A 56,651-nucleotide genomic window follows, 5' to 3' on the forward strand; every position below is an offset into this window, starting at 1 on the left:
ACCGAGCGGGCGGGGGAGAAGCAGACTGCCATGGCAGCGGCAGTGCCCGAAGTCGGCAAATCCAAGGCAATGGGGGCTGGTCTCGGGTGAAGGCCATGCCGTCGGCATGGTGGCCACGGCATCTCTCGTCCCCCCGTTGGAATGAACTGCTGCCTGGGTGACGGCCCGTGCCGGGCGGGATCAACAGCCTGCCCGCTCCATTCGGGCTCACGCCCTCCCGTGTTGGCTGTTCCGCGTCACCGCTGACCCACCCGGCCAATCCGGCCCGTCCCTTCATCCGCGTTCCCAACGACAGGACGAAGGATTTTCACCGTGGCCAGCACTCAAACCGCCAGCATTTACGACACCATCACCAACCAGATCATTGCCTCACTTGAAGTCGGGGTCGGGAAATTCTCGCTCCCCTGGCATCGCAGCAATGCCCCGCTGTCCCGCCCGATGAACGCGGTGACCCGGAAGACCTATCGCGGCGTCAACGTCCTCGCCCTCTGGGCTTCTGCCGAAGCGCAGGACTTCGGACATGGCCTCTGGGCAACCTATCGCCAGTGGCAGTCGCTTGGCGCTCAGGTTCACAAAGGCGAGAAGGCTTCGCCGATCGTGTTCTACAAGGTCTTCGACAAAGTCGATGGCACCGAGGCGGAGGAACGGGAAGGTTCGGCCCGGGTCTTCGCGCAGGCGTCGCATGTGTTCAATATTGGCCAGGTGGATGGCTATGCGATGCCGGAACTTCCCGAAGGCGCAGACTTCGATCCGATCCCGAACGCAGACGCTTTCGTTGCCGCAACCGGCGCCACCATCCGCATCCAGGGCGAAAGTGCCCATTACACGCCCTCGACCGACACCATCACCATGCCGGAGAAGCAGCTCTTCTTCGCCACCGAATCAGGCAACGCAGGGCAGAACTGGTACGCCACGCTGCTCCATGAACTGACGCATTGGTCCGGAGCGGAGCACCGTCTCGCACGAACCTTCGGAAAGCGGTTCGGTGACGACGCCTATGCGATGGAAGAGCTGGTCGCCGAACTCGGATCAGCATTTCTGTGCGGCGACCTTAGCCTGTCGTCCAAGCCGCGCCCCGATCACGCTCGTTATGGCGATTATCGGCATCCTTGCCCCACGGCTTGATGTGGCTGGCGGTCAGCAGACGCGGATCGGCGATGCCGGTGATGCAGCAGGTCTCTTCATAGTTGGCCAGGACTGCGCGGCGGAAGAAGTCCTGGCCGACGCGCTGGTTGACCAGCGCCTGGGTAGTCGATGCGCCTTGGTAGGGCTCGAACCGGAATTCGCTCGGCTTGTCCTTGAGCCGGTTGAGCGGCGGCGCGGGTTCGCCCAGTTCAACCTGGGCAGCCCACATGCTTTCCGCCCGCGCCACAAGGCCGGTCCAGTTCTGGCCGAACTCGGCGTAAGTTGTCCGGTCGAGCTGTGACGCTCCGGCCAGGCCTTTGCGCCCGCTCTCGGTGATCTTGGGGTCGAGGCTGGCGAAGTTGCAGAGCTTCATGGCGACCGAACTGCTCGACCTTCCCAGCGCAGCGGCGAGCTGCTGGATTTCAGGATTGCCCGAATGCAGCTTTCCAAACGGCAACTGGAAATAGAGGTAGAGCGCGAGAACCGTCTCCTCCTCGCTCCAGCGTTTTCGTAGGCTGCCTTCGTCCCCCATGGCGGCGTTGTGCGCGAGGCCGTCCAGGGGCGCAAGGGGCTTGGGGGCGTTCGGTTTTCCGGCGGGCGGAGGGGCCTTTCGACCCGGATGGCGCGTTTTGAGCACCGGACTTGGCCGCACGCGTTCAGCCGTCAATGTCCGGCCCGCGCCGGTTCGCGGGTGCTCACCCGTGTTGGGCATGACGACTGCCCTTGGCCGTGCGGCCTGTCGGTTTGGTGCAACGAGCCACCAGATACGAAAGGACAAATCCATGGCCCGCAACAATCCCGCACCGGCAGCCGAAGCAAAGGCCCCGGACTTCATTGCCTGGCACGTCGCCAACCGGGGCGAGAAGGCTTACTGGACCAAGGTCGGAGCGGCTTGGTTCCATCGCGACCGCAAGGGCGTTTCGCTTCAGCTGGAGGTCGTGCCGATCAATGGCCGGATCGTTCTGCGCACGCCGCTCGACGATGAAACCAGGGAGCAGCCGGGCGCCTAGCGCCCGGCCTTCGGGCAAAAGAAGACCCGCCTGGTGCGCATCGTCGAGAGGCGTGGCGGGTTCTGTTGTCGGAATAGTACGGAACTGGGGTGCGCGTGTCCACTGGTCGCACCATGACGGGTGAATTGCCTCAGCCTTTGAGCCGGATTTCGTCGAGATAGTCGCTCCACCACTGCGCCATCCGGACGCGCTCATCCCAATAATGGCCCCGGTTGTACGTCCCGCGAATGGCATTGCTATCGCCATGTGCCAGGGCGCGTTCGATCGCGTCAGGGTGCCACAGGCCACATTCATTGAGCATGGTCGAAGCAGTCGAGCGGAACCCGTGCGCAGTCATTTCGTCTTTGGTGAAGCCCATGCGGCGAAATGCGGCGTTGATGGTGTTTTCGCTCATCGGCCGCAGACGGGTATGGAAGGCGGGGAACATGTAGCCCTTGCCGCCGGACACTTCCTTCAGTTCCTTGAAGAGTTCGACCACCTGTCGTGACAGTGGCACGGCATGAGTGCGACGCGCTTTCATCTTGCCCGCCGGGATTGTCCAAATCGCTTTTTCGAGGTCGATCTCGTCCCAGTCGCCATGCCGCATTTCGCCGGGGCGCACGAAGATGTGCGGGGCGATCTTCAGCGCAAGCTTGGTGATTGGGTAGCATTCGAAGCTGTCAATAGCGCGCAGCAGCTCGCCGAGCTTGTCGGGTTCGAGGATGGCAGCATAGTGCCGCGCCTGCGGCGTCAGCAGCGCGCCTTTGAGGATTGCGGTGGGATCGATGGCGCAGCGCCCGGTTGCGGCCCCATAGCGAAAAACGCGGCTTGCGAACGAGCGGCATTTCTTGGCCGTCTCTCTGTTGCCCCTCGCTTCCAGCTTCTTGAGCGGAGCCAGCATCATTTGCGGATCGACATCCGAGATTGGCATGTTGCCGATTGCAGGCTTGAGCAAATCAAGGAACCAGCGCGCCTTGAGCAGCGTGCCTTCGGCCCGGCCTTCGCCGACCATCTTTTCGTCGATGTACTCGCGGGCCACCGATTCGAAGGTGTTGGCAGCGCTGATTTTGGCCGTGGCCTTTTCGCGCTTCCGCGTGAGGGAGGGGTCTTCGCCGTTGGCGATCCTTACGCGCAACTCGTCGCGCATCTGGCGGGCCTTCTGCAGGCTGACTTCCGGCCAAGCGCCGAGCGCAATGCGCTTTTGCTTGCCGCCATAGTTGTACTTCAGCCGCCAGAGTTTCGAACCGGTCGGGAACACCTCCAGGTAGAGGCCTCGCTCATCGGTCTTCTTGTAGGGGGTGTCTCCAGCCGAAAAGGCTCGGATTTGCAAGGCGTTAAGCGACATTTCGTGGCATGACCTTTCTTGGAAAAGGGCAAAAACGGGCCGATGGCCCTTTCCATGCCACGAATCCTCGTGGCATGGGCTGAAACGGCGTGAAACACGGAGCATCAAAACCTGCCTGAAAATGGCAGATTTCTGCGGTTTTTTCAATGATTTTGATGCCACTCCCGCAGGAGTTTTGGTGCCCAGAAGAGGACTCGAACCTCCACGACCTTGCGATCGCCAGCACCTGAAGCTGGTGCGTCTACCAATTCCGCCATCTGGGCACGGGGTAGGAGCGCGCAGTTAGCCGCTGGCCGGAGGGCTGTCAATCGCATCCGGCGCATAATTTTTCCTGACGCCGCGCGCCGGAGCTTCTAAGGAATGGTGGAACCTCCATCGCGCCAGGGAGCAGATTCTGGATACGCCGTCGCCTTCATCGCCGCCATCCTTCTTCCCGCGCCCGGACGGGTTGAAGCTGGCCTATCGCCATCGCGCCGGAACGGGCGCCACGATCGTCTTCCTGCCCGGTTATATGTCGGACATGGACGGCGGCAAGGCGGTCGCGCTCGACCGATGGGCGGCGGAAAGCGGCCGCGCCATGCTGCGGCTGGATTATGCCGGCAATGGGGCCAGCGAAGGCGCGTTCGAGGACGGCACCCTGGCGAGCTGGCGCGACGATGCCCTATGGCTCATCGATTCGTTGACGCGGGGGCCGCTGCTGCTGGCCGGCTCGTCCATGGGCGGGTGGCTGGCGCTGCTGGTCGCGCTCGCCCGGCCGGAGCGCGTTGCGGGGATCGTCGGCATTGCCGCCGCGCCGGATTTCACCGAATGGGGTTTTTCCGAAGCGGACCGCGCCAAGCTCGGCGTCGAAGGCCGCCTCGTCGAGCCCACGCCTTATGGCGATCAACCCTATGTGACCACGCTCGGCTTCTGGGAATCGGGGCAGGCGCTCAAGCTGCTCGAGGGCGGGATCTCGCTCGATTGCCCCGTTCGCCTGCTCCATGGGCAGGCCGATCCCGACGTGCCTTGGGAAATCGCGCTGCGCCTCGCGGAAAAGCTGCGTTCATCCGATGTGCAGACGCTGCTCGTTAAGGACGGCGACCATCGCCTTTCGCGCGACGGGGACATCGTCTTGCTGATCCGCACCGTCGCCAGCCTGCTGGATCATTCCTGATGTCTTTTCTGTTGCCCCTGCTGCTTCTGGTCCCCCAGGCCTATGATCCGGAGATCGAGGCGGTGATGAACCGCAAGCGCAAGGAAGCCGCCGAGGTCCGCGCCTCCGCCGCGCAGGCTCCCGCGCCCGCTGCGCCGGGGGGAGGGGGCCAGGATGGCCTCATCCCCGTCCCGCCCCGATATGCCGCGCCTTTTCAGGCCTGCATCGACGCCGCCCTGGACGCGCCCGAAAAGGGCGTGGCCTTCGCGGAGAAATGGCGGATCGAAGGAGGCGGCTTCTATGCCCGGCACTGCATGGGCTTCGCCTATGCGCGGGCGGAGCGGTGGACGCCCGCCATCGTCGCGCTGGAGCAGGCGGCGGACGAGGCGGAGCGCACCGGCGAAGTCGCGCAGAGCGCGCGGCTCTGGGCGCAGGCGGGCAATGCCGCGCTGGCGGGCGGAGACGCCGCCAAGGCCAAGGCCGATTTTGACGCGGCGCTGGCGCGCGGCTTGCCTGACGGCATCGAAAAGGGCGAGGCGCATCTGGACCGCGCCCGCGCGCTGGTGGCGCTCGATGACCATAAGGGCGCGCGCGATTCGCTCGACATAGCATTGGACCAAGCGCCCAAAGACCCGCTCGGCTGGCTGCTCTCCGCCACCCTGGCGCGGCGCATGGGGGAAATGCCGCTGGCGCAGGCGCATATCGCGCGGGCGGTGCAATTGTCGCCCGACGATGCCTCGGTCGCGCTGGAGGAAGGCAATATCGCGATCCTCACCGACCATGCCGACATCGCCCGGTCCGCCTGGCAGCGCGCGGTGAAGCTGTCTCCCGATTCCCCCGCGGGCAAGGCGGCGGCGGACAATCTCACCCGCCTGCCGCCGGCGCCCTAGTTCAGGTAGAAATCCACGGTCGTGACGACGCGCACTTTCTTGTAGGGCGTGTCGCTCGATCCATCCCCTTCGCCGTCGCGCGCGTCGATGGAGAAATAGCCTTGCGTGGCGCTCTTGATGCCGCCCACGCTGGCGCCGCTGTCGCGGGCGAACTGCTCGGCGGCGGCGCGGGCGTCCTTGGTCGCGGCGGCGACCATCTGGGGCTTCACGTCATTGAGCTTGGTGAAGCTGTAGCGCATGCCCGATCCCTCCTGCAACGTCACGCCGCGCCGGACCAGATCGAACTGCTGCGCCACGGCCCTTTGCGCGCGGGCGATGTCGGTCGTCCGCAGCAGCATCCGCTGGGTGATGGTGATCGTGTTGACGCCATTGTTGATATACTGGTTCACGCCCGCGCCGACGGGCGTCAGCGCGTCGGGCTTGAAGCCGAGACTGGCGAAATAGGCTTTCAGTTCCTTGGTATTATTGTCGATCTCCGCCCGCACGGCGGGCAGGTCGAAGCCGGTGGCCGAATAGCTGATCGACCAGGTGGCGAGGTCGGCGGTCACGTCCTTTTCCGACAGGCCCCGCACCGTGACGGAGCGATCCGCCGCCTTGGCGCGCTTGAGCCCGTCGCCCAGCAGATAGCCGCCGCTCACCACGCCCAGCGCCAGCAATCCGGCACAGCCCAGCAAAACCTTTTCCCGCATTTCCAACGCCATGCCGATCCTTCCTCTTCCTTCGCGCATCAACCCGCCCTATCTTGAAAAGGTTCCTGCCAGCATGGGGATGAACCGTTGCTTTATGGCGACAAATGGAGTTTTCCTTGCCGAAATATCTGCACACCATGATCCGCGTGACCGACATCGACAAGACCGTCGCCTTCTTCAACCTGCTGGGTCTGGAGGAGCAGAGGCGGTTCGACGATGAAAAGGGCCGCTATACGCTGGTCTTCCTCGCCGCGCCGGGGGACGAGGGGGCGCAGGTCGAACTCACCTGGAACTGGCCGCCGCAGGACGGCAGCGCGCCGGAACGCTATGCGGGCGGGCGCAATTTCGGCCATCTGGCCTATCGGGTCGAAAATATCTACGATAGCTGCCAGCGGCTGATGGACGCCGGGGTGACGATCAATCGTCCACCCCGCGACGGGCACATGGCCTTCGTCCGCACGCCGGACGGCATCTCGATCGAACTGTTGCAGGACGGCACTCTCGAACCCGCCGAACCCTGGGCGTCGATGCCGAACACGGGAGTCTGGTAAGCCATGCTGGAGGTCGTCCGCGTTCCCGTCCTTTCCGACAATTATGTCTGGCTGGTCCACGATCCGGCCAGCGGGGAAACGGTCGTGGTCGACCCTTCCGTGGCGGAGCCGGTGCTGGCGGCGGCGGCGGCGCGCGGCTGGACCATCGGCCAGATCTGGAACACCCACTGGCATCCCGATCATGTCGGCGGCAATGCGGGGATCAAGGCCGCGACCGGCTGCACCGTCACCGGCCCCGCGGCCGAGGCGGCGAAGATCGACACGCTCGACCGCACGGTGGGGGAGGGGGATGGCGTGCGCATCGGCGATCATGTGGCGCGCGTGATGGAAGTCCCGGCCCATACGGCGGGCCATATCGCCTATCATCTGGCGGCGGACGGCATGATCTTCGTCGGCGACACGCTCTTCGCCATGGGCTGCGGCCGCCTGTTCGAAGGCACGCCCGCGCAGATGTTCGCGAACATGCGGCGCTTCGCGGCCCTCCCGGACGATACCGTCGTCTATTGCGCGCACGAATATACGCAATCCAATGGCCGTTTCGCCCTGACCGTCGAGCCGCGGAACGCGGCCCTGCGCGAAAGAATGGCGCAGGTCGACGCGGCGCGGGCGAAGGGGGAGGCGACCGTTCCCACCACCATCGGGCTGGAGCGCGACACCAATATCTTCATGCGCGCCCGCGACGCGGCGGAACTGGCGCAGCGGCGCGCGGCGAAGGATGCCGCCTGACGGCTTTTAGTCTATCCTGCCGTCCTGGAGTCAGGAAAGAGGAGAGTCGCGATGCGTCCCTGGATCATGCTTGCGCCCTTGCTGCTGGCGGGATGCGCGGGGAGCTATGAAGCGCCCCGGCTGACGGAAAAGCAGACGGTGGAACTGGAGAAGGCGCTGGCCGGAAAAGTGCCGGGCGAAAAGGTCAGCTGCATCAGCATGCGGCCCCAGAACAGCTTTCGCGCCATCAGCGGCAATGTGCTTCTCTACCGGGTCAGCGGCACCCTCATCTACAAGAATGAACTGATTGGCAGTTGCCCCGGTCTGGCGCGCGGCGATACGATGATCGTCCGTCCGTTCGGGTCGCAATATTGCCGGGGCGACATCGCCACCAGCGCCGACCTTATGACCGGCATGACCACCGGAAGCTGCGCGCTGGGCGATTTCACGCCCTATCGCACGCCGGGGAAATAGCGGCACGGCGGGAATATCGACAGCTTTGGGTGGGAGTGGACAGTCTGCTTTTCTCCACCTCCGTTCGCCCTGAGCTTGTCGAAGGCCCTGCGCTTCACTTCGTTCGGTGGAAGACCCTTCGGCCAGCTCAGGACAGGCTTCGACTTCGCTCAGCCCGGACGGAGATTGGATGTCCCCGCCTGCCCGGAAAGCGGTCGCCTGTTCCTCACATCTTGTAAAGCGCGTCCAGCCGTTCCTGATACCGTTTGCGGATGACATGCCGCCTGATCTTCATCGACGGCGTCATCTCCTCATTCTCGATGGAGAAAGGCTCGTCCGCGAGGATGAAGCGCCGCACCCGCTCGATCACGGACAGGTCCCTGTTCACCCGGTCGACCGCCGCCCGGAGCGCCGCCATATAGGCGGGATCGCTTTCGATCCCCTCGACGCCCTTGCCCTGTGCCGCCGCCCATTCGCGCGTCCATTCGGCGTCCGGCACGATCAGGCCGACCAGATGCGGCCGCCGGTCGCCCGAAACCATGGCCTGCCCGATCTCCGGCTGGAGGGTCAGCATCCCCTCGACCTTTTGCGGCGAGACATTGTCGCCCTTGTCGTTGACGATCAGGTCCTTCTTGCGGTCGGTGATGCGGATGCGGCCGCGCTCGTCGATCTCGCCGATGTCGCCCGTATGCAGCCAGCCGTCCTTCAGCGCCTTCTCCGTCTCCGCCGGATTGCGCCAGTAACCGTGCATGACCAGTTCGCCGCGCACCAGTATTTCGCCATCCTCGGCGATCTTCACCTCCACCCCGTCGAGCGGCGGCCCCACCGTATCCATCGCGATCCCCGCCGACGGCCGGTTGCAGCTGATGACCGGCCCCGCCTCGGTCTGGCCATAGCCTTGCAGCAGCGTCAGCCCCATCGCCTCGAAGAACAGCCCCACATCGGGATTGAGCGGCGCGCCGCCCGACACCAGCGCCTTCATCCGCCCGCCGAAGCGCTTCGACACCTTGGGTTTGAGCGTACGGGCCAGCAGCGCCTTTATCGGCACGTCCAGCAGGGATGACGCGCCGCCCTGTTCCTTCGCCGTGATCCGCAAGGCCTGCCGCAGCAGGAAGCTGGGGAATTTCCCCTGCTTCTCGATCGACTTGATGATGCGCGCGCGCAGCACCTCGAACAGGCGGGGCACCACGACCATGATGGTGGGCCGCGTCTCCTCGATATTGGAGGCGAGTTTCTCCAGCCCTTCCGAATAATAGATCTGCGCCGCCAGCATGATCGGCAGGAATTGCCCGCCGCTATGCTCATAGGCGTGGGAGAGGGGAAGGAAGGAGAGGAATACCTCGTCGCCCCAGCCGAAATCCTCCACCACCAGCTTCGCCGCGCCCTCGATATTGCACAGGATCGACCCGTGATGCTGCATCACCCCGCGCGGCGCGCCGCCCGTGCCACTGGTGTAGATGATGCAGGCCAGGTCGTCGCGCCCCGCCGTCTGCTCCAGCGCGCAGGCCTCCACATCGGTCGGATGCGCGGCGATCAGGTCTTTCCAGAGGTGGCAGGCGACGTCGCCCTGCACGCCGCGCATCGGCTCCATCCCGACGACGAAGCGCACTTGCGATCGCAGCACGGCGGGCATCAGCGTCGCGGCGAGCTTCGCGGTGGACACGATCACCGCCTGCGCGCCGCTGTCGGTCAGGATATGCTGATGGTCGCGCGTGGTGTTGGTGGTATAGGTCGGCACCGTGACCCCGCCCGCCGCCATGATGGCGAGGTCGGCGATGCAGAATTCCGGCCGGTTCTCGCTCACCAGCATCACCGGGTCGCCCGGCTTCAATCCCTGCGCCCGAAGCGCGCTGGCCAGCGCCGCCACGTCATAGGCGACGTCCGTCCAGCTCATCGAACGCCATGCGCCATCCTTCTTGCGCCACAGGAAGGGCGCGTCGCCCATGTCCCGCGCGCGCGCGAAGAACATCGTCGCCAGATTGGGAAAGCGTTCGATTGCCTTCAAGCCCACCTCCTGTCATCGGCCCGTCCGCCGCGCGCCTGTCGTCAGCGCAGCTATAACCGCGCCCTGCCGTAACGGCCATGCTCTTTAGCGGGTTTCAGTCGAACAGGCCGTCCTGCGCTCCGGCGGGCGGATTGAGCCCCAGATGCTTCCATCCCGGCGCGTTGAGGCAGCGCCCCCGCGCCGTGCGGGCAATGAGGCCCAGCTGGATCAGATAAGGTTCGATCACTTCCTCGACGGTGTCGCGCGGTTCGGAAAGTCCCGCCGCCAGCGTCTCCACCCCCACCGGCCCGCCGCGATAGATGTCGGCGATCATCATCAGGTAGCGCCGGTCCATGAGGTCGAGGCCCAGATGATCGACCTCCAGCCGGCTGAGCGCTGAATCGGCGACCTTCGCATCCACCGATGCCGTGCCCGCGACATTGGCGAAATCCCGTACCCGCCGCAGCAGCCGTCCCGCGATGCGCGGCGTCCCGCGCGATCGCCGCGCGATCTCCACCGCGCCGTCCGGGGTGATGCCCAGGTCCAGCAGCCGCGCCGCCCGCCGCACCACCATTTCCAGTTCCTCGACCGTATAGAATTGCAGCCGCACCGGAATCCCGAATCGATCGCGCAGCGGCGTCGTCAGCAACCCCTGCCGCGTCGTCGCCCCCACCAGCGTGAAATGCGGCAGGTCGATCCGCACCGACCGGGCCGATGGACCTTCCCCGATCATCAGGTCCAGCGCGCGGTCCTCCATCGCGGGATAGAGCACTTCCTCGACGGCGGGATTGAGCCGGTGGATCTCATCCACGAACAGCACGTCGCCCTCGTCCAGATTGGTGAGCAGCGCGGCGAGATCGCCCGACTTGGCGATCACCGGGCCGGAAGTGGCGCGGAAACCCACGCCCATCTCCTTGGCGACGATCTGCGCCAATGTGGTCTTGCCAAGGCCGGGCGGCCCGAAGAACAGCACATGGTCCAGCGCCTCGCCGCGGCCCCTGGCGGCCTCGATGAAGATGCGCAGATTCTCGCGCGCCGCCTGCTGCCCGATGAACTCGGCGAGCGATTTGGGCCGCAATGCCGCATCCACATCCTCGACCCGGCGAGTGGGCGCGATCAGGCGATCCTCTTCACTCATTTCGCCGCTTTCCGCAGGGCGAGGCGCACCAGGGCGTCAAGCGTCGCGCCGTCGCCCAATTCCTCTTCCGCCGCCGCCACCGCCGCGCTGGCTTCGGCGGGCCGGAAGCCGAGATTCTGGAGCGCCGACAGGGCATCCGCGCCATGGCCGCCCGCCATCGCCGGCACGGCGCCCACGCTCGCGACGCCGCCCGCCGCCGGGGCCACCCCGATCTTGTCCTTCAACTCGTTCACGATCCGCAGCGCCAGCTTGGGCCCGACGCCGTTCGCGCGCGCCACCATCGCCTTGTCGCCCGCCGCCACCGCGCGATGCAGTTCCAGCGGTTCCAGCGCCGACAGGATCGCCAGCGCCACCCGCGATCCCACGCCCTGCACGCCGATCAGCAGGCGGAACCAGTCGCGTTCCTCGCCCCGCGCGAAGCCGACCAGGCGGATCGAATCCTCCGACACCAGCATCTCGGTATGCACCGTCACCGCCTCGCCCACCGGACCCAGCGCCGCCAGCGTGCGCGACGACGCGCCGACCAGATAGCCCACGCCGCCCACGTCGATGATGGCGTGGTCGATGCCGGTGCTGTCCAGCCTGCCCTTCAGTTTCGCGATCATGCCCGCCGCCCTTTGGTCATGATCTGTTCCTTACAGCCAAATGCGCGCCGCGCCACCCCTCATTCTTGCCATGCCCTCTTGCGCGCCGTGCATTTTGCGCCTTCCATGCGCGGCATGAAGCGGTCCTCTCTTTTCCCGTGGCGCTATGTCATGTTCCTTGTGCTGCTGGCCGGCATCGCGCCGCTCGCCTTCGTCCTGCCCTGGCATGAGGCGATCATGGCCGGGTTCGACCTCGCCGCGCTGGCCTTCCTGCTCTCCACCCTTCCGCTGCTGGACGCGGACGCGCAGGCGATGCGGCGCAACGCCGCCGCGAACGACGTCAACCGCGAGTTGATGCTGGCCCTCACCGGCATCGTCTGCCTCGTCATCCTGCTGGCGGTGGGCGTGGCGATCAGCCAGCAGGGCGGGCCGGACCGGGCGGTGATCGCGCTGGTGCTGGCGACGCTGGCGCTGGCATGGCTGTTTTCCAACCATGTCTATGCGCTGCACTATGCCCATATCTTCTATGTCGCCAATGATGACGGGAAGGACAAGGGCGGCATCGATTTCCCCGGCACGGACGAGCCGGGCTATTGGGACTTCATCTATTTTTCCTACACGCTGGGCATGACGTTCCAGACGTCGGACGTGGCGGTCGAAAACACCGCCGTGCGGCGCGTGGCGATTTTCCACTGCATGGCGGCGTTCGTCTTCAACCTGGGCATATTGGCCTTCACGATCAATGTGCTCGGCGGATAGGCCGGGGCGTCTTCACGGCTTGCTTACCATTTTCCTTTAGGAGCGGCGGCATGAGCAAAACCGCCGATCCCCGCCCGAAATCCGCCGTCAGCCATGGAGTGGGCCTGGCCGGCATCGCCGGCCTTGGTCTCTGGACGCTGGTGGCGCGCCATTATGGCATGGACGGCCCCAATGCCGGTCTCGCCGCCGTGGTCGCCTGTGCCGTGCCGATGGTGCTGTGGTCGCTGATCGTGGACAAGGTGCACCGCAATGCGTCCACCGGCATCGACTGGAAGGGCGCCGCCCGCGCCTGGAGCGAAGTGCGCGACATCAGCCTGGTCAAGATCGCGGGGCTGTGGGCGACCTGGCTCGCCATCGCGATCTTCTATTGCGTGGCGCGCTGGTATTGGGACGGCAATTACCGTTTCGCGATGGAGCTGTTCATGGCCGCGGCGCCATGGCTGCTGGCCCTGTCCATTCCTTATGTCCTCCTGCTCGACCGGCGGCTGGTGGAACCGCGCGACGCCACCTACGCCTTTGGCCAATGGGTGATCGGCGGAGCGGCGGGGGCGCCCGACATGCATGAGGTCGCCAACCATGCGCGGGCCTGGGCAGTGAAGGGCTTCTTCCTCGCCTTCATGGTGTCCATCGTGCCGGGCAATTTCGCCAGCGTCGTGCAGTGGCGTCTCGACGAAGCCTTTTCCCATCCCGTCGCGCTGGCCGCTTTCCTGATCGCGGTCATGTTCATGATCGACGTGTGCATGGCCACGGTCGGCTACATGCTGACGATGAAACCGCTCGATTCCCACATCCGCACCGCCAATCCTTATCTCGCGGGCTGGGTCGCGGCGCTGATCTGCTATCCGCCCTTCGTGCTGATGGGCGGCGGCGGGCCGCTCGACTATCATGCGGGCGGCGCGGAATGGGATGTCTGGACGGAAGGGCTCCCGGCGCTGCAATGGATATTGGGCGGCTGGCTGGTGCTGCTGACGGGCATCTATGCCTGGGCGACGGTGGCGTTCGGCATCCGCTTTTCCAACCTCACCCATCGCGGCATATTGACGCACGGCCCCTATCGCTGGACGCGCCACCCGGCCTATCTTTCGAAGAACCTCTTCTGGTGGTTTTCCGCGCTGCCCTTCCTCGCGCTGTCGGGCAGCCTCACCGACATGGTGCGCAACTGCGCGTTGCTGGCGGCGACCAACGCCATCTATTTCTGGCGCGCGAAGACGGAGGAGAAGCATCTCTCCGCCGATCCCGATTACCGCGCCTATAGCGAATGGATGGAGCGCAACGCGCCCGTGCCCCGCTTCTTCGCCTGGCTCACGGGACGGAAAAAGCCGGTCGCGGGCGATCTCCAGCCGGCGGAATAAAGGTCAGAAGCTTTCCTCGGCATAGATGCGGCTGATGTCGCCGCCCCATTCGCCATGATAGCGTTCCAGCAGCCGCTCGGCATGGGTCCGTCCCGACGCCACGATCTCGTCCAGCGCGGAAAGATAGCCGGTTTCATTGTCGCCCGCCGCATTGAGCCGCCCGCGCGCCGCCAGCCCGCTCCGCGCTATGTCGAGCGCCTGTCCCGCAATGTCCCGCAGCTTGCGCCCGCCCGCGATCGGCGCGTCAAGGCCCAGCTTCGGCACGGAATCGCGCAGCGCCTGCCGCTCCTCCATGGTCCAGTCCTTGACCAGATCCCATGCGGCGTCGAGCGCCCCCTGATCGTAAAGCAACCCGACCCACAGGGCGGGCAGGGCGCAAATCCGCCCCCATGGCCCGCCGTCCGCGCCGCGCATCTCAAGAAAGCTCTTCATCCGCACTTCGGGGAAGGCGGTGGACAGATGATCCTCCCAATCCTTCTCCGTCGGCTTCTCGCCGGGCAGGGCGGGGAGCCTGCCTTCCAGGAAATCGCGGAAACTCTGCCCCGCCGCGTCGATATATTTCCCGTCGCGATAGACGAAGTACATCGGCACATCGAGCGCATAGTCGGCATAGCGTTCATAGCCGAAGCCATCCTCGAACACGAAGGGCAGCATACCGGTGCGGCCCGGATCGGTGTCCGACCAGATATGGCTGCGGTAGGAGAGGTATCCGTTGGGCTTCCCTTCCGTGAAGGGCGAATTGGCGAACAGCGCCGTCGCCAGCGGTTGCAGCGCGAGCGACACGCGGAACTTCTGCGCCATGTCCGCCTCGCTGCCATAGTCGAGGTTGGTCTGGATGGTGCAGGTCCGCAGCATCATGTCTAGGCCCAGCGACCCCACGCGCGGCATATGGCGCAGCATGATGCCATAGCGTCCCTTGGGCATGATGGGCAGCGCGTCGCGCGTCTTGTCCGGCCACATGCCAAGCCCCAGGAAACCCAGGCCCAGCATGTCGCCCACATATTTGACCTGCTCCAGATGGCGGCCGGTTTCCGCACAGGTCTGGTGCAGATTTTCCAGCGGCGCGCCCGAAAGCTCCAGCTGCCCCGCCGGTTCCAGGCTGATCGTGCCGTCCGGGCCGGAGAGCGCGATGATATTCTCCCCCTCATGGACCGGCTTCCAGTCATAGCGGGTGAGGCCGATCAGCAGCGTATGGATGCCGCCTTTCTCTTCATAGGAGGGCGCGTGATGGTCCTTCGTCGAATAGACGAATTTCTCATGCTCCGTGCCGATCCGCCAGCGATCCCTGGGCTTTTCGCCCTTGGCGAAGGCCGCGATCAATTGGTCGCGGCTTTCGATGACGGGATCGATCCCCCCCGAGTCTGTTCTGGTGCTCATGCCCCGCCTTACTGATTCCCCGCCGCGCGTCAAACAGCGACGGCGAAGGCGACAGATAGGGCGCTACGCCGAGGGCTTCAATCCCATTGCGGAATGAAACTGGAGCATGGGTCCGCTCCCGTCCCGCCGGATCATCCGCCGGTCTGCCGCGTCGATCCCTGTCTTTCAGCTTGTCCGATGGCGTGGTTTGCTGTATTAGTTCTCCATATGGAAAACTATCGGTCGCCTCTCGATGCAGCCTTTCATGCCCTCGCCGACCCGACCAGACGGGCGGTCATCAGCCGTCTCGCGAGGGGGGCTGCGCCGGTCAAGGAACTGGCGGCTCCCTTCGGCATGGGATTGCCGTCCTTCATGAAGCATCTCCGGGTGCTGGAGACGGACGGCCTGATCCGCACGGAAAAGGTTGGCCGCGTCCGCACCTGCCGGATCGATCCGGACAGGCTGGCGGCTGCCGGGGCCTGGCTTTCCGAGCAGCGCGCGCTTTGGCAGTCCAGCGCGGACCGGCTCGCCCATTATGTTGAAACCCGCATGTCAGGGAACACGGAAGATGACGGCTGAACGATCCGAACTGACCATTTCACGTTTCATCAAGGCGCCGCCGTCCATCGTCTGGAAGGCGTGGGAGCACGCCCGATCATCTGGCGAAATGGTGGATACCCGAACCCATGGAGTGCAAGGTGGTCAAGCTGGACCTGTGCCCCGGCGGCGGCTTTGAAACCCGGATGCGCGAGGATGGCGGGGAATTCCGGCCTCATGTCGAAGGATGTTTTCTGGAAATCCTTCCCGAAGCCCGGCTGGTTTTCACGACCGTCCTGACGGAAGGATGGCGGCCCGCCGAGCCGTGGCTGGCATTGACCGCCATCATCACTTTCGAGGCGGAAGGCGGCGGCACCCGATATTCGGCGCGCGTTCTTCACCGGAATGCCGCGGATTCGAAAAAGCATGAAGATATGGGCTTTCAGGAAGGGTGGGGAACCGCGATCGACCAGCTTGCGGCCTTCGTCGGGCGATCGTCCTGAACTGGAGTGCGCCTGGCGGTTCCATCCGGCCGGAAGATACTCCTGGATTCAGGATGAAGCAGGTGCCCAGTCTCCATTCAGCGCCATCCACGCCGATGTCGCGGCGATGGCCGCCGTCTCCGCGCGCAGGATGCGGGGGCCGAGCGATACCGGCACCGCCTTCGCCCCGCCGCGGATCGCCTCCCGCTCCGCCGGATCGAAGCCGCCCTCCGGCCCGATCAGGAACGCCGCCGGACCCGGATGCGCGCGCAGCGCCTCTTCCAGCGGCGCGCCGCCCGTCTCGTCGGCGAAGAACAGCCAGCGCTCCCCCGGCCAATCCTTCAGCAGCGCATCCAGCTTCACCATCCTTCCCAGTTCGGGGATCGCCGTCCGCCCGCATTGTTCCGCCGCCTCCACCAGATGCGCGCGCAGCCGGTCGAGGTTCAGCCTGTCCACCACCGCCCGCCGCGTCAGCACGGGTTGCAGCCTCGCCGCGCCCAGTTCGCAAGCCTTCTCCGCGATCAGGTCGATCCGCCCCTTCCTGACCGGTGCGCAGCACAGCCAGAAATCGGGCACGGACTCCAGCGGCTTCGTCTGTCTTTCGCACACCAGCATCAGATCGCGCTTGCGGATGTCCCGCGCCCGCGCCGCCCATTCGCCCGACCGCCCGTCGAACAGCAGCACCACATCCTCCGCCTTCACCCGCATCACGCCGATCAGATAATGCGCGGCATTGCCGTCCACCGGCACGGCTACCCCTTCGCCCAGCGGCGTGTCGACGAAGAGGCGGGGCGCGCTCTGCGGCGGCCAGGCGGGGGTTGCGGTCATGTGCGTCTCATCCATGGGCTGCGCGAAAGGTGCCTCCGCTTTTTCAGGAGCACTATGCGCTTCAATCCGAAACCGAAAGACTCTAATGCCGTCGCGATGAAGCAAGCACAGGTGGAACAGATCGTCCCCGACAGCGAAGCCCGCGGCCTTGTGTCGCGCCTGCCCGCCCTGCCGCGCGCGCTGGCGCTGCTGGCGCGGCTGGACCGGCCGATCGGCTGGTGGCTGCTCTTCTGGCCGGGCGCATGGGCGGTCGCGCTGGCGGGCGGCGCGCGCGAACGCTGGCCCCTCATCCTCTGGCTGCTGATCGGCGCCATCGCGATGCGCGGCGCGGGCTGCGTCTTCAACGATATCGTCGACCGCGACCTGGATCGCAAGGTCGCCCGCACCGCCGCCCGTCCGCTGGCGAGCGGCGCGGTATCGCTCAAGGCGGCATGGGCATGGCTCTTCGCCCTCTGCCTCGTCGGCCTCATCGTCCTGCTGCAACTGCGCCCTTATGCGCAGGTCGTGGCGCTGGCCTCGCTCGCCCTGGTCGCGGCCTATCCCTTCATGAAGCGGATCACCGGCTGGCCCCAGCTCTGGCTCGGCCTCGTCTTTTCCTGGGCCGCGCTGGTCGGGTGGAGCGAAGTCGCGGGCGCGCTCACCCTTCCGGGCCTGCTGCTGTACGCAGGCGCTATTTTCTGGGTCGTGGGCTATGATACCATCTACGCCTTGCAGGATCGGGAGGACGACGCGTTGATCGGCATAGGCTCCAGCGCCCTCTCCATGGGCCGTCATGTCCGCGGCGGCGTGACGCTCTGCTACCTCTTCGCGCTGGCCCTGTGGAGCGCCGCCATCTGGCAAATCCGCCCGCAGCTTCTGGCCCTGCTCGCGCTTCTCCCCATGGCCGCGCATCTCCTCTGGCAGACCGCCACATTGAAGGAGGACGGCGCGGACCCGCTCGTCAAATTCCGCTCCAACCGTTTCGCGGGGCTGCTGATGGTCCTTGCCTGCCTCGTGGTAGGCAGCGCATGAGCGCCCCGGTCGAAGGGCAGGATTGCTGGCGCATCGCCCGCGCCACCCAGGCCAGCGTCATCATCGACGCCGACGCCTATTTCCGCCACGCCCGCGCCGCGATGCTGAAGGCGAAGAAGCGGATCATGCTGATCGGCTGGGACTTCGACGCCCGCATCAGCCTGATCCGCGAAGAGGAGGCGAAGGACGGCGCGCCCGTCATCATCGGCGACTTCATCCGCTGGCTGGTGGAGCGCGAGCCCGGCCTCGAAATCTACCTGCTCCGCTGGGACACCGGCGCGATCAAGTCGATGTTGCGCCCGTCCAACCTGCTGACGACGCTGCGCTGGATGGCCCATCCCCGCATCACCGTGAAGCTCGACAGCCATCACCCGGCAGGCGCGTCCCATCACCAGAAGATCGTGGCGATCGACGATTGCTTCGCCTTCTGCGGCGGCATCGACATGACCGCCGACCGCTGGGACACCCGCCATCACCGCGACGACGATCCGGGCCGCAAGCATCCGGACGGCACCCCCTATGGCCCGTGGCACGACGCCACCACCGCGCTCAAGGGACCGGTCGCGGCGGCGCTGGGCGATCACGGCCGCGCGCGCTGGAAAGCGGCGGGCGGCGGCGACCTCCCGCCGGTCGAGGGCATCGACGATTGCTGGCCGGACGATCTGCCCGTCCAGTTCCGCGACGTGGATGTCGCCATCGCCCGAACCGCTCCGGAAATGGACGACCAGCCGGCGGTCAAGGAAATCGAACGGCTCTACGTCAACCAGATCGCGGCGGCGAAACGCCGCATCTATGCGGAAAGCCAATATTTCGCCTCCCGCCGCATCGCCGAAGCCATCGCCGCCCGCCTGGGCGATCCCGAAGGTCCCGAAATCGTCATCGTCAATCCGGAGCAGGCCGACGGCTGGCTGGAGCAGCAGGCGATGGACACCGCCCGCGCCCGCCTGTTCGAGGCGCTGAAGGCGCGCGACACCCATAACCGCCTGCGCCTCTACCATCCCTTCACCGCACGCGGCGAGCCGATCTATGTCCATGCCAAGATATTGATCGTGGACGACCGGCTGATCCGCGTCGGCTCCTCCAACATGAACAACCGCTCGCTGGGGCTGGACAGCGAATGCGACATGGCGATCGACACGGCGCTCCCCGGCAATGACGGGCATCGGGAAACGATCGCGGCGATCCGCGACGACCTGATCGCCGAGCATCTCGACCTGCCGAAAGAACGCGTCTCCGCCCTGATCGCCCAGCGCGGCCTGATCGCGGCGATAGAGGAACTGCGGACCAAGGCGGGCCGCACCCTGCGCCCCTATCGGACGCCCGATCTCAGCGATGTGCAGGAGTGGTTGGCCGACAATGAGGTGCTGGACCCGGAAAGCCCGGACGAGATGTTCGAGCCGGTGACGCAACGCGGCCTCTTCCGCCGCATCGAACATTGGGTGCGGCGCGACTGAACCATTCGCTTCTTCCGTTCGGGCCGAGCTTGTCGAAGCCCTCCACTGAGCGTGGCGAAGTCCTTCGACTTCGCTCAGCCCGAACGGGAAGAAATGGGTTCCGCCCGCTCATTCCGCCGCCAGCAGCGCCTCCGCCCCGCCCAGGCTGACCGACACCAGCCGGCTCACGCCGCGCTCCACCATGGTCACGCCGAACAGCCGGTGCATCCGCGCCATGGTGACGGCGTTATGCGTGACGATCAGGTAGCGGGTCCGCGTCTGCCGCACCATCGCGTCCAGCATGTCGCAGAAACGCTCCACATTCGCATCGTCCAGCGGCGCGTCCACCTCGTCCAGCACGCAGATCGGCGCGGGATTGGTGAGGAACAGGCCGAAGATCAGCGCCACCGCCGTCAACGCCTGCTCCCCGCCCGACAGCAGGGTTAGCGCCGACAGCCGCTTCCCCGGCGGCTGCGCCATGATCTCCAGCCCCGCCTCCAGCGGATCGTCGCTGTCGATCAGTTCCAGATGCGCCTGCCCGCCGTTGAACAGGGTCGTGAAAAGCTGCCGGAAATGCCCGTCCACCGCCTCGAACGCCGCGAGCAGCCTTTGCCGCCCTTCCCGATTGAGGCTGCCGATGGAACCGCGAAGCTGGTGGATGGCTTGGCTGAGTTCCGCGCTCTCGGCCCGGCTGGTGGCCTGCGTGGTCTCCAGTTCTTCCAGCTCCTGCGCCGCGACCAGATTGACCGGCCCGATTCGCTCGCGCTCGGCGGACAGGCGGTCATGTTCGGCCTGCTCGGTCTGGGCGATGCGGATGTCGGCGCTGGCAAAGCCCAGCCGCTCCGGCAGCAGGGGAGGGGGGCATTCGAAACGCTCGCCCGACAGGCGGTTGGTCTCGATCCGCCGCTCGTCCGCCGCCTCGGCCCGCGCCGCCGCCGTCGCCCGCGCCTCCCGCGCCGCCGCCAGCGTTTCGCCCGCCTCGCTCGCCTGCCGCTCGGCGGAGCGGAGCGCGGCCTCCGCCTCGACCTCCGACTTGCGCGCGGCGTCGGACGCTTCGGTCAGGGACGCTCCTTGTTCGGTGAGCGCCGCGACGGCCTGCTCCAGCCGCTCCGGTTCGTCCGCCATCTTCGCCTGTTCGGACGCCACATCCTCACCGCGCTTCGTCATGGCGGCGATCCGCTTGCCCGCTTCACCGGCGCGCGCGCGCCAGCCCTTCGCATCCGCTTCCGCCGCCGCCATGCGATCCCGGTCGCCGGTCAGCGCGCGCTCGGCCAGCGCCCGATCCGCCTGCAACTGGCTGACCGTCCCGCGCGCCTTCTCGCTCGCCTGCGAAAGACCGGCGACAAGGGCGCGGGTTTCCCCGCCATCGGGCATGGCCGCGCGCGCCGCCTGCGCCGCCTCCTGCTCCTGCGCCGCCGCCTCGCGATCCCGCCGCGCCGTCGCCAGCCGTTCCTCGATCCCCTCGCGCCGCCCGGCCAGCCGTTCCAGCGCCGTCCCGGCCTCGTCCGCCGCGCGCAGCGCCGTGCGCTGGCGCTGCTCCGCCTCGCCCAGCGCCGACCGCCCCGCCGCCAGAGCCTGCGAAGCCGCCTGTTCGCGCCCCTGCGCCTCGCCTTGATCGGCCCGCGCTTCTTCGACCGCTTGTTCCGCCGCCGGGCGCGCCGCCGCGATGGCTTCCAGCCGGTTGAGTCGGATCAGCCGCTCCGCCGCCGCCGCGCCGCCCTGCGTCGCGACATAGCCGTCCCAGCGCCGCAGCCTGCCCTCGCGCGTCACCAGCCGCTGCCCCACGGCCAAGGGCTGCCCCTCATCGCGTTCCGCCACCGCGACCTGCGCCAGCCGCCGCGCCAGTTCGGGCGGCGCCGTCACATGACCGGCCAGCGCTACGCAACCCGCGGGCAAGGCAGGATCGCCCGCCACCGCCACCGCGCCGCCCCAGAAACGAGGTCCGTCCGTCCCGATGGGCGCTTCCAGATCGTCGCCCAGCGCCGCCGCCAGCGCATGTTCATATCCGGGCGCGGCCTTCAACCGATCCAGCGCCCGGCTCTTGCCGCTCGCGCCGCTCTCCACCGCCCGTTTCAGCGCCGCCGCCTCGCTCTCCAGCGCCGCCAGAGCCGCCCGCGCGGAGGAAAGCGCCATATCCGCCTCCGCCCGCGCCTCGCTCGCGGCCTGCCGTTCCGCCTCGGCCTGCGCGATGGCCGCCTCCGCCGCCTCGCGATCCCGCCCCGCCTGCTCCTGCGCCGCGAGCGCCTCGGCCCGCTTGGCCTCCAGCGGCGCGGCGTCGGGCAGGGCGGCGGCTTCCGTCTCCAGCTTCGCGACCTCGCGCCCGGCGCGGTCCAGCCGCCCCTGCGCCGCCGCCAGAGCCGCCTCCGCCACCCTCAGTTCCGCCTGCTCGCCCGCCTGGCGGGCCATCGCCTTGGCAAGGTCCACCTCGGCATCGCGCGCGGCATCCTCCGCCCGGGCGATGCGCGTGGCGAAATCGGGGATCATCGCCTCCGTCTCGGCAATGCGGGTTTTGAGCGCTGCAACCTCCCCGGTCAGCCGGGCGATCGCCTCCGCCGCGTCATGGGCCAGCGTCCCCTCGCGCTCGCGGTCCTCCTCCAACTGCCGCGCCTGCGTGGCGAGGTCGTGCAGCCGCCGCACCACCCCGTCGCGCTCGCTCTTGAGGGCGTTGAGTTTATGCCCCGCCTCATTCGCCGCATCCCGCGTGGCCTGCGCGGCGGATCGCTTCTCCGCCAGCGCCGCCACCGCCGCCTGCGCATGGGCCGCTGCCGCCATCTGCGCTTCCTGCGCCGCCGCGACCGCGCCTTCCGCCTGCTTCGCCTCGGCCCGCGCGGCGTCGGCGCTGGCGCTCGCCTCGCGCCAGCGGGCGAAGATCACCCGCGCCTCGGCCACGCGGATCTGCTCCGACAGCCGGATATAGCGTTCCGCCGCCTTCGCCTGCCGCCGCAGGCTGTTGGCGCGGCTTTCCATGTCCGCCAATATCTCGTCCAGCCGGGCCAGATTGGCCTCCGCAGCGCGCAGCTTCTGCTCGGCATCCTTGCGCCGCACATGCAGCCCCGCGATCCCCGCCGCTTCCTCCAGCATGGCGCGGCGTTCCTGCGGACGCGCCGCGATGACGGCGGCGATCCGCCCCTGACTGACGAGGGCAGGGCTATGCGCCCCGGTCGCGGCGTCCGCGAAGATCAGCGCCACATCCTTGGCGCGCACATCCTTGCCGTTGGCGCGATAGGCGCTGCCCGCGCCGCGCTCGATCCGGCGGGTGACTTCCAGCTCCCCGTCCGCGCCCACATCGACGGCGGAGAACAGCTCGCCCTGTTCCTGCACGGTCAGCATCGACACTTCGGCGAAGTCGCGCTGCGGGCGGCTCGCCGTGCCAGCGAAGATCACGTCCTCCATGCCGCCGCCGCGCATGGACTTGGCGCTGGATTCGCCCATGACCCAGCGGATCGCTTCCAGCAGGTTGGACTTGCCGCAGCCATTGGGGCCGACGATCCCCGTCAGCCCCGGCTCGATCCGCAATTCCGTCGCGTCGACGAAGCTCTTGAAGCCCGACAGTTTGAGGCGCTTTATCTGCACGGCAACCCTCCGGGGCGGCAGGCCGCCCGGTCAGGCCGTGAGGAAAGAAGCCCCCCCGCCGCCAATCAGATCCCCGCTTCCTTCAGCTTGGGCTGCAACGATGCCCAGTTCGCCACATTGTCGACCAGCACCCCGTTGATGAGGAAGCTGGGCGTCCCTTCGATCTTATATTGCGCGCTGGCGGCCTGCACGCCCTTGGCCAGCTTTTCGGCATGGGCGGTGTCGGCGAGGCACTGCTTCGCCTGATCTTCCGAAATGCCGCGCTGCTTGGCGAAGTCCACAAGGCCCAGCGCCTGCGCCAGCCGTCCGAAACGCTGCGCGGGCGGCGCGCTCATCAACTGCTGATAGGCGCCGTCGCCCATCGCCTGCGTCTTTTCGAACATCGCATTCTGGTTGGCGAAGAACTGCTCGGCCAGCGGATAGAAGACGTCCTTGCCGCCGCATCCCGCCAGCAGCGCCGTCGAAACGTCGATCGGATCGCGCACGAAGGTGCGGAGCTCATAGCTCATCTTGCCGCTGTTCACCATGTTGCGGATCTCTTCCGATGCCTCGGCGGAGAAATCGCGGCAGTGCGAACAGGTGAAGGACGCGAACTCCACCAGCTTCAGCTTCGCGTTCGGGTTGCCCATGACGAAAGTGCCGTCGGGCGTCTCGTTGACCGTTTCGGCCCATGTCGTGCCCGCGGGCGCGGCGACGGCGGCGATGGGTTCGCCGGAAGGCTTGGCGCCCTCCTCGCCTTTGCCGCAGGCGGCCAGCGTCAGGGAAAGGGCGATAAGGGCAATGCCATGCAGGGCTTTCACGGGAGAGCGGCTCCGTTCCTATGGATCGATGATGTCGGGGATGGTCTAGATCAGGGCAATGCCGCCTGCAACCGCATCCAGTCGGACCCGTGCACCAGCGTGCCGTTGATGGTGAAGGCGGGAGTGCCGCCGATCTGCACCTTGTTCCATGCTTCCTCGGTCATCGCCAATATCTGCCTGGTCGCGGCGGGATCGTCGATGCAGGCGTCAAGCTGCGCCGGGGTGAAGCCCCGCTTGCCCATCAGCGCATAAAGGCCGGTCTTCTGCCCGATGTCGCGCAGCGCCGCCTTCTGCTCCGTGGGCTTGGCCGCGCCGTCCTTGTCATAGGCCATCAGCTTTTCCATCCAGGCTTGCTGGTTGGCGAACAGCGCCTCATGATTGCCGAAGAACCGTTTCGCCCCGCCGCATCGGGCGAGCAGCGCGGCGGTCAGGTCATATTTGTCGCGCACGGCGTTCCGCACCTCCACGCTGACCTTGCCGCCCTTCACATAGCGGTCGCGCAAGGGCTGGCTGGCCTCCTGCACGAAATGGGCGCAGTGGCCGCATGTGTAGCTCACATATTCGATCAGCTTGGTGGGCGCGGCGGGATTGCCCAGCACATGCCCGCCGATGGGCGACAGCGTGACATGGCTCACCCAGTTCGTCGCGGCGGGCGCTGCCATCGCGGCGGCGGGGACGGCGATCAGCGAAAGGGCGAGCAAGCGGATATTCTTCATGATGATGTCCATAGCGCCAGGCCTCCTGAATGGAGGCGGAACGATCAGCTGATCTTGGGCAAGCCGCTCGAATTGGCAAGCCCCTGTGCGAGCGATTCGAGCACGGCGCGCAATTCCGGGTCGCCGATGTCGCGCAGCGAATCGCCCAGTTCGACGGGCAGGGGTTTCAGGTTGCGCGGCGGCGGGCGGCGTTCCGGTTCGGTCGGGCGCACCTGGCCCTGCCTCATCGCCACCTTCGCCACGGCGTGATAGCCGAAGAAACGGTTCACCCGCTCGATGATGTCGGGCAGCACATGCTGCATCATCGGCGCATGGCCGCTCATCACGGTCAGTTGCAGCGTCCCGCCCGCCTTCTGCCCCGCTGGGAAGCGGATCGATTCGGGAACGGAGATGTCCGCATAATGCGGCCCCACTATCTCCGCCCAGCGCGTGACGACGCTCGACTGCACGAAGCCGAACTTGCGGAAGGCCGCGCGGCCGATGTCGGGCATCAGGTCCGCGATCTGCCGGGGGCCGCCGACGCGCGGACGCTCCGCCATCGGTTCGGCGCGGTTTTTCGCTTTGGGTGATGCGGGGCGTTCCGTCATGGCCCGCTTAATGGCATAGCGCCGCCATGCGCGTCGAGAGTGAACCCATGAAAATCGCCGAGGACCTTCTCGCGCATTACGGCGTCCATGCCCGCCGCCTGCCGTGGCGGGTGCCGCCCGGATCGAACGAGGCGGCCGATCCCTATCGCGTCTGGCTGTCCGAAGTCATGCTGCAACAGACCACCGTGGCCGCCGTCGCGCCCTATTTCGCGCGCTTCACGGATCGCTGGCCGACCGTGGCCGATCTCGCGGCGGCGGCGGACGGGGATGTGATGGCCGCATGGGCGGGGCTTGGCTATTATGCCCGCGCCCGCAACCTGCTCGCCTGCGCCCGCGCCGTCGCCCGCGATCATGGCGGCGTCTTCCCGGATACGGAGGACGCCCTGCGCGCCCTTCCCGGCGTCGGGGCCTACACCGCCGCCGCCGTCGCCGCCATCGCCTTCCGCCGCCGCGCCGTGGTGGTGGACGCCAATGTCGAGCGCGTCGTCGCCCGCCTCTTCGCCATCGCCACGCCGCTGCCCGCCGCCCGGACGGAAATCCGCGCCGCCGCCCACCGCATCACGCCGGACGCCCGCGCGGGCGACTTCGCGCAGGCGATGATGGACCTGGGCGCGACGATCTGCACGTCGCGCAGCCCCGCCTGCGGCATCTGCCCCTTGCGGCAGGATTGCGCCGCCTTCCGCACCGCCGATCCCGCCGCTTTCCCGGCCAAGGCCGCGAAGAAGGCCAGGCCCCATCGCCTCGGCCATGCCTGGTGGATCGAGCGGGATGACGGCCGCATCTGGCTCATCCGCCGCCCGGACAAGGGGATGCTGGGCGGAATGCGCGCCTTGCCGTCCTCCGACTGGAGCGTGACCGCGCCGCCCGCCGCGCCGCCGTTCCCCGCGCTCTGGACCGCGCTGGCCGATCCCGTCACCCATGTGTTCACCCATTTCTCGCTCGACCTCATGGTCCATGTCGCCCGCGTGGAGGGGGATTGCCTTCCGCCCGGCGAGGGGGAATGGTGGCCGCTCGACCGGCTGGACGAAGCCGGCCTGCCCACGCTTTTCCGCCGCGCGGCCGATGCGGCGATGAAGGAGAATATCCAGGATGCATGGTGAAAGACGCCTTCCCGGCTATGTCGGCAGCAGGCTGGACCGCGTGGACGAAATCCGTTCCAATCCCGATTTGCTGGCGAAGACCTTCGCCGATCCCGCCGCGCTCTGCGTGCTGCTCGACGGTCTCGATCCGGTGGTGGCGGACGGCGCGCTCGTCATGGAGCCATTGCCGCCGGGCGCGGCCATGGACGATTATGTCCTCCTCGGCGTCGATCCCGGCCACAGGCCGATCTTCGCCCGCCTGATCGACAGGGGGGAGGGCGGTTTCGCCGCGTCCGGCCGCAGCCGCGCCGTGGTGGACATGGTATCGCCGGACGAAGCCGCGCTCTATGCCGGGGCGCGCAGCCTCGTCGACTGGCACGCCCGCCACCGTTTCTGCGCGGCCTGCGGAGCCACGACCCGGCCCCATAAGGGCGGCTGGGCCCGTCAATGCGAAGGCTGCCGGGCGGAACATTTCCCCCGCGTCGATCCGGTCGTCATCATGCTGGCCGAACATAAGGGCCGCGTCCTCGTCGGCCGCCAGCATGCATGGCCCGCGGGCCGTTATTCCGCGCTCGCCGGTTTCGTCGAGCCGGGCGAAACCATCGAGGAAGCCGTCGCCCGCGAGCTGAAGGAGGAAGCGGGCGTCACCGTCCGCGACATCCGCTATCTCATGAGCCAGCCCTGGCCCTTTCCCTCGGCGCTGATGATCGCCTGCCTGGCGCAGGCCGACGACGACGCGCTCAAGCTGGACGAGACGGAGATCGAGGACGCCATCTGGTGCGACGCCGCGGGGGTCCGCGCCGCGCTGGACGGCCGGCTCGGCGCGCCTTTCATCGCGCCGCCGCCCATGGCCGTCGCCTGGCATCTGCTCGACCATTGGCTCGCCCAAGTTGCGCCCGCCGGGGCAAGCGCGTAAGGCCGCTCCTTCCAATCGTCATCTCTCAGGATTATCTCCCCTCCATGCTCAGCCTCGAAGAAGCCCAGTCGCGCGCGCAGGATCTGGTGACGGCCGCGCGCCGGGCGGGCGCGGATGCGGCGGACGCCATCTATGCCTGCAACGCCTCGACCACCGTCTCGGTGCGCCTGGGCGAACTGGAGGATGTGGAACGCTCGGAGGGCGAGGAGATCGGCCTGCGCGTCTTCATCGGCCGGCGGTCCGCCAGCATCTCCGGATCGGACATGAACCCCGCGACGCTGGGCACGCTGGTCGACCGCTGCATCGCCATGGCCCGCGAAGCGCCCGAGGACCCCTATGCGGGCCTTGCCCCCGAAGACCGCCTGCTCCGCAAGCGCCCGCCCCATCTCGACCTCACCGACGATGAGGAGGAACCGGAACCCGCCGCCCTGCGCGAACGCGCCCTCACCGTGGAGGAAGCCGCCCGCACCGTCCCCGGCATCACCAACAGCGAAGGCGGCGGCGCGTCCCATGGGCGCAGCCAGGTCGCGCTCGCCACCAGCCACGGCTTTGCGGGGGCCTATGCCGGGACCAGCCATTCCACCTGGGCCAGCGTGCTCGCGGGCACCGGCGCGGACATGCAGCGCGACCATGCCAGCCACAGCGCCCGCCATCTCGAAGACCTCGACCATGCCGAGGAAGTCGGCCAGCGCGCCGGGCATCGCGCCGTCGCCCGCCTCAACCCCGTCCGCATCGAAAGCGGCGTCCTGCCCATCATCTTCGATCCGCGCATCGGCTCCAGCCTTGTCGGCCATCTGATCGGCGGCATCGTCGGCCCGGCCATCGCCCGCCGCTCCAGCTTCCTGCTCGACAGCCTGGGCGCGGCGCTGTTCGATTCGGCGGTCACCATCATCGACGATCCCCTGCGTCCGCGCGGCCTGCGCTCGCGCCCCTTCGACGGAGAGGGGCTTGCCGTGCATCGCAGCGCCCTGATCGAAGCGGGCGTGCTGACCGGCTGGCTGCTCGACAGCGCGTCGGCCCGCCAGCTTGGCCTGGAACCCACCGGCCATGCCAGCCGGGGCGGCAGCGGCGCGCCGGGCGCGGGCGTCTCCAACGTCCATATGGAGCCGGGCGTCCTCTCCCCCGGCGACCTGATGGCGGACGTAAAGCGCGGCCTCTACGTCACCGAACTGATCGGCATGGGCGTCAACGGCGTCACCGGCGACTATAGCCGGGGCGCGGCGGGCTTCCTGATCGAAAACGGCGCGGTGACGCAAGCCGTGTCGGAAATCACCATCGCGGGCAACCTCAAGGACATGTTCCGCGCCCTCACCCCGGCCAGCGACCTCAGCTACCGCTACGCCATCAACGTGCCCACCCTGCGCGTCGACGGGATGACCGTTGCCGGGGGCTGAGATGGACCTTCGGGCACTGGTGTCGGTCGTGTCCGAAGCGGCCGACCGGGCGCTGACGCTCTGGGCGGGCGGGCGGACGCAGGTGCGCCAGTGGGAAAAGGTGCCCGGCCACCCCGTCTGCGAAGCCGACATCGAACTCGACGCCATGCTGCGCGACAGTCTCTCCGCGCTCGATCCATCGGCGGGCTGGCTGTCGGAGGAGACCGCCGATACCGTCCACCGCCTCGGCCAGTCGCGCGTCTGGGTGGTCGATCCGATCGACGGCACGCGCGACTATCTGCGCGGGCGGCGCGGCTGGTGCGTCTCGGTCGCCCTGGTCGAGGACGGCGCGGTGCGCGCGGGCGTCCTCGCCGCGCCTGCCCGCAACGAACTCTGGGTCGCGCGGGCGGGCAGGGGAGCGACCCGCAACGGCGTCCGCCTCCAGGCAGGATCGCGTTCCGTGCTGGCCGGCGCGCGCGTCCCCGCCGATCAGCTGCCCCGCCCCGACCGCGATCTGGTCGCGGTGGAAAAGCCCAACAGCATCGCGCTGCGCATGGCGATGGTCGCCGCCGATGAAGCCGACCTCGTCGCCACGGTGCGCTGGGGCAATGAATGGGATGTGGCGGCCTCCGCCCTCATCGCGCAGGAAGCGGGCGCGACCGTCACCGATGCGCTGGGCGCGCCGCTTTCCTACAACCAGCCCCGGCCCGTCGCCTTCGGCCTGCTGTGCACCGCCCCGGGAATCCACGACGCGGCGGTGGAGCGCCTGCAACCCCGCGCGCGTGAGATATTGGGGCGGCAGTCAGGCGACTGAACGGCTCGCGCTTCTGAAAGCTCGCTTGAGGCAAGCCGGTCCGTGCTCCTGCGCAGGAGCACGGAGGCGTTGCCATTCAATAAGGCGGCTCAAATCTTCCCGTACTTCGCCTCGAACCCGGCCACGTCCCCGGCGGCGAGATATTTCGCCTGATCGATCCACTGGTCGCGCACCGGCCGCCCCCTGAAATTGCCGAGCCGGGCGTCGATCGCCGCGACGTCGGCGTCGGTCCACGCCGCGATCTGGGCGAAGCTGGTGACCCCCAGTTCGATCAGCAGCGCATTGAGCTTGGGGCCCACCCCCTTGAGCTTCAGCAGGTCGTCCGGCCCTTGCGGGGGCGAGGAGACCGCGGGCGAAGCGGGAACCGGCGCGGCCACGGCTGCGGGCTTCTCTTCCGCCGCGGGCGGGACGATGGCTTCGACATCGACCGGCACCATCGGCATGGCCGCGGCCGGCGCGGGCGCAGCCTCGGGGGGAGGGGGCGGTGGCGAAACCAGCGGCGCGGGCGGCTGCCCGGCCGGAGCGACCGGTGCGCGCTCGTCCGCCTGATCGGCTTTCCGCCTGCCCGACAGCAGGAACACCAGCCCGATGACGATCAACAGCCCGATCAGCAGCCACAGGCCATAGTCAATGAAGAATTCCTGCATCCCTTCCGTCTCCCACATCATCCCTTGGCCCTATTTAAGAGCAGCTTGCCGCGCGGGACAAGGGCGTTCGGGGATGGGCGGGACCGTTCATGCCGCCGCTTCCTCGCGCGCGACCTCCCGCCAGCCGATGTCGCGGCGGCAAAAGCCGGTGGGGAAATCGATGGCGTCCACCGCCGCATAGGCCGCTTTCCGCGCCTCCCGCACGCTCTGCCCGGTCGCCGTGACGTTCAGCACGCGCCCGCCGGTCGCGACGATCGCGCCGTCCTTTTCCGCCGTGCCCGCATGGAAAACCCGCGCGCCGCCCGCCTCCGCCGCATCGATCCCCGCGATGACGCCGCCCTTCTCCGGCGTCCCCGGATAGCCGTTCGCCGCCATCACGACGGTCAGCGCCGTGCGATCCGCCAGTTGCACCGGCCCCTGTCCGGCAAGCCTGCCTTCCGCCACCGCCAGCAGCAACTCCACCAGATCGCCGTCGAAGCGCATCATCAGCACCTGGCATTCCGGGTCGCCGAAGCGGGCATTATATTCGATCAGCTTCGGCCCCTCGTCGGTCAGCATCAGCCCCGCATAGAGCACGCCGGAATAAGGCGTGCCCTCGCTGGCCAGAGTCTCCACGGTCGGCCGCACGATCCGGTCGATCACCTGTTGCTCCAGTTCCGCCGTCAGCACCCGGGCGGGGCTGTAGGCCCCCATGCCGCCCGTATTCGGCCCGGTATCGCCATTGCCCACGCGCTTGTGATCCTGCGCGGAACCGAAGGGCAGGATGGCGCTCCCGTCCGTCAGCGCGAAGAAGCTCGCTTCCTCGCCCGTCATATACTCCTCCAGCACCACTTCCTCGCCCGCCGCGCCGAACGCGCCGGAAAACATGGTGTCGAGCGCCGCCAGCGCCTCCTCCCGCGTCTCCGCGATGATGACGCCCTTGCCCGCCGCCAGCCCGTCGGCCTTGATGACGACCGGCAGCGCGAAATCGTCGAGCGCCGCGATCGCGCCGTCCTTGCTCGTCACCCGCTCATAGGCGGCGGTGGGAATCCCCGCCCGCTTGCACAGATCCTTGGTGAAGCCCTTCGACCCCTCCAGTTGCGCCGCCTTCTTCCCCGGCCCGAACACCGGCGTCCCGGTGGCGCGCAGATTGTCGGCGAGGCCGTCGACCAGCGGCGCTTCCGGCCCGATCACCACCAGCCCGATGGAATGGCGGGTGCAGAAATCCACCACCGCGCGATGATCCGCCGCGTCGAGGTCGACCAATTGCGCGTGCTGGGCTATGCCCGGATTGCCCGGCGCGGCATAAAGGGTCTTGAGCCGCGGCGATTGCGCCAGCTTCCACGCCAGCGCATGTTCGCGGCCGCCGCCGCCAAGCAGAAGGATGTTCATGTCGCCCATGTCCCCGGATTACGATGCCTATGACAATTCGGGCCGCCTGTTAGCCGAGGAACGCGCCGGGGACAACGCGCCGCCGCTCACCGTCAGCGAATTGTCGGGCCTGCTCAAGCGCACGGTGGAGGACCGTTTCGGCCATGTCCGCCTGCGCGGTGAGATTTCCGGTTTCAAGCGCGCGGCGTCCGGCCATCTCTATCTCTGCCTGAAAGACGACAATGCCGTCATCGACGGGGTGATGTGGAAGGGCAGCGCCGCCCGCATCGCCTTCGCCGCGCAGGACGGGGTGGAGGTGATCGCGACGGGCAAGCTCACCACCTATCCCGGCCGCTCCAAATATCAGATCGTGATCGACCGGATGGAACTGGCCGGGGAAGGCGCACTCATGGCCCTCCTCGAAAAGCTGAAGGCGAAACTGGCGGCAGAGGGCCTGTTCGACCGAGACCGCAAGCGCCCGCTGCCCTTCATGCCCCGCACCATCGGCGTGGTCACGTCCCCCACCGGCGCGGTGATCCGCGACATCCTCCACCGCCTGTCGGACCGCTGCCCGACCGACGTTCTGCTCTGGCCGGTGCTGGTGCAGGGGGATGGCGCGGCGGCGCAGGTCGCCCGCGCCGTGCGCGGCTTTTCCGCCATGCCCGCTGATGGTCCGTTGCCCCGGCCCGATCTCGTCATCGTCGCGCGCGGCGGCGGCTCCATCGAGGATTTGTGGAGCTTCAACGAGGAGATCGTCGTCCGCGCCGTGGCGGAATGCTCCATCCCCGTCATTTCGGCGGTCGGCCACGAAACCGATACGACGCTCTGCGACTACGCCGCCGACATGCGCGCGCCCACGCCCACCGCCGCCGCCGAAATGGCCGTGCCGGTCCGCGCCGAACTGCTGGCGATGCTGCGCGAGCAGGGCGTCCGCATGGACCGCGCCGTCCGGCGCGGCGCGGCGCAGGCCCGCGAGCGGCTGGAAATGCAGGCGCGCCTGATGCCCACGCCCGACACGCTGCTCGCCCCCCAGCGCCAGCGGCTCGACCAGCTGTCCGACGCGCTCGCCAGCGGCCTGCGCCACCGCCTCGCCGACGCCCGCACGCATCTGAGCCAGGCGGGCGGCGCGCTCCGCCCCGCGCTTCTCCAGCAATATGTCAGCCGCGCCAGGGAGCGCGTGGACCGCCTGCGCCTGCGCCCCGATTATCTGACCCGCGCCCTGGCGGACCGCGCCACCGCCTTCGACCGCCTTTCCCGCCTGTTCGTCTCGCTCGATCCCGACCGCCCGCTCCAGCGCGGTTTCGCCCGCGTCATGGCGGGCGGCCACCTCGTCCGCGACACCGCCGCCGCCCGCGCCGCCGGTCAGGTCACGCTCCACTTCCGCGACGGAGAGGTGGACGCCACCGTCGAAGGCGCCCCGCCCCTTGAGAAGCCCGCTCCACCGGCTATATCGAATCCATCCCGCCCCGCGCACAAAAAGCGCGAAGAGGGCGAAATCCGGCAGCAGGACCTCTTCTCCTGATGCCCCGACCCGTTGGAGAGGCCGCCTCGAAATGCTGATGTCCAACCGCGACCGCGCCGCCCGGCTGCATTATATGCCCTACAGCTTCCGCGTGTTGCAGGCGGGCGATCATGTCGTCTGCGCGGTCACCGGCCGGAAGATCCCGCTGGAGGATTTGCGCTACTGGAGCATCGCCCGTCAGGAACCCTATGCCAGCGCCGAAGTCTCCGCCCGCGCCGAACTGAAGGCCCGCGGCGAAGGATGAAGCCCCTCCTCGCGGCCGCGATGCTGGCATGGGCCGCACCCGCCGCCGAGTCCGCCCCGCCTTCGCCGCCCGCCGCCAGCGCCACGTCCGACTTCCGCTTCAGCGGCGAAATGACGCAAGGCGGCGTGCTGCGCGGCACGGCCCCGGCGGGAATCGCCGACCTGCGCCTCGACGGCCAGCCTGTTCCGGTCGATAGGGACGGCCGCTTCCTCATCGCCTTCGACCGCGACGCCGCGCCCCAGGCCCGCCTCACCGCGCGCCTTGCCGATGGCCGCGTCATCGACCGCCCCCTCACGATCGCCCCGCGCGCCTGGCGTCTGGAGCGCATCAACGCGCCCCTGCGCCCGACGAAGAGCACCGAAGCCTTCATGGCGATCCGCAAGCCCGAACTGGAGCGCATCGCCGCCGCCCGCGCCACGGTGACGGACGCGCAGGGCTGGCGCCAGAGCTTCATCTGGCCGCGCCGGGGCCGCATCTCCGGCCTGTTCGGGGCGCAGCGCATCTATCAGGGCACGCCCGGCGCCTATCACAGCGGCGTCGATGTCGCGGGCGCGACCGGCGACCCGATCGTCGCGCCCGCCGACGGCGTGGTGATCCTGGCGGCGGACAAGCCCTTCACGCTGGAGGGTAACCTCCTGATGATCGACCATGGCCACGGCCTCAACAGCGCCTTCCTCCATTTGTCGCGCATCGACGTGAAGCCGGGCGACAAGGTACGCCAGGGCCAGGCCATCGGCGCCATCGGCGCCACCGGCCGCGCCACCGGCCCCCATCTTCACTGGAGCATGAAATGGAACGACGCCCGCATCGACCCGATGCTGCTGGCGGGGGTGATGGGGGGCGGGTGACGGAGAGCCAGGAAAGCCCCGTCCACCGTCTATGTCGCCCACCCGCTGAGTGACCCTGTGGCGCGTTGGCCCCTGTTCATGCCGTCTGTGCAGCCGCTTCGGGGTAAGACGTTACACAAAAGGAACTGTTCATTTTATTCGCGGAATGATCCTCTACTCAGGATAAATGCTATATTTACTGCGGGATGTTCCGGAGGCTTGAAATTTTCTTGCGTATACTCCTTCGTCCCCTGTGGCAACGTTTGTTGCATTTTTGATACAGTTCTTGGCAAAAACAGCGAATGACTATTCCCCTTACTTTACAGGGGCAGTCTCCCCGCGCAGTTTCTGCTGATCCGCACAGGGGGATTGCTGTCGGGCTCTAAGTCCCCTTGTCAGGTCATGAAGGCAGGTCATCTGCCGAACTCCAGAGCAAGGGACTGGATTGTGAAGACATTTTCCAAAAGGGCAGTTCTGCGCAGCAGCGCAGCTCCGCTTATCTTGATCGGATCGCTCGCATTCATCGGTGCGGCGGCGGCGCAGGATGCGCCTCAAGCCACCGCTGGCGAAAGCGAAGCCGTTGGGGAAACCATCATCGTCACGGGCTCGCGCATCGCGCGGCCTACGCTGGACTCGCCTATCCCCGTAACCACCATGACGGCGGCGGATTTGTCTCGCCGTGGCCAGACGAACATTGGCGACATACTGAACGACCTTCCATCGCTTCGTTCGACCTACAGCCAGTCGAACTCCACGCAATATATCGGAACGGCGGGCCTCAATTTTCTTGATCTTCGCGGACTTGGCGTTCCCCGGACGCTGGTTCTCGTGAATGGCCGACGGCATATCACTGCCTCTGAGGGCGATTTCCTCGTCGATACCAACACCATACCGACCGATCTGATCGATCGGGTGGACATCGTCACGGGCGGCAGTTCGGCGGTCTATGGCTCCGACGCGATGGCCGGCGTGGTCAACTTTGTCTTGAAGCGCGATTTCGAAGGTGTCAGCCTGAACGCCCAGTCCGGCATTTCTTCGCATGGCGACCGCGGCACCTATCGTTTGTCGGGCACATTTGGCCATAATTTCGCGGACGGTCGCGGGAATATTGCCGTGGCTCTCGATTATACGCAGGGCGACAAGCTGCTGTACACGGATCGTCCCGGGCTGACGGGGGCATTTTCCGGTCGCCGCCAGTTCCAGTTGGTGGATGATCCCCGCCTCGACAACACCATACCGGATCGCGAATTCCTGACGGGCGTGCGGAGCTTCGGCTATTCCAACGGTGGCTCGTTCATCGCTTATAATGGCAACAACACACGCAATTGCGCCAGCGCGGCTGGCTGCTTGCCCAACGGCTTCCCTCGTATATTCCTGTTCCAGCCGGATGGATCGCTGCGTGAATCCGCCTATGGGGTCGATTTCCGGCCAGTGGGTTCGGGCAACAATCAGGGCGGGGATGGCTCAACGCTGAATGATTCCGGGACGTTGCAGCCGGGATACAAGCGTTATGTCGCCAATCTGATGGCACGGTACGAGGTTTCCGATGCGTTCAAGCCTTTCATAGAGGCCAAGTTCGTCCGCGTGGATGCCTTCGCGCAAGGAACGCCGACCTTCTCGCAGGGCGGCGAACAGGGTCTGGGTGGGGATGGAAATCCTTATGATCCCACCAACTATCTGATCTACACGCCCATTTCGCTGGACAACGCCTATCTGACGCCTGCCGCGCGGGCGACGATTCAATCGCTGCTGCCCGCGGGCGCGACCTATTTCAACCTCAACCGCAACAATCTCGACCTCGGGACGCGGGATGAGAAAGATCGTCGCGACACCTTCCGCATTGTGGTCGGTGCCGAAGGCACATTCAACAATGACTGGCATTATGACATCAGCTTCAATTACGGGCATTTGAAAACCCGCTCGGCCTTCTACAATAACCGGATCGAGCAGAATTTCTACAATGCGATTGATGCGGTCTATAATGGCAATAACGAGATCGTGTGCCGTATCAATCAGGTGACGGTCACCGATCCGAACTGCCGTCCGCTCAATATTCTGGGTGAAGGGCGGGCTGATCGGGCTGCGCTCAACTATATCAACACGACCTCCTATCGTCGTGGCAAAGCGACCGAAATCGATATTTCGGCAAACCTTGTCGGCAATAGCTCTCAATGGTTCGAGCTTCCGGGCGGTCCGGTCCGCTTCGCACTGGGGGCGGAATATCGTCGGGAAAAGGCGTCCTATGCCTATGACGACCTGGTCTCGAGCGGCGCGACGTTCCTGAACGCGATCCCGGATTTCCGTCCGCCTTCCTTCGTGGTGAAGGAAGCCTATGGCGAAATCGATATCCCGCTGATCAAGGATATGCGTTTCGTCAACGAACTGTCGATCAACGGCGCAGCGCGGGTTGCGGACTACAAGGGCGCGATCGGCACGGTCTGGGCCTATAATTATGGCGGCATCTATTCACCGATCCCGGATATCAAATTCCGCGTGAACTATTCCCGGTCGGTGCGTGCGCCCACGCTGAGCGATCTCTATAATTCGCCGTCGCAGGATTATGCGTCGCTGAATGATCCCTGCGACGTGAACTTCATTAAAAAGGGTAAGGCGACGCGCGAAGCCAATTGCGCTGCGGCTGGCGTTCCCGCTAATTTCGAGAACCAGTTCACGCGCTCGGCCACGCTGGAAATCCTTTCTGGGGGTAATCCCGACCTCAAGGCGGAAAAGTCACGGAGCTGGACCTATGGCGTCATCCTCCAGCCTCGTTTCCTTCCCGGCCTGTCCGTCACGGCCGATTATTACGATATCAAGATCAAGAGCGTGATATCACCCGTCGATGCGCAGACCATTCTCGACGGCTGCTATGATGGTCCCGATCTCAACAACTCTTTCTGCGATCTTATTTTCCCGCGTAATCCAGACAGCACGTTCCAGTTGCCCGCGCTGTTGCAGACCAGTCTGAACTATTCCGCCAAACGGGCGAAGGGCTTGGACGTCGATGTCAATTATGACCATCGTTTCGATGTCGACAACCGCTTGCAGCTGCGTTTCGTAGGCAACTGGGTCAGGATGCGGAACGATTACCCCTATCTTGACGCGCCGGATCAGCCGGAACGGCTCAAGGGAGAACTGGGCGATCCGATCTATGCCTTCAACGTCTCGGCGGATTATACTTACAAGAACTTCACGCTGGGATATGAGATGCGGTATATTGGCCGCCAGTCGATCACCGATTGGGAAGCGCAACATACCACCTATGGCGTCCCTCCGCTCGATCCTTATTATGCTGACGTCGTTTATTATCCGTCCGTGACTTACCATAATATTCGCGCGTCGCTGGACGTCGACAAGCGGTTCACATTCTATGGTGGCATCGACAACCTGACCGACAAGAAGCCGCCTTATGGCATTCTGGGGACAGGCAGCATAGGCGATGGCGATGCCATTTATGATAATATCGGCCGTTTCATGTATATTGGTGTCAGAGCGAAACTCTGATCTTCTATCGAAACAAAAGAAAAGGGCGGCCCACAAGCCGCCCTTTTTTATGTCCAAATATTTGCGGTGAGGTCAAACCACCCCCAACACCAACCCCCCATCGCCTTCCTCGACCTTCACCGTCGACCCATCGGGCACTTCCCCGCGCAGGATCAAGTCCGCCAGCGGGTCCTGCAGATACCTCTGCACCGCTCGCTTCAACGGCCGCGCGCCATAAACGGGATCGTAACCGACCCGCCCCAGCCATGCCCGCGCGCCGTCCGTCAGGTCCAGCGTCACCTTGCGGTCCTTCAGCAGCTTCTGCACCCGCCCGACCTGGATATCGACGATCGGCCCCATATGCTCCGCGCCCAGCCGGTGGAACAGGATGATCTCGTCCAGGCGGTTGAGGAACTCGGGCCGGAAATGGCCGCGCACGATCTCCATCACCTGCGGCTCGACATCCTCGACGCTTTGGCCGTCCGCCATGTTCGACAGATACTGGCTGCCCAGATTGGACGTCAGCACGATGATCGTGTTGGTGAAGTCCACCGTCCGCCCCTGCCCGTCGGTCAGGCGGCCGTCGTCCAGCACCTGCAACAGCACGTTGAACACGTCGCTGTGCGCCTTTTCCACCTCGTCGAACAGCACGACCTGATAGGGTCGCCGCCGCACCGCCTCGGTCAGCACGCCGCCTTCCTCATAGCCGACATAGCCCGGAGGCGCGCCGATCAGCCGCGCGACGGAGTGCTTCTCCATGAACTCGCTCATGTCGATCCGCACCATCGCGCTGTCGTCGTCGAACAGGAATCCGGCAAGCGCCTTGGTCAGCTCCGTCTTGCCCACGCCCGTCGGCCCCAGGAACAGGAACGATCCCAGCGGCCGGTTCGGGTCCTGCAACCCGGCGCGGGACCGGCGCACGGCGGTCGCCACGGCCTTCACCGCATCGGCCTGCCCGATGACGCGCCTGCCCAGTTCCGCTTCCATGTTGAGCAGCTTCTCGCGCTCGCCCTCCATCATCCGGTCCACCGGAATGCCGGTCCACCGCGACACGACCGAAGCGATGTCCTCGCTCGTCACTTCCTCGCGCAGCATCGCGCCCTTGGAGGCAGACTGCGCCTCCTCCAGCTTGCGCTCCAGATCGGGGATGCGCCCATAGGCCAGTTCCCCCGCTTTCGCGAGGTCGCCGCCGCGCTGCGCCTGTTCCAGTTCCAGCCGCGCGGCGTCAAGCTGCTCCTTCAGGCGGCTTTCGCCCGCGATCTTGTCCTTCTCCGCCTGCCAGCGCTGCGTCAGTTCCGCCGACTGCTGCTCCAGATTGGCCAGCTCCTCCTCCAGCGCCGCCAGCCGGTCCGCCGAAGCCTTGTCCGTCTCTTTCTTCAACGCCTCCCGCTCGATCTTGAGCTGGATGATCCGCCGGTCGAGATTTTCGATCTCCTCGGGCTTCGACTCCACCTCCATCCGCAGTCGCGACGCCGCCTCGTCCATCAGGTCGATGGCCTTGTCGGGCAGGAAGCGGTCGGTGATGTAGCGGTTGGAGAGCGTCGCCGCGCTGACGATCGCCCCGTCCGTGATCCGCACGCCATGGTGCAGCTCATATTTTTCCTTCAGGCCGCGCAGGATGGATATGGTGTCCTCCACCGTCGGCTCGCCCACGAAGACAGGCTGGAACCGCCGCTGGAGCGCCGGGTCCTTCTCCACATATTTGCGATATTCGTCGAGCGTCGTCGCGCCGATGCAGTGCAGTTCGCCGCGCGCGAGGGCAGGCTTCAACAGATTGCCCGCGTCCATCGCCCCTTCCGACTTGCCCGCGCCGATCAGCGTGTGCATCTCGTCGATGAAGAGGATGATCTGGCCTTCGCCCGCCTTCACCTCGTCCAGCACGCCTTTCAGCCGTTCCTCGAACTCGCCGCGATATTTGGCGCCCGCGATCAGGCTGCCCATGTCGAGCGCCATCAGCGTCCGGTCCTTCAGCGTATCGGGCACGTCGCCATTGGCGATGCGCAGCGCAAGGCCCTCCGCGATGGCGGTCTTGCCGACCCCGGGGTCGCCGATCAGCACGGGGTTGTTCTTGGTCCGCCGCGCGAGGATCTGGATGGTGCGGCGAATCTCCTCGTCGCGCCCGATGACGGGGTCCAGCTTGCCGTCCTTCGCCGCCTGCGTCAGGTCGCGCGCGAATTTCTTGAGCGCGTCATAGCGATCCTCGGCGCTCGCCGTATCGGCGCTCCGCCCGCCGCGCAGGTCGTTGATCGCGGCATTCAGCGCCTCGGCCTTCACGCCCGCCGCCGCGAGCGCCTTGCCCGCCGCCGTGGTGGACGCGAGAGTCAGCGCCAGCAGCAGCCGCTCGACGGTGACGAAGCTGTCGCCCGCCTTCTGCGCGACCTGTTCCGCGCTGTCGAGCACGCGCACGGCGTCATTGTCCAGGCCCGGCGTCTGCTGTGCCCCGCTCCCCGACACGGCGGGCACCTTCGCCAGCGCCGCATCGGTTTCGCGCAGCGCGACGTTGGGATCGCCCCCCGCCGCCTTGATGAGGCCCGAAGCCATGCCCTGCTGGTCCTCCAGCAGCGCCTTCAACAGATGTTCCGGGCTGATCCGCTGATGGTTCATGCGGATCGCGACGGTTTGCGCCGACTGGAGAAAGCCCTTGGCGCGGTCGGTGAATTTTTCGAGGTTCATGACATCCCCTTCAAGATACTGCTGCCGATGTAGTGTTGCCCAAAAGCAACACAAGGGGCACTACGCAATTATCCTATCCGCCCCTCCGAAAAACGCATCACTTCGCCATCTCGTTCATGGTTTCGCCTTGGCCTGCCCCGGCGCGAAGGCGTCCCCGAAAAAGTCCCCCTCATACCAGCGCGGCGCCTCCGCCGCATCGGCGATCTCCCGCGCGATCGCATAATTGACCCGCGCGAACTTCGCCGCCGCCTCCCAGTGGAAGGGCAGGTCGATCTGGTCGGACGGCTTGTGATAGTCAGTCTTGAGGAAATGCTCGAACGCCGCTTTCCCCGGCCCGGCAAAGCCCGTCATCAGGAACACCGAAGGCACGCCCTCCTCGACGAAGCGATAATGGTCCGACCGGGTGAACAGTCCTTCGGCGGGCAGGGGATCGGGCGACAGCACGACACCCTCCGACTTCGCCGCCTTCTCCACGATCGGCCCCAGCGTCGAATGCTCCGCGCCGAACGCCACCACATCCTGAAAGTCATAAGTCAGAATCGGCATGTCCAGATTGACGACGCCCACCAGCTTGCCGCCCTCGGGCAGTACCGGATTCTTCGCCAGATATTGCGAACCCAGAAGGCCGTCCTCCTCCGCCGTCACCGCCGCGAACAGGATCGGGCGCTTGAGCCGCGTCCCGCTTTCCGCAAAGGCCTTCGCGACCGCCATCATGGTCGCGACGCCCGAAGCATTGTCCATCGCGCCGTTATGGATCTTGTCCTTGCCCGGCGTGTCCGGCTTCACCCCCACATGGTCGAGATGCGCCATCAGCAGCACATATTCCCCCGCCAGCGCCGGATCGGAACCGGGCAGCACCGCCAGCACATTGCTGCTGGGCGCGATCGCCACGCTGCTCGTCCGATCCAGGCGGATCATGGGCTTGAGCGCGAAACCCTTGGGCCGCCCGCCCTTCTTCCCCGCCTCCGCCCGGATCGCCGCCAGCGTCCGCCCGGACCCGGCCAGCAAAGCCTCCGCCGCCGCGCCATGGGCATAGGCCGACCCCCTGATCCCCGGCGTCCGCACATAAAGCTGCCCATCCGGCTGCATCCATCCCACGCTGGGATCGCCCGCCCGCTCCCGCAACCGCTCCCAAGGCATCCGCGCCAGCATCGCGGCGCTGGGGATGGTGACAAGACCGATGGCTCCCGCCTTCTGCGCGGCCTGCGCCTTTTCAGCGGCCAGATGCGCGCCGATCTCGCTCGGCATCCCGACCGGCGAGCCGGAGAGCGCCACCGCCCATTTGCCCCGAAGGTCGAGGCCCGCATAATCGTCGATCTTCTCCCGCGCCGACTGGAGCCCGTAACCGACGAATACCGCGCCCGCTTCCAGCCCCTGCTTCGGTTCCCGCCCGAAAGCGCCGATCACGACATCGCCCCCATTGTCGAACGCCCTGCCGCCGATGGTGAGGCGGGCGGGGCTGTCCTTCTCCAGCGTCGCCACCGCCAGCGTCACCGGCTGATACCAGCTACCCGGCACGATCTGCTCCAGCCCCAGCGCCGTGAAGCGCGCCGCCACATAGCGCGCCGCGATGTCATAGCCCCGCGTCCCGCCGTCGCGCCCTTCCAGCAGGTCGTCCGCCAAAAAGGTCACGTCCGCCCGGATCGCATCGGAGGAGAAAGCAGGCCGCTCCTGCGCCGGAGCGGGCAGGGCGATGGCGAGGGACAGGAGCGGAGCGAGAAGCGCGGCGCGAAGGGGCATGGAGGGAACCTCATCCGATGGTCGAAGGCGTGAACCTATTCGTCGCAGGCCGCCTGTCCAGCGCAAAGCGTATTGCGTCCCTATAACGCCCCGCTATGGTGCGGCGATCACGAACTTTCATGAGGCGCTCATGACCCTTCTTCCCCTTTCGCGTCGTGCAGCTTGGTTGCTTGGCCTGTCTCCGCTCGCCCTCACGCTGCCGGTGGCCGCCATGGCCGCGCCTTCGACCGCCGCGCAGGCCCCCGCGCCGCTCCCCAGCCTCGTCGCGAAGGTCGACATTCCCTATGAGCAATTCACGCTGAAGAACGGTCTGCGCGTCATCGTCCATACCGACCGCAAGGCGCCGGTGGTGGCGGTGTCGGTCTGGTATCATGTGGGATCGCGTTTCGAACCGGCGGGCAAGACAGGTTTCGCTCATCTGTTCGAACATCTGATGTTCTATGGCTCTGAAAATGCCGACGGTCCCTTCTTTGGGCGGCTGGAGGATATCGGCGCGACCGACTGGAACGGCACGACCTGGTTCGACCGCACCAATTATTTCGAAACGGTGCCGACCGGCGCGCTCGACCGGGCGCTGTTCCTCGAATCCGACCGTATGGGGCATCTGCTGGGCGCGGTGACGCAGGGGAAGCTCGATACCCAGCGCGGCGTCGTCCAGAATGAAAAGCGCATGGGCGAAAACGAACCCTATGGCCTCGTCGAATATGCCCAGTTGGCCGCGATGTTGCCGGAAGGGCATCCCTATCGTCACTCCACCATCGGTTCGATGGCGGACCTGAACGCGGCCAGCCTTGGCGATGTGCAGAACTGGTTCAAGACGCATTACGGCCCCAACAATGCCGTGCTGGTGCTGGCAGGCGACATCGACGCGGCGACGGCGAAGGCGAAGGCCGAAAAATGGTTCGGCAACATCCCCGCCGGTCCCGCGCCGCAGGATGTGGACGCGACGGTGCCGACGCTCGGCAAGGATGTCGAGAAGGTCATGCACGACAATGTCGCCGCCACGCGCCTTTATCGGAATTGGATCGTGCCGGGGGTGAACTCGCCGGACTTGCAGCAACTCGATCTGGCGATGTCGGTGTTCGGCGGCCTTGGATCGTCGCGGCTCGACAATATCCTCGTGAAAGAGGAGAAGGTCGCCGTCGGGGTTAAGGCCAGCATCCAGCCCTTCGAGAAGCTCTCCATCGCCGAGATCACGGTGGACGTGAAGCCGGGCGCGGACCCGGTGGCGGTGGGCAAGCGGCTGGACCAGCTTCTCGCGGACTATCTCGCCAAGGGGCCGACCGCCGACGAAGTGCTCCGCGCCGCGACGCAGCAGGTGTCGGGCACGATTTCCGGGCTGGAGAAAGTCGGCGGTTTTTCCGGGAAGGCGGTGACGCTGGCGGAAGGCGCGGTTTATTCGGGCGATCCCGGCAAATATAAGCAGGACCTTGCCGCCTATGCCGCCGCCACTCCCCAATCGGTGAGCGATGCGGCGCGCAAATGGCTCAGCCGCCCGGTATTCCGCCTGACGGTCGCGCCGGGCGAGCGGTCGGCGGAGGATAATGCGCTGGCAGGCAATGCCACGCACAAGCCCGCTTTCTTCCGCGATCCCAAGTCCCCGGCGCCCGTCGCCGCGCAGCCGCCCGCGCCGACGAAGATCGCGCAGCCGCCCATAGAGCCTGTCGCCGACCTCGTTTTCCCGAAGGTCGAACATGCCAAGCTGAAGAACGGCATCCCCATCGTCTTCGCCCGCCGGGCGACGGTGCCGGTGGTGCGCGTGTCCGTTTCCTTCGATGCGGGCAACGCCGCCGACGACAGGGCGAAGCTGGGCACGGCGGCGCTGACGACGGCGCTGCTCGACGAGGGCACGAAGACCCGCACCTCCATCCAGATCGCGGAGGAGCAGGAGCGGCTGGGCGCATCCATCGGCGCGAAGAACGGCATGGATACGACCACGGTCGGCCTCTATGCGCTCAAGCCCAATCTGGATGCGTCCCTGGGCCTGCTGTCCGACATCATCCGCAACCCCGCCTTCGATCCCAAGGAGGTGGAGCGTCTGCGCGGCCAGCTCCTGACCCGCATCGCGGCGGAAAAGACCGAACCCATGCCCATCGCGCAGCGCCTGCTGCCGCCGCTGCTCTACGGGCAGGCGCATCCCTATGGCATCCCCTTTACCGGCTCCGGCACGGAAAGCGGCGTGAAGGCGGTGGCGCGGCAGGATCTGACCGCCTTCCATGACACATGGCTGCGGCCCGACAATGCGACGATCTTCGTCACCGGGGACACGACGCTGGCGGAGATCATGCCGCTGCTGGAGAAGCGCTTCGGCGACTGGAAGGCTCCGGCGGCGCAGAAGGGGACGAAGCTCTTCCGCATGGACCGCATGGCTCGCCCGGCGCGGATCATCCTCGTCGACAAGCCGCAAAGCCCGCAATCCATGATCCTCGCGGGCCAACTCACCGGCAAGCAGGGGACCGACAATCCGGTCGACCTCATCACCGCCAATGAAGTGCTGGGCGGCAGCACCACGTCGCGCCTCATCATGGACCTGCGTGAGACGAAGGGCTGGGCCTATTATGCGGGCACGGCGCTTCCCGGCGTCAAGGAGACGATCCCGCTGCTGGTCTATGCCCCCGTGCAGACCGACAAGACCGGCGAATCGATCATCGCCGCGCGAAAGGACATCAACGACTTCCTGACCGGCAAGGGCACGACCGAAGCGGAACGCAACCAGACGATCAACAGCCAGATCCTGTCGCTCCCCGGCAGCTTCGAAACCTCTTCGGACCTGCTCGGCGCGATGATGCGCAACGACCTGCTGGGGCGGCCCGACAATTATTATGAGACGCTGCCCGGCACCTATCGCGCGATGACGGCGGCGGCGATGGACAAGGCGGCGAGGGAGGCGATCAGCGCCGACCGGCTGATCTGGGTCGTGGTGGGCGACGCGAAGCTGGTGCGGCCGCAGCTTGACGCGGTGGGCCTGCCGGTGGAGATGGGCACATTGGCCGATTGACGGTCAGGATAAGGAGACAAGGGACATGGCAGCAGTGGACGGCGCTTATGATTGCGTCGCGAAGACGCCGATGGGCGACCAGAGCGGCGTCTTCACCGTCATCAGCAGCGGGGACCGCTTCAACGGCACCTTCGCGGGGATGATGGGATCGCTCGACGTCAAGGACGGCACGGTCGACGGCAACAAGTTGACGTGGAAGATGGAGATGACGCTGCCCATGCCGATGACGCTGGAATGCGAGGCGGAAGTGAGCGGCGACGCCATCACCGGGACGATGCAGCTGGGCGCGTTCGGGGCGGCGGGCTTTTCGGGCACGCGGCGCGGCTGACCGGCTGACCGGCGGAGCGGAAGGCCCGGCGGCGGCCGGGCGGGTGCAAAACCATGAACGAGATGGCGAAGGGATGAGGGTTGACAGAGAAAGTTAGTTAGCTATCTAAGCATCCATGCCTTCGCTGGAACGTCAACACGCGCTGTCGCGCACATTCGCCCCCGTGGCGCGGGGGTGGCGGCAACTGGCGGACCGGACGCTGGCGGAGATCGGCCTGTCCAATTCCGCCGGATGGTGCCTGCTGCACCTCCAGCGGCTGGGCCCCAAGGCGCGGCAGATCGACCTGGCCGAGGCGCTGGAGATCTCGCAGCCCTCGCTGGTGCGCACGCTGCATCAACTGGAAGCGGCCCGGCTGGTGGAGCGGCTGCCCCATCCGGGCGACCGGCGATCCAACCGGCTGGCTCTGACCCCGGCCGGGCGGGAACTGGTCAGCGCCATCCAGGACCGGCTGGACGATCTGCGCAACGATTTGCTGGAAGGCATGTCCGACGCCGACATCGACGCCAGCGTGCGCCTGATGGAAGCGCTGGGACGGCGCATAGCGGAACGGCGCGCGGAACCATGAGCGAACGCTTCGGCTGGCCCGCCGCGCTGTTCGGCATCAAATGCTTCATGGCGGCCGCGCTGGCGCTCTATATCTCCTTCTCGATCGGGCTGGAGCGTCCCTATTGGGCGTTCATCACCTCCTTCATCATGGCGCAGCCGATGGCGGGCGCGGTCATATCCAAGGCAGTCTATCGCATCCTGGGCACGCTGGTGGGCGCGGCGGTCGCGATCATCATGGTGCCCCCGCTGGTGAACGCGCCCGAACTGCTGACGCTGGCGGTCGCGGGATGGCTGGGCTTCTGCGTGTTCGTGGCGCAACTGGACGGCACGCCGCGATCCTATATGTTCAGCCTGGCGGGTTATAGCGCCTGCCTGATCGCCTTCCCCAGTTTCGACGCGCCCGCCGGCATATTCGACCTCGCGTCGTCGCGGGTGCAGGAAATCACCATCGGCATCCTGGCGGGCAGCCTGGTCCACGCCGCGATCCTGCCCGGATCGGTCGCGACCATGGTGCTGAACCGGGTCGCGGCGATCCTGCGCGACGCGGAACGCTGGACCCGCGACGCCATCGCCGCCGAGCCGGTGGAAGGGCTGGCGGCCGAACGGCGCAGGCTGGCGCAGGACGTGACGGAACTGCACCAGCTTTCCACCCATCTGCCCTATGACCTGTCGCGCCGGGTGCCGCGCGTGCGGACGGTGCGGGCCTTGCAGGACCAGCTTTCGCTGTTGCTGCCGCTGGGCGCGGCGGTGGACGACAGGGTGAAGATGCTGAAGGCGGCGGGGGGCGGGGCCGTTCGCCCCGAAGCCGCCGCCCTGATCGCGGACGTGCAGCATTGGGTGGAGCATCCCGAGACGGATATGGGCGAAAGGGGGGCCAGCGCCGCCGCGCTGATCGACCGGTGCAAGGCGCTGGAGCCGCCCAACCGGCCGGACATGGATTGGGCGGACATGCTGCGCCTCAGCCTGTATGCGCGGCTCGCCGACCTGATAGCCGCGCATCGCGACTGCCGCGACCTTTACGACCAGATGACGAGCTATGGCCGCGCGCCGGTGAATGCGCGCGTCGCCCAATTGCTGGAAGGCTGGCGCTTCCGGGAAGTGCACCGCGATTATGAGGGCGCGTTCCGGGGCGCGTTCAACGCCTTCGTCACGCTGGTGGCGGCCTGCGCGCTGTGGATCGGCAGCGGATGGCGGGACGGGGCGGGCGCGGCGATGCTGGCGGGCGTCTTCCTGGCCGTCTATGCGGCGCAGGACAATCCGCAGGCGCCGCTCAAGGGATGGATGACCGGGACGATTCTAGCCTCGTCGCTGGGCGCGCTCTATGGCTATGCGATCATGCCGCGGCTGGACGGCTTCGTGATGCTGATGGCGGCTTTCGCGCCGCCGCTCATCCTGCTCGGATCGGCGATGGCGTCTCCCGCGCTGGCGGCCTATGCCATGCCCATGCTGCTGGGGCTGGGCAGTCCGGCGCTGCTGGCGTCGAGCTATATCGGCGATTTCCCGACCTTCCTGAACGGCAACCTCGCCCAGTTGACCGGCATATGGTTCGCGGCGGTGATGGCGGGCATCCTGCAACCCGCCGGATCGCGGAACATGGTCCGCCGCACCATCCGGGCCGGGTGGCGCGACATCGCCCAACGCGCCAACCTGATGGAGCGGCCCAATTTGCGCCGCTGGATCAACCGGATGCTGGACCGGGTGGCGTTGCTCGCGCCCCGGCTGGCGGCGATGGAGCAGGACGCGGGCAAGCCGATCTATGACGCGCTGCGCGACCTGCGCACCGGCATCGGCATCGGCGAGCTGCGCGAATTGCGGATGGACCTGCCGCCGGGCGAGCGCGCGCCGCTGACCCGCGTCCTGGAGGGCGTGGGCGACTATTATCGCGGGCTGGACCCGGACGCGCCCGCCCCGGCGCAGCCCGCCCTGCTGCACGACATCGACGGCGCGATCACCGAACTGTCCGCCCATCCCGATCCGCGGATCAGGCGCGACGCCATGCTGGGGCTGGTCGCGCTGCGGCGGAACCTGTTCGCGGACGACATCTGGTACCGGAGGGCCGCCGCATGACCGGAGAAGTCGCCCTGGGCGGCGTCTATGTGCCGACGCTGCTGTTGCTGGCGGTGTTCGCGCTGATCCTGAACTGGGGCGTGACGCGCCTCATCCACGGCTTCGGTCTCTATCGCTTCATCGCCTATCGGGCGCTGGTCGACCTCAGCATCTTCATCCTGCTGCTGGGGCTGCTTTCCGTCCTCTTCCCCCTGTTTGGAATACGCTTGTGAACCGTTATCTCGCTCCCCTCCTGCGAAGCCTGGCCACCATCGTCATCGTGGCCGCGGCCATCCTGATCGCGATCTGGATGTGGAACCATTATGAGCGCAGCCCCTGGACGCGCGACGGGCGGGTGCGGGCCGACGTGGTGCGGGTGACGCCCGACATAGGCGGGCTGGTGACGTCGGTCGCGGTGCGGGACAACCAGCAGGTGAAGGAGGGGGACCTGCTGTTCGTGATCGACCGGCCGCGTTACGCACTGGCGCTGACGCAGGCGGAGGCGCGGGTCGAAAGCGCGCAGGCGACGCTGGGCCAGGCGCGGCGGGAGGCGCGGCGCGACCTGGCGCTGGGCGACCTGGTCGCGGCCGAGGCGCATGAACAGAATGTGGCGCGCCTGGCGATTGCGCAGGCGGCGCTGGCCGAAGCGATCACCGCGCGGGACGGGGCGGCGCTGGACCTCAGGCGGACGCGGGTGGTGGCGTCGGTCAACGGCACGGTCACCAACCTCGACCTGCATCAGGGCGACTATGTGGCGGCGGGCAAGCAGGCGATGGCGCTGGTGGACCGCGACAGCCTGCGCGTCGAGGGCTATTTCGAGGAGACGAAGCTGCCGCTCATCTGCCTGGGCGCGCCGGTGACGGTGCGGATGATGGGAGAGGAGCAGGACCTGCACGGCCGGGTCGAAAGCATCGCCTTCGGCATCAACGACCAGACGCGATCGGATTCGGGCAATCTGCTGCCCAATGTGCAGCCGACCTTCTCCTGGGTGCGGCTGGCCCAGCGGATCCCGGTGCGGGTGAAGCTGACCAGGGTGCCCGCCGACATCAGCCTCATCACCGGGCGGACCGCGACGGTGACGGTGGAGCCCAGGGCGAAGGACGCCAAGTCGGGGTCGTGCCGCCATGCATAAGGGGATTTTCGCGCCGCTCGCCGCGCTGGGGCTGGCGGCCTGCGCGACGGCGGGGCCGGATTATCATGCGCCGGAGACATCGGCCGCGACGGCGCCGGGCGCGCAAGGGGCTTTTCATGGGGCGCAGGGCGGCATGGCGAGCGACGCGCCGCTGCCGGACCATTGGTGGCGGCTTTATGACGACCCGAAACTGGATGCGCTGGTGGGGGAAGCCCTGGCCGCCAATGCCGACCTGCGCGCGGCCGACGCCAATCTGACGCGCGCGCAGGCGGTACTGCGCGAGGCGGAGGCCGGGCGCGCGATCGGCACCACGGCGGAAGGCGGGGCGAGCCTGTCGCGGCCTTCGGGCACGGGCGGGAGCCTGCCGGGCGTGGTGGGCTATGACCTGGGGCTGAGCGCTTCCTATACGCTGGACCTCAGCGGCAAGGTGCGCCGCGCCATCGAGGCCAGCGCCGCCGACGTGGAAGCCGCCGCCGCCGCGCGCGATGCGGTGCGGGTGAGCGTGGCGGCGGCGGTGACGCGGGCCTATGCGCAGGTCTGCGCGGCCCGTTATTCGCTGGCGGTCAACCGGCGCGTGGTCGCCTTGCAGCGCGATACGGCGGATGCGACGCGGCGGCTGTTCCGGGGCGGGCGGGGGACGGCCTTCGACGTCAGCCGGGCGCAGGCGGCGGCGGAAAGCAGCGCGGCGGCGCTTCCGGGGTTCGAGGCGCAGCGGCGCAATGCGCTCTATCTGCTGGCGGCGCTGCTGGGGCGGCCGCCCGCCGACTATCCCGTGGAAGTGGAAGGGTGCGCGGCGCTGCCGGTGCTGAAGCAGCCCCTGCCGGCGGGCGATGGGGCGGCGCTGATCCGGCGGCGGCCCGACATCCGGCAAGCGGAACGCGCCATCGCCGGGGATACCGCCCGGCTGGGCGTGGCGACGGCGGACCTCTATCCGCATGTCTCGATCGGCGGGTCGCTGGGGCTGGCGGGGCCGCTCAAGGATTTCGGGGGCGGCACGTCGCTGGGCATGAGCCTGGGGCCGCTCTTGTCGTGGAGCTTCCCCAACCGGCCGGTGGTGCGCGCGCGGATCGACCAGGCCGACGCGCAGGTGAAGGCCGACCTCGCCCGTTTCGACGGCACCGTGCTGGAGGCGCTGCGGCAGGTGGAGACGGCGCTGGAGACATGGCGCCGGGACGCCGAGCGCGCGGCGGCGCTGGACGCGGCGCGGGACAGCGCGGCGGTGTCGGCGGGGCAGGCGCAGCGGTTGTTCCGCTTCGGGCGCGGGGATTTCCTGTCGCTGCTGGATGCGCAGCGCAGCCTTGCCGCCGCGGAGGCCGCCGCGGCGGCGGCGCGCTCGCAACTGCTGCTGGACCAGATCGCGGTCTTCCTCGCGCTGGGCGGCGGATGGGAGTGACGGTTCAGCGCAGCTTGAATTTGAGCAGCAGGGTGCGCTGGAAAAATTCGTGATTGTCGTCGGACACGACCCAGATCATCGTTTCCCCGCCTTCCTTCGTGACGGCCAGCCCCTCGAAATTGTCGGCCAGCAGCGGCGGCGCGAGCCGCGCCAGCGGTTCGGCGCGCAGCCGCGCGTCCGGCTCCAGCTTTTCGGGCAGTTCGACGATCGCGACGACGCCGGTGAACAGTTCCTGCAAGGTCAGCCGCCGGTTCAGCACCAGCAGGTGGCGTTCGTCCAGCGCCACCGCGTCGGTGGGACGATAGCCCTGCGGCGGCGCGTAGCGCAGGTGGATGGGCGAGGGCGTGTCCGGGTCGGCGGGATCGCCGGAAAAGAGCAGGGCGTCGTGATGGCCGTCCTTCGTCATCCCCATTTCCGCGATGGCGATGAAGCGCCCGTCGGGCAGCCGGGCGAGGGATTCGATGGAGCCGGTTTCCGGCCACGCCTCGATTTCCGGCCAGACCCGGCACGCCTCCACCCGCGCGAAGCCCGGCGAGTAGCGGCAGATCATCTGCTGTAATTCGAAGCCGACCCAGTAGCGGTCCGTCGCGGGATCGTGGGTCATGGATTCCGAATCCCATGCCCACCACGGCCTGCCCTTGTCCTGCGGGCGGACCGGCAGGGGCGCGATGAAGGACCGGCGGCGCGGCTCGCCGCCGCCGACATGGAAGCCCATCAGCACCCCGGAGTCGCTGAGCGCCAGCACCTGGCCGGACGGCTCCACCAGCAGGGAGGATATGCCGCCGAAATTGGGGTTCCGGCTCGTCAGTTCCCATCCCGCGACATATTCCAGCCTGCCCACGCGCCGCAGGGCGGGATCGCCGGCGCTGAGCGGCAACGCCCGCGCCGCCACCGGCAGGACGCCCGGCTGCATCAGCCTGGGCTTGTTCTTGTGGGCCGCCGGCAGCAGCAGGACGGCCAGGGCCAGGACGATCAGGATTCGACGCATCGTGCCTGCCATAGGACAATATCGGGCGGCTTGCAGCATCCGCGTGACGGATCGTTCCTGGATGAACGGCGCCTGTCACGCCCATTCAGGCTCGGCTCAATGCGACTCGGTTAGAAGGAGATCAATCAAGGCGAATCCGTCCTTCGGAAACGGCCTTGAAAATGGCTTTTGGAGGAGCAACGCCATGAAGATGAAGTTTCTTGTGAATATGGGAGCTGCGCTGGCCATGGGCGTCGCCTCTTTCGCGGTGACCGCGACCCCCGCCATGGCGCGCCACGGTTGGGGCCACCAATATGATCGCGGCGATTATTACCGCGGCGATCGCGGCTACCGCGGCTATCGCGGGGATTACCGCGGCTACCGGGGCGACCGCTATTATCGCAACGATTATTATCGCGGTTACCGGGGCGGTTATCGCTGCCGTGACAAGGGCACCGGCGGTACGATCATCGGCGCGATCGCGGGCGGCCTGCTCGGCAACGAAGTGGGCAAGGGCAGCGGCCGCTACGGCCGGGGCGACGGCACCACGGGCGCCATCATCGGCGCGGGCGTCGGCGCTCTCGCGGGCCGCGCCATCGACCGCGATTGCTAAAACGGAAAGCCTGATAGGGTTTGAGGAAGGCAGGGCCGCTCCGCAGGGGGCGGCCCTTTCCGTTCGGGGCGCGCGCATTCCCAATCCCGGTCTGCCGCGATGGGGCGGCCGCGCGAATCCCCTGAACGGGATAGCGTCTAGGGCGTTTGGAGTTGCCGCTCGACCATGGTCCAGAGCGCCGCAAATTCCTTCGCGGCCGGCGAGGAGGGCGCGAACGCCCCCAGCGGCTTGCGCCGCACCGCCATCTGCTCGATCATGCTGGCCATGGGGATGGCCGGCCAGTCCGCCTGTTCCTCCAGCGCCTTGCGGTGCAGGCTGCGGCGGCGGTCGACCATGGAATAGACCGGCAGGATCGGCGCATGCGACCCGCCCCGCTGGACGAGGTAGCGCGCGACTTCGCCCATGGCCCGCTGCGACAGGGGAGAAGGAATGACCGGGATGACGATCAGGTCGGCGGCGCGCAGCACCTGCTCGCTGGTTTCGGTCAGGCCCGGCGGGCAATCCAGGACGATGCGGTCATAATCCTTCGCCAGGCTCTCGATCAGCTTCGCCAGCCGCTTCTTCTTGTCCATTTCCCGGAACAGGTGATCCAGCCCGCGCAGCGAGGTGTCGGCCGCGATCAGGTCCAGCCCCGGCACCGTGGAAGGCTGGATCAGCTTGCGGACCTGAACGTCCTTGCTGAAGATCGCCTGCGCGGCGTCGCGGTTCTGCGTATCGGTGGAGAGCACCCAGCTCGACGCGGCCTGCGGATCGAGATCCCACAGCAGGGTGCGGCGTTTGGAAATGCAGGCGGACGCCCAGGCCAGATTGATCGCGAAGGTGGTTTTTCCTACCCCGCCCTTGAGGCTGTAGACCGCGATCGTCGCCAATGCCGGTTCCTTTGCTGTGGGAAGGAGAAGAGTAGATCGTCCTTCGCCGCCAAGGCAAGCGCTCAATCACGTCCTTGTTACGTCATCGTGACAGGCCGGGAGAAGGGCGCGGGCGACGCGGCAATTTGCCGCTGGAAGCGGCGCGCGCGATGGGATAGCGCGGGATCGGAGCATGAGGGAAGGGAGGCCCCTTCCCCGTGCGGCGCATGAGGAGGGTGTTCGTCCATGAAGATCACGATGATCGGCACGGGATATGTCGGGCTGGTGTCGGGAGCCTGTTTCGCGGATTTCGGTCACGACGTGGTCTGCGTGGACAAGGATGCGGGCAAGATCGCGGCCATAGAGGCGGGACGGATGCCGATCTATGAGCCGGGGCTGGACCAGCTGGTCGCGAGCAACGCGGCGGCGGGCCGCCTGACCTTCACCACCGATCTGGCGGCGGGCGTCCAGGGCGCGGACGCGATCTTCATCGCCGTGGGCACGCCCTCGCGCCGGGGAGACGGCCATGCGGACCTGCGCTATGTCCATGCCGCCGCGCGGGAGATCGCCGGGGCGCTGGACGGTCCGGCGGTGATCGTGACCAAATCCACCGTGCCGGTGGGGACGGGCGACGACGTGGAGCGGATCGCGCGGGAAGCCCGCCCCGACCTCGACATCGCGGTGGTCTCCAATCCCGAATTCCTGCGCGAAGGGGCGGCGATCGGCGATTTCAAGCGGCCCGACCGCATCGTCGTGGGCACGACGGGCGACGAGCGCGCGATCCAGGTGATGCGGCAGATCTACCGCCCGCTTTACCTCAACCAGGCGCCGCTGCTGTTCACCGGGCGGCGCACGGCGGAACTCATCAAATATGCCGCCAACGCCTTTCTGGCGACCAAGATCACCTTCATCAACGAGATGGCGGACCTGTGCGAAGCGGTCGGCGCGCAGGTGCAGGACGTGGCGCGGGGCATCGGCCTCGACAATCGCATCGGGTCCAAATTCCTTCATGCCGGGCCGGGCTATGGCGGCTCCTGCTTCCCCAAGGACACGCTGGCGCTGGTCAAGACCGGGCAGGATCATGAAGCGCCGATCCGCATCGTCGAAACGGTCGTGCAGGTGAACGACCTGCGCAAGCGGGCCATGGGCCGCAAGATCGTGAAGGCGATGGGCGGGGAAGCGCGGGGCAAGACGGTCGCGCTGCTGGGCCTGACCTTCAAGCCCAATACCGACGACATGCGCGACGCGCCCAGCATCGCCATCGTCCAGGCGCTGGAGGATGCGGGCGCGAAGGTCGTCGCCTATGATCCGGAGGGGATGGAGGCGGCCGCCGCGCTGATGCCCGGCATCGCCATGGCGAACGATCCCTACAGCGCGGCGCGGGGCGCCGATGCGCTGGTGCTGGTGACGGAATGGGATGCGTTCCGCGCGCTGGACCTCAAGCGGCTGGCGGCGTCGATGAACGCGCCGGTGCTGGTCGACCTGCGCAACATCTATCCGGCGGCGGACGCCAGGGCGGCGGGCTTTTCCCTGACGCGGATCGGCGACAGGGCCATCGCCTCCTGATGTGGCCGTGGGAGGAGGGGGCGGCATGGGCCCATGCCTTCCCCCGGCCGCATCACTGGCTGTTGGCGGCGCTGCTGATCTTCGGCGCCACGCAGGTCATGCCCATCGTGGCGGGACTGCTTTAGGATGTGTGGGGATTGGGCCCACACGCTCTAGAGGCCCGGCCGCTCCGCCGACGCTTCGCAGGCATGGTCCCCGTCGCGGGGATAGGGCGCTCCGCAGGCGCGGCAGGCGATGTGGCTGCCCGGTTCCAGGCCATGGCCCACCGCCACGCGTTCGTCGAAGACATAGCAGTCGCCCTGCCAGCGGCTTTCGCTTTCGGGCATCTCCTCCAGATAGCGCAATATGCCGCCGCGCAGGTGATAGACCCGATCGAAACCGCGCGCCTTCGCCAGCGCGGTCGATTTTTCGCAGCGTATGCCGCCGGTGCAGAACATCGCGATCCTGGGCTGGCGGCCTTCCTCGCGCAGCTTTTGCGTGAAATCGTCGAACCAGGCGGGGAAGTCGCGGAAGGAGCGGGTGCGCGGGTCGATGGCGCGATCGAAGGTGCCGCAGGCGACCTCATAGGCGTTGCGCGTGTCGATGACGATGGTGTCGGGGTCGGCGATCAGGGCGTTCCATGCGGCGGGGTCGAGATGATCGCCCGCCCGGTTCGCGGGGTCGAGATCGCCCGCGCCCAGCGTCACGATCTCCGCCTTCACCTTCACCTTCATGCGGGCGAAGGGCGCTTCCCGCGCCGTCGCATATTTGACGTCGAGGTCGGCGCAGCCGGGCAGCGCGCGCAGGTGCGCGACAAGGGCGGCGATGGCCTGCGCGCTGCCCGCGACGGTGCCGTTGATCCCTTCGCGGGCGAGGATCAGGGTGCCGCAGGTGCCGAGCTTCGCGACAAGGGCGCGCAGTTCCTCCGCGAACCCTTGCGGATCGGGGAAAGGCGCGAAGCGGTAGAGCGCGGCGACGGTGTAGGGCGCGGTTTCGTCCATGGCGCGCCTATAGGGCTTTCATCGCCCTCTTGAAAGCGGGCGCGGCAGGGCGCATAGGCGGGTCCATGGTTCCCCTTTCGTTCGCGGGTCACGACTTTCTGGCATTGCCGGAGGCGGCGCTGTTCTGGCCCGCCCATGGCGCGCTGCTGGTCGCCGACCTGCATTTCGAGAAGGCGAGCTGGTATGCGCGCTTCGGCCAGTTCCTGCCGCCCCATGACAGCCACGCCACGCTGGACCTGATCGAAACATTGGTGGAGCGGACCGGCGCGAGGGCGGTCTGGTCGCTGGGGGACAGTTTCCACGATGCCGACGGCGCGGCGCGGCTGGATGTGCGCGCGCGGGAGAGGCTGGCGGCGCTGACGGCGCGGCTCGACTGGCTGTGGATCACGGGCAATCACGATGCGGGGGTGGCGGCGATGCCGGGCGGGCGCAGGCTGGCGGAGGCGGAGGCGGGCGGCATCCTGCTGCGCCACGAGGCGGTGGCGGAGGATGACCGGCCGGAGATTTCGGGGCATTTCCACCCCAAGCTGCGCCTGTCGCTGCGCGGCCGCCATGTGTCGCGCCGTTGCTTCGTGGGATCGGCAAGCAAGCTGATTCTCCCGGCGCTGGGCAGCCTGACCGGCGGGCTGGACGCCCGTCATGGCGAAATCCGGCGCGCGGTGGGGCCGGGCGCGACCGCCATGGTGCCGCTGTCCGACCGGCTGCTCCGCTTTCCGCTTACGTAAGCGGACGCTACGGAAACGGGAATTTAACATGTGGCCGCTAGGCAACATGTCATGCGAATTATCATGCGGACGCGTCGAAAAGCCCCGGAAAAGCAGGGGTCTATTGCTTTCGACAGACTGTGGCAGCATAATCGCGGCCATTCCGACATGGGCAAAACCACGCGGAACAGGAGAGGACCGACCATCATGAAACATTATGGCCTTTGGCTTTCAACCGCCGGCGTGGTCGCGCTGGTGGCCGCGATCCCCCTTGCCCATGCGCAGGAGCAGGCAGCGCCGCAAGCCGCCGTCGAGGAGGATGGCGCCAATATCATCGTCACCGCGACCCGGCGCGCCAGCCCGTTGTCGGACGTGCCGATCGCCGTATCGGCCGTCACCGCGCAGGCGATGCAGAACAGCGGCGCGACGGACATCCGCGCGCTCAACCAGCTTGCGCCCTCGATGCTGATTTCCTCGACCGGATCGGAAGCCAATGCGTCGGCCCGCATCCGCGGCATCGGCACGGTGGGCGACAATCCGGGCCTGGAAAGCTCGGTCGCGGTGTTCATCGACGGCGTGTACCGCTCGCGCACCGGCGCGGGCCTCACCGACCTGGGCGAGATCGAGCGCGTGGAAGTGCTGCGCGGGCCGCAGGGCACGCTGTTCGGCCGCAACGCGTCGGCGGGCCTCATCAACATCATCAGCAAGGCGCCGGAGTTCACGCTGGGCGGCAAGGCCGAGGTGACCTATGGCAATTACGACTATTGGCGTCTGGCGGGCCGCATCACCGGGCCGGTGAGCGACAGCATCGCGCTGGCGCTGGACGGCGTATGGTCGAAGCGGGAC

General features: G+C 67.1%; 53 protein-coding genes and 1 tRNA gene (2 of these 54 running past the window's edge). 34 read left to right on the forward strand and 20 right to left on the reverse strand.

The genetic code is table 11. The features are described from left to right. Together mobF and SCLO_RS14980 are read left to right on the forward strand one after the other, a co-directional pair. Positions 1-90: the end of a MobF family relaxase gene (mobF, locus tag SCLO_RS14975; protein WP_066519977.1), read on the forward strand. The gene continues 2,658 nt to the left of window position 1, outside the view; 90 of the gene's 2,748 nt are visible here — the last part of the coding sequence; its start codon lies off the left edge, out of view; the stop codon is at positions 88-90. 222 nt (positions 91-312) lie between these two features. Then, on the forward strand, positions 313-1,125 hold the full coding sequence (locus SCLO_RS14980; RefSeq protein ID WP_066519976.1) for an ArdC family protein: 813 nt from the start codon (positions 313-315) through the stop codon (positions 1,123-1,125). Here the strand turns inward: SCLO_RS14980 and SCLO_RS14985 are convergent. After that, on the reverse strand, positions 1,052-1,837 hold the full coding sequence (locus SCLO_RS14985; protein ID WP_096362167.1) for an HNH endonuclease signature motif containing protein: 786 nt from the start codon (positions 1,835-1,837) through the stop codon (positions 1,052-1,054). The two genes, SCLO_RS14980 and SCLO_RS14985, sit on opposite strands and share 74 nt — an antisense overlap. 70 nt (positions 1,838-1,907) lie before the next feature. On the opposite strand from SCLO_RS14985, the gene SCLO_RS14990 reads away from it, so the two are divergent. Further along, complete coding sequence (locus tag SCLO_RS14990) at positions 1,908-2,135, forward strand: hypothetical protein (RefSeq protein WP_066519974.1); 228 nt, start codon at positions 1,908-1,910, stop codon at positions 2,133-2,135. Positions 2,136-2,265: 130 nt separating this feature from the next. On the opposite strand, the gene SCLO_RS14995 is transcribed toward SCLO_RS14990, so the two are convergent. Together SCLO_RS14995 and SCLO_RS15000 are read right to left on the reverse strand one after the other, a co-directional pair. Then, complete coding sequence (locus SCLO_RS14995; protein WP_066519969.1) at positions 2,266-3,459, reverse strand: tyrosine-type recombinase/integrase; 1,194 nt, start codon at positions 3,457-3,459, stop codon at positions 2,266-2,268. Between the two features lie 176 nt (positions 3,460-3,635). Beyond that, positions 3,636-3,722 (reverse strand) — tRNA-Leu (locus tag SCLO_RS15000). 128 nt (positions 3,723-3,850) lie between these two features. Between SCLO_RS15000 and SCLO_RS15005 the strand changes: the two genes are divergently transcribed. Then, positions 3,851-4,612, forward strand: a complete 762-nt coding sequence (locus SCLO_RS15005) for an alpha/beta fold hydrolase (protein WP_174521980.1) — start codon at positions 3,851-3,853, stop codon at positions 4,610-4,612. After that, complete coding sequence (locus tag SCLO_RS15010) at positions 4,612-5,481, forward strand: tetratricopeptide repeat protein (protein WP_066519964.1); 870 nt, start codon at positions 4,612-4,614, stop codon at positions 5,479-5,481. The genes SCLO_RS15005 and SCLO_RS15010 overlap by 1 nt, the downstream gene beginning before the upstream one ends. Here the strand turns inward: SCLO_RS15010 and SCLO_RS15015 are convergent. Further along, entirely contained in the window at positions 5,478-6,182 is a 705-nt protein-coding gene (locus tag SCLO_RS15015; RefSeq protein ID WP_066519961.1) for an SIMPL domain-containing protein, read from the reverse strand. The two genes, SCLO_RS15010 and SCLO_RS15015, sit on opposite strands and share 4 nt — an antisense overlap. Positions 6,183-6,286: 104 nt before the next feature. Between SCLO_RS15015 and SCLO_RS15020 the strand changes: the two genes are divergently transcribed. Genes SCLO_RS15020 through SCLO_RS15030 form a run of 3 tightly spaced genes read left to right on the forward strand, consistent with a single transcriptional unit; the run spans position 6,287 to position 7,900 of the window. After that, positions 6,287-6,721, forward strand: coding sequence for a VOC family protein (locus SCLO_RS15020; RefSeq protein ID WP_066520032.1), 435 nt, complete (start codon positions 6,287-6,289; stop codon positions 6,719-6,721). Between the two features lie 3 nt (positions 6,722-6,724). Further along, entirely contained in the window at positions 6,725-7,447 is a 723-nt protein-coding gene (gene gloB, locus SCLO_RS15025) for a hydroxyacylglutathione hydrolase (protein ID WP_066519959.1), read from the forward strand. A 51-nt stretch (positions 7,448-7,498) separates the two neighbouring features. Further along, positions 7,499-7,900, forward strand: a complete 402-nt coding sequence (locus tag SCLO_RS15030; protein WP_066519955.1) for a hypothetical protein — start codon at positions 7,499-7,501, stop codon at positions 7,898-7,900. 205 nt (positions 7,901-8,105) lie between these two features. On the opposite strand, the gene SCLO_RS15035 is transcribed toward SCLO_RS15030, so the two are convergent. The 3 genes from SCLO_RS15035 to ruvA all read right to left on the reverse strand — a co-directional run bounded on the left by SCLO_RS15035 (position 8,106) and on the right by ruvA (position 11,606). Next, complete coding sequence (locus tag SCLO_RS15035; RefSeq protein WP_231923250.1) at positions 8,106-9,884, reverse strand: AMP-dependent synthetase/ligase; 1,779 nt, start codon at positions 9,882-9,884, stop codon at positions 8,106-8,108. Positions 9,885-9,978: 94 nt separating this feature from the next. Further along, positions 9,979-11,001, reverse strand: a complete 1,023-nt coding sequence (gene ruvB, locus SCLO_RS15040) for a Holliday junction branch migration DNA helicase RuvB (RefSeq protein WP_066519953.1) — start codon at positions 10,999-11,001, stop codon at positions 9,979-9,981. After that, the gene (gene ruvA / locus SCLO_RS15045; RefSeq protein ID WP_066519950.1) at positions 10,998-11,606 is read right to left on the reverse strand and encodes a Holliday junction branch migration protein RuvA; all 609 of its coding nucleotides are present in this window, start codon (positions 11,604-11,606) and stop codon (positions 10,998-11,000) included. The genes ruvB and ruvA overlap by 4 nt, the downstream gene beginning before the upstream one ends. 114 nt (positions 11,607-11,720) lie before the next feature. Here ruvA and SCLO_RS15050 point away from each other — a divergent pair, with 114 nt between their 5' ends. Both SCLO_RS15050 and SCLO_RS15055 read left to right on the forward strand, forming a co-directional pair. Beyond that, complete coding sequence (locus SCLO_RS15050; protein WP_066520024.1) at positions 11,721-12,344, forward strand: DUF1345 domain-containing protein; 624 nt, start codon at positions 11,721-11,723, stop codon at positions 12,342-12,344. A 50-nt stretch (positions 12,345-12,394) separates the two neighbouring features. Then, positions 12,395-13,696 (forward strand): methyltransferase family protein, encoded by a 1,302-nt coding sequence (locus tag SCLO_RS15055; RefSeq protein WP_066519947.1) that lies wholly within the window; start codon positions 12,395-12,397, stop codon positions 13,694-13,696. A 3-nt stretch (positions 13,697-13,699) separates the two neighbouring features. Here SCLO_RS15055 and SCLO_RS15060 read toward each other — a convergent pair whose 3' ends face one another. Then, on the reverse strand, positions 13,700-15,073 hold the full coding sequence (locus SCLO_RS15060) for a glutamate--cysteine ligase (RefSeq protein ID WP_066519944.1): 1,374 nt from the start codon (positions 15,071-15,073) through the stop codon (positions 13,700-13,702). Positions 15,074-15,280: 207 nt separating this feature from the next. Between SCLO_RS15060 and SCLO_RS15065 the strand changes: the two genes are divergently transcribed. Then, the gene (locus SCLO_RS15065; protein ID WP_066519942.1) at positions 15,281-15,631 is read left to right on the forward strand and encodes an ArsR/SmtB family transcription factor; all 351 of its coding nucleotides are present in this window, start codon (positions 15,281-15,283) and stop codon (positions 15,629-15,631) included. A gap of 119 nt (positions 15,632-15,750) precedes the next feature. Further along, entirely contained in the window at positions 15,751-16,092 is a 342-nt protein-coding gene (locus tag SCLO_RS15070; protein ID WP_231923251.1) for an SRPBCC domain-containing protein, read from the forward strand. A gap of 48 nt (positions 16,093-16,140) precedes the next feature. Here SCLO_RS15070 and SCLO_RS15075 read toward each other — a convergent pair whose 3' ends face one another. Beyond that, complete coding sequence (locus SCLO_RS15075) at positions 16,141-16,899, reverse strand: 16S rRNA (uracil(1498)-N(3))-methyltransferase (protein ID WP_066520021.1); 759 nt, start codon at positions 16,897-16,899, stop codon at positions 16,141-16,143. Positions 16,900-16,995: 96 nt separating this feature from the next. Between SCLO_RS15075 and ubiA the strand changes: the two genes are divergently transcribed. Both ubiA and SCLO_RS15085 read left to right on the forward strand, forming a co-directional pair. Beyond that, positions 16,996-17,910 (forward strand): 4-hydroxybenzoate octaprenyltransferase, encoded by a 915-nt coding sequence (gene ubiA / locus SCLO_RS15080; protein WP_066519940.1) that lies wholly within the window; start codon positions 16,996-16,998, stop codon positions 17,908-17,910. Then, positions 17,907-19,364, forward strand: coding sequence for a phospholipase D-like domain-containing protein (locus SCLO_RS15085; protein ID WP_066519937.1), 1,458 nt, complete (start codon positions 17,907-17,909; stop codon positions 19,362-19,364). The genes ubiA and SCLO_RS15085 overlap by 4 nt, the downstream gene beginning before the upstream one ends. A gap of 108 nt (positions 19,365-19,472) precedes the next feature. Here SCLO_RS15085 and SCLO_RS15090 read toward each other — a convergent pair whose 3' ends face one another. From SCLO_RS15090 to SCLO_RS15105, 4 genes are all read right to left on the reverse strand, one after another. Beyond that, a complete protein-coding gene (locus tag SCLO_RS15090; protein WP_066519934.1) occupies positions 19,473-22,916 on the reverse strand; it encodes a chromosome segregation SMC family protein in 3,444 nt (1,147 codons plus the stop codon). Between the two features lie 65 nt (positions 22,917-22,981). After that, positions 22,982-23,716 (reverse strand): thioredoxin domain-containing protein, encoded by a 735-nt coding sequence (locus tag SCLO_RS15095; protein WP_066519927.1) that lies wholly within the window; start codon positions 23,714-23,716, stop codon positions 22,982-22,984. Positions 23,717-23,766: 50 nt separating this feature from the next. Beyond that, positions 23,767-24,444 carry a DsbA family protein gene (locus SCLO_RS15100; RefSeq protein ID WP_407695309.1) on the reverse strand — a complete coding sequence of 226 codons (678 nt, stop codon included), beginning with the start codon at positions 24,442-24,444 and terminating at the stop codon, positions 23,767-23,769. 32 nt (positions 24,445-24,476) lie between these two features. Beyond that, a complete protein-coding gene (locus tag SCLO_RS15105) occupies positions 24,477-25,019 on the reverse strand; it encodes a DUF721 domain-containing protein (protein WP_066519925.1) in 543 nt (180 codons plus the stop codon). A 26-nt stretch (positions 25,020-25,045) separates the two neighbouring features. On the opposite strand from SCLO_RS15105, the gene mutY reads away from it, so the two are divergent. Genes mutY through SCLO_RS15125 form a run of 4 tightly spaced genes read left to right on the forward strand, consistent with a single transcriptional unit; the run spans position 25,046 to position 29,201 of the window. Next, positions 25,046-26,119: an A/G-specific adenine glycosylase gene (gene mutY, locus SCLO_RS15110; protein WP_066519918.1), complete on the forward strand. Its 1,074-nt coding sequence runs from the start codon at positions 25,046-25,048 to the stop codon at positions 26,117-26,119. Continuing rightward, complete coding sequence (gene nudC, locus SCLO_RS15115) at positions 26,109-27,014, forward strand: NAD(+) diphosphatase (RefSeq protein WP_066519906.1); 906 nt, start codon at positions 26,109-26,111, stop codon at positions 27,012-27,014. Before mutY ends, nudC begins: the two co-directional genes overlap by 11 nt. Before the next feature lie 44 nt (positions 27,015-27,058). Continuing rightward, positions 27,059-28,408: a TldD/PmbA family protein gene (locus SCLO_RS15120; protein WP_066519902.1), complete on the forward strand. Its 1,350-nt coding sequence runs from the start codon at positions 27,059-27,061 to the stop codon at positions 28,406-28,408. Position 28,409: 1 nt separating this feature from the next. Then, positions 28,410-29,201, forward strand: coding sequence for an inositol monophosphatase family protein (locus SCLO_RS15125; RefSeq protein ID WP_407695310.1), 792 nt, complete (start codon positions 28,410-28,412; stop codon positions 29,199-29,201). A gap of 89 nt (positions 29,202-29,290) precedes the next feature. Here SCLO_RS15125 and SCLO_RS15130 read toward each other — a convergent pair whose 3' ends face one another. Beyond that, positions 29,291-29,848: a hypothetical protein gene (locus SCLO_RS15130; RefSeq protein ID WP_066520016.1), complete on the reverse strand. Its 558-nt coding sequence runs from the start codon at positions 29,846-29,848 to the stop codon at positions 29,291-29,293. 87 nt (positions 29,849-29,935) lie between these two features. Then, positions 29,936-31,219: a phosphoribosylamine--glycine ligase gene (gene purD / locus SCLO_RS15135; protein ID WP_066520005.1), complete on the reverse strand. Its 1,284-nt coding sequence runs from the start codon at positions 31,217-31,219 to the stop codon at positions 29,936-29,938. A gap of 7 nt (positions 31,220-31,226) precedes the next feature. Between purD and xseA the strand changes: the two genes are divergently transcribed. From xseA to SCLO_RS15155, 4 genes are all read left to right on the forward strand, one after another. After that, positions 31,227-32,720 (forward strand): exodeoxyribonuclease VII large subunit, encoded by a 1,494-nt coding sequence (gene xseA / locus SCLO_RS15140; RefSeq protein WP_096362168.1) that lies wholly within the window; start codon positions 31,227-31,229, stop codon positions 32,718-32,720. Between the two features lie 31 nt (positions 32,721-32,751). Then, a complete protein-coding gene (locus tag SCLO_RS15145; protein WP_066520251.1) occupies positions 32,752-32,964 on the forward strand; it encodes a DUF2093 domain-containing protein in 213 nt (70 codons plus the stop codon). Then, positions 32,961-33,812: a M23 family metallopeptidase gene (locus SCLO_RS15150; protein WP_066520253.1), complete on the forward strand. Its 852-nt coding sequence runs from the start codon at positions 32,961-32,963 to the stop codon at positions 33,810-33,812. The genes SCLO_RS15145 and SCLO_RS15150 overlap by 4 nt, the downstream gene beginning before the upstream one ends. Before the next feature lie 480 nt (positions 33,813-34,292). Then, entirely contained in the window at positions 34,293-37,292 is a 3,000-nt protein-coding gene (locus SCLO_RS15155) for a TonB-dependent receptor domain-containing protein (protein WP_231923252.1), read from the forward strand. A 72-nt stretch (positions 37,293-37,364) separates the two neighbouring features. On the opposite strand, the gene clpB is transcribed toward SCLO_RS15155, so the two are convergent. Beyond that, positions 37,365-39,944 (reverse strand): ATP-dependent chaperone ClpB, encoded by a 2,580-nt coding sequence (gene clpB, locus SCLO_RS15160; RefSeq protein WP_066520257.1) that lies wholly within the window; start codon positions 39,942-39,944, stop codon positions 37,365-37,367. 114 nt (positions 39,945-40,058) lie between these two features. Next, positions 40,059-41,684 carry a M20/M25/M40 family metallo-hydrolase gene (locus SCLO_RS15165; protein ID WP_066520259.1) on the reverse strand — a complete coding sequence of 542 codons (1,626 nt, stop codon included), beginning with the start codon at positions 41,682-41,684 and terminating at the stop codon, positions 40,059-40,061. Positions 41,685-41,814: 130 nt separating this feature from the next. Here SCLO_RS15165 and SCLO_RS15170 point away from each other — a divergent pair, with 130 nt between their 5' ends. The 7 genes from SCLO_RS15170 to SCLO_RS15200 all read left to right on the forward strand — a co-directional run bounded on the left by SCLO_RS15170 (position 41,815) and on the right by SCLO_RS15200 (position 50,127). Then, positions 41,815-44,682, forward strand: a complete 2,868-nt coding sequence (locus SCLO_RS15170; RefSeq protein ID WP_066520264.1) for a M16 family metallopeptidase — start codon at positions 41,815-41,817, stop codon at positions 44,680-44,682. A 25-nt stretch (positions 44,683-44,707) separates the two neighbouring features. Continuing rightward, positions 44,708-45,010, forward strand: a complete 303-nt coding sequence (locus SCLO_RS15175) for a hypothetical protein (RefSeq protein WP_066520266.1) — start codon at positions 44,708-44,710, stop codon at positions 45,008-45,010. A 115-nt stretch (positions 45,011-45,125) separates the two neighbouring features. After that, positions 45,126-45,575 carry a MarR family transcriptional regulator gene (locus tag SCLO_RS15180; RefSeq protein ID WP_066520269.1) on the forward strand — a complete coding sequence of 150 codons (450 nt, stop codon included), beginning with the start codon at positions 45,126-45,128 and terminating at the stop codon, positions 45,573-45,575. Beyond that, entirely contained in the window at positions 45,572-47,623 is a 2,052-nt protein-coding gene (locus SCLO_RS15185) for an FUSC family protein (protein WP_066520271.1), read from the forward strand. Before SCLO_RS15180 ends, SCLO_RS15185 begins: the two co-directional genes overlap by 4 nt. After that, on the forward strand, positions 47,620-47,835 hold the full coding sequence (locus SCLO_RS15190; protein WP_066520273.1) for a DUF1656 domain-containing protein: 216 nt from the start codon (positions 47,620-47,622) through the stop codon (positions 47,833-47,835). The genes SCLO_RS15185 and SCLO_RS15190 overlap by 4 nt, the downstream gene beginning before the upstream one ends. Next, on the forward strand, positions 47,832-48,734 hold the full coding sequence (locus SCLO_RS15195; RefSeq protein ID WP_066520274.1) for an efflux RND transporter periplasmic adaptor subunit: 903 nt from the start codon (positions 47,832-47,834) through the stop codon (positions 48,732-48,734). The genes SCLO_RS15190 and SCLO_RS15195 overlap by 4 nt, the downstream gene beginning before the upstream one ends. Beyond that, a complete protein-coding gene (locus SCLO_RS15200; RefSeq protein WP_066520277.1) occupies positions 48,727-50,127 on the forward strand; it encodes an efflux transporter outer membrane subunit in 1,401 nt (466 codons plus the stop codon). The genes SCLO_RS15195 and SCLO_RS15200 overlap by 8 nt, the downstream gene beginning before the upstream one ends. Positions 50,128-50,131: 4 nt before the next feature. On the opposite strand, the gene SCLO_RS15205 is transcribed toward SCLO_RS15200, so the two are convergent. Next, on the reverse strand, positions 50,132-51,115 hold the full coding sequence (locus SCLO_RS15205) for an esterase-like activity of phytase family protein (protein ID WP_066520282.1): 984 nt from the start codon (positions 51,113-51,115) through the stop codon (positions 50,132-50,134). A gap of 184 nt (positions 51,116-51,299) precedes the next feature. Between SCLO_RS15205 and SCLO_RS15210 the strand changes: the two genes are divergently transcribed. After that, positions 51,300-51,707, forward strand: a complete 408-nt coding sequence (locus SCLO_RS15210) for a glycine zipper 2TM domain-containing protein (protein WP_066520287.1) — start codon at positions 51,300-51,302, stop codon at positions 51,705-51,707. Positions 51,708-51,844: 137 nt separating this feature from the next. Here SCLO_RS15210 and SCLO_RS15215 read toward each other — a convergent pair whose 3' ends face one another. Further along, positions 51,845-52,576, reverse strand: a complete 732-nt coding sequence (locus tag SCLO_RS15215) for a ParA family protein (RefSeq protein WP_066520289.1) — start codon at positions 52,574-52,576, stop codon at positions 51,845-51,847. 225 nt (positions 52,577-52,801) lie between these two features. On the opposite strand from SCLO_RS15215, the gene SCLO_RS15220 reads away from it, so the two are divergent. Both SCLO_RS15220 and SCLO_RS24215 read left to right on the forward strand, forming a co-directional pair. After that, complete coding sequence (locus SCLO_RS15220) at positions 52,802-54,121, forward strand: UDP-glucose dehydrogenase family protein (RefSeq protein WP_066520291.1); 1,320 nt, start codon at positions 52,802-52,804, stop codon at positions 54,119-54,121. Next, on the forward strand, positions 54,121-54,246 hold the full coding sequence (locus SCLO_RS24215) for a hypothetical protein (RefSeq protein ID WP_255210264.1): 126 nt from the start codon (positions 54,121-54,123) through the stop codon (positions 54,244-54,246). The genes SCLO_RS15220 and SCLO_RS24215 overlap by 1 nt, the downstream gene beginning before the upstream one ends. A 27-nt stretch (positions 54,247-54,273) precedes the next feature. On the opposite strand, the gene trhO is transcribed toward SCLO_RS24215, so the two are convergent. Continuing rightward, positions 54,274-55,101 (reverse strand): oxygen-dependent tRNA uridine(34) hydroxylase TrhO, encoded by an 828-nt coding sequence (gene trhO / locus SCLO_RS15225; RefSeq protein WP_066520293.1) that lies wholly within the window; start codon positions 55,099-55,101, stop codon positions 54,274-54,276. A 65-nt stretch (positions 55,102-55,166) separates the two neighbouring features. On the opposite strand from trhO, the gene pdeM reads away from it, so the two are divergent. Together pdeM and SCLO_RS15235 are read left to right on the forward strand one after the other, a co-directional pair. Next, on the forward strand, positions 55,167-55,826 hold the full coding sequence (gene pdeM, locus SCLO_RS15230; protein ID WP_066520296.1) for a ligase-associated DNA damage response endonuclease PdeM: 660 nt from the start codon (positions 55,167-55,169) through the stop codon (positions 55,824-55,826). A gap of 186 nt (positions 55,827-56,012) precedes the next feature. Beyond that, positions 56,013-56,651, forward strand: partial view of a TonB-dependent receptor gene (locus tag SCLO_RS15235; protein WP_066520298.1) — the 5' end (the start) only. It continues 2,166 nt past the right edge of the window; only the first 639 of its 2,805 coding nucleotides appear in the window; the start codon lies at positions 56,013-56,015; the stop codon falls past the right edge of the window.

Origin of the sequence: Sphingobium cloacae, from assembly GCF_002355855.1 — a bacterium.
Lineage (GTDB): Bacteria > Pseudomonadota > Alphaproteobacteria > Sphingomonadales > Sphingomonadaceae > Sphingobium > Sphingobium cloacae.

Coding starts and splice junctions, on each gene's coding strand:
- purD (WP_066520005.1), bottom strand. CDS start 31,219: ATGAACATCCTTCTGCTTGGCGGCGGCGGCCGCGAACATGCGCTGGCG.
- SCLO_RS15105 (WP_066519925.1), bottom strand. CDS start 25,019: ATGACGGAACGCCCCGCATCACCCAAAGCGAAAAACCGCGCCGAACCG.
- SCLO_RS15060 (WP_066519944.1), bottom strand. CDS start 15,073: ATGAGCACCAGAACAGACTCGGGGGGGATCGATCCCGTCATCGAAAGC.
- SCLO_RS15210 (WP_066520287.1), top strand. CDS start 51,300: ATGAAGATGAAGTTTCTTGTGAATATGGGAGCTGCGCTGGCCATGGGC.
- SCLO_RS15010 (WP_066519964.1), top strand. CDS start 4,612: ATGTCTTTTCTGTTGCCCCTGCTGCTTCTGGTCCCCCAGGCCTATGAT.
- gloB (WP_066519959.1), top strand. CDS start 6,725: ATGCTGGAGGTCGTCCGCGTTCCCGTCCTTTCCGACAATTATGTCTGG.
- SCLO_RS15200 (WP_066520277.1), top strand. CDS start 48,727: ATGCATAAGGGGATTTTCGCGCCGCTCGCCGCGCTGGGGCTGGCGGCC.
- SCLO_RS15165 (WP_066520259.1), bottom strand. CDS start 41,684: ATGCCCCTTCGCGCCGCGCTTCTCGCTCCGCTCCTGTCCCTCGCCATC.
- SCLO_RS15075 (WP_066520021.1), bottom strand. CDS start 16,899: ATGACCGCAACCCCCGCCTGGCCGCCGCAGAGCGCGCCCCGCCTCTTC.
- SCLO_RS24215 (WP_255210264.1), top strand. CDS start 54,121: ATGTGGCCGTGGGAGGAGGGGGCGGCATGGGCCCATGCCTTCCCCCGG.
- SCLO_RS15205 (WP_066520282.1), bottom strand. CDS start 51,115: ATGCGTCGAATCCTGATCGTCCTGGCCCTGGCCGTCCTGCTGCTGCCG.
- SCLO_RS15150 (WP_066520253.1), top strand. CDS start 32,961: ATGAAGCCCCTCCTCGCGGCCGCGATGCTGGCATGGGCCGCACCCGCC.
- mutY (WP_066519918.1), top strand. CDS start 25,046: ATGCGCGTCGAGAGTGAACCCATGAAAATCGCCGAGGACCTTCTCGCG.
- SCLO_RS15120 (WP_066519902.1), top strand. CDS start 27,059: ATGCTCAGCCTCGAAGAAGCCCAGTCGCGCGCGCAGGATCTGGTGACG.
- pdeM (WP_066520296.1), top strand. CDS start 55,167: ATGGTTCCCCTTTCGTTCGCGGGTCACGACTTTCTGGCATTGCCGGAG.
- SCLO_RS15085 (WP_066519937.1), top strand. CDS start 17,907: ATGAGCGCCCCGGTCGAAGGGCAGGATTGCTGGCGCATCGCCCGCGCC.
- SCLO_RS15180 (WP_066520269.1), top strand. CDS start 45,126: ATGCCTTCGCTGGAACGTCAACACGCGCTGTCGCGCACATTCGCCCCC.
- ruvB (WP_066519953.1), bottom strand. CDS start 11,001: ATGAGTGAAGAGGATCGCCTGATCGCGCCCACTCGCCGGGTCGAGGAT.
- SCLO_RS15220 (WP_066520291.1), top strand. CDS start 52,802: ATGAAGATCACGATGATCGGCACGGGATATGTCGGGCTGGTGTCGGGA.
- SCLO_RS15170 (WP_066520264.1), top strand. CDS start 41,815: ATGACCCTTCTTCCCCTTTCGCGTCGTGCAGCTTGGTTGCTTGGCCTG.
- SCLO_RS15175 (WP_066520266.1), top strand. CDS start 44,708: ATGGCAGCAGTGGACGGCGCTTATGATTGCGTCGCGAAGACGCCGATG.
- xseA (WP_096362168.1), top strand. CDS start 31,227: ATGTCCCCGGATTACGATGCCTATGACAATTCGGGCCGCCTGTTAGCC.
- SCLO_RS14995 (WP_066519969.1), bottom strand. CDS start 3,459: ATGTCGCTTAACGCCTTGCAAATCCGAGCCTTTTCGGCTGGAGACACC.
- SCLO_RS15015 (WP_066519961.1), bottom strand. CDS start 6,182: ATGGCGTTGGAAATGCGGGAAAAGGTTTTGCTGGGCTGTGCCGGATTG.
- SCLO_RS15050 (WP_066520024.1), top strand. CDS start 11,721: ATGAAGCGGTCCTCTCTTTTCCCGTGGCGCTATGTCATGTTCCTTGTG.
- trhO (WP_066520293.1), bottom strand. CDS start 55,101: ATGGACGAAACCGCGCCCTACACCGTCGCCGCGCTCTACCGCTTCGCG.
- clpB (WP_066520257.1), bottom strand. CDS start 39,944: ATGAACCTCGAAAAATTCACCGACCGCGCCAAGGGCTTTCTCCAGTCG.
- ruvA (WP_066519950.1), bottom strand. CDS start 11,606: ATGATCGCGAAACTGAAGGGCAGGCTGGACAGCACCGGCATCGACCAC.
- SCLO_RS15130 (WP_066520016.1), bottom strand. CDS start 29,848: ATGCAGGAATTCTTCATTGACTATGGCCTGTGGCTGCTGATCGGGCTG.
- SCLO_RS15065 (WP_066519942.1), top strand. CDS start 15,281: ATGGAAAACTATCGGTCGCCTCTCGATGCAGCCTTTCATGCCCTCGCC.
- nudC (WP_066519906.1), top strand. CDS start 26,109: ATGCATGGTGAAAGACGCCTTCCCGGCTATGTCGGCAGCAGGCTGGAC.
- SCLO_RS15185 (WP_066520271.1), top strand. CDS start 45,572: ATGAGCGAACGCTTCGGCTGGCCCGCCGCGCTGTTCGGCATCAAATGC.
- SCLO_RS15125 (WP_407695310.1), top strand. CDS start 28,410: ATGGACCTTCGGGCACTGGTGTCGGTCGTGTCCGAAGCGGCCGACCGG.
- SCLO_RS15055 (WP_066519947.1), top strand. CDS start 12,395: ATGAGCAAAACCGCCGATCCCCGCCCGAAATCCGCCGTCAGCCATGGA.
- SCLO_RS15145 (WP_066520251.1), top strand. CDS start 32,752: ATGCTGATGTCCAACCGCGACCGCGCCGCCCGGCTGCATTATATGCCC.
- SCLO_RS15100 (WP_407695309.1), bottom strand. CDS start 24,444: ATGGACATCATCATGAAGAATATCCGCTTGCTCGCCCTTTCGCTGATC.
- SCLO_RS15030 (WP_066519955.1), top strand. CDS start 7,499: ATGCGTCCCTGGATCATGCTTGCGCCCTTGCTGCTGGCGGGATGCGCG.
- SCLO_RS14990 (WP_066519974.1), top strand. CDS start 1,908: ATGGCCCGCAACAATCCCGCACCGGCAGCCGAAGCAAAGGCCCCGGAC.
- SCLO_RS15190 (WP_066520273.1), top strand. CDS start 47,620: ATGACCGGAGAAGTCGCCCTGGGCGGCGTCTATGTGCCGACGCTGCTG.
- SCLO_RS14985 (WP_096362167.1), bottom strand. CDS start 1,837: ATGCCCAACACGGGTGAGCACCCGCGAACCGGCGCGGGCCGGACATTG.
- ubiA (WP_066519940.1), top strand. CDS start 16,996: ATGAAGCAAGCACAGGTGGAACAGATCGTCCCCGACAGCGAAGCCCGC.